50 protein-coding genes and 1 pseudogene (1 of these 51 running past the window's edge) are annotated in these 57,452 nt (G+C 66.3%); 24 read left to right on the top strand and 27 right to left on the bottom strand.

Annotated features, from left to right (window positions below):
- Together FSB78_RS02785 and FSB78_RS02780 are read left to right on the top strand one after the other, a co-directional pair.
- Window positions 1-3,163 carry the 3' portion of a TonB-dependent receptor gene (locus FSB78_RS02785; protein ID WP_242007947.1) on the top strand. Its footprint begins 437 nt before the window's first position, so 3,163 of the gene's 3,600 nt are visible here — the last part of the coding sequence; the start codon falls outside the window, past its left edge; its stop codon occupies window positions 3,161-3,163.
- A 99-nt stretch (window positions 3,164-3,262) separates the two neighbouring features.
- Window positions 3,263-5,626, top strand: a complete 2,364-nt coding sequence (locus FSB78_RS02780) for a putative bifunctional diguanylate cyclase/phosphodiesterase (RefSeq protein ID WP_147083968.1) — start codon at window positions 3,263-3,265, stop codon at window positions 5,624-5,626.
- Window positions 5,627-5,687: 61 nt separating this feature from the next.
- Here FSB78_RS02780 and FSB78_RS02775 read toward each other — a convergent pair whose 3' ends face one another.
- From FSB78_RS02775 to FSB78_RS02755, 5 genes are all read right to left on the bottom strand, one after another.
- Complete coding sequence (locus FSB78_RS02775) at window positions 5,688-7,097, bottom strand: hypothetical protein (protein ID WP_147079760.1); 1,410 nt, start codon at window positions 7,095-7,097, stop codon at window positions 5,688-5,690.
- Between the two features lie 144 nt (window positions 7,098-7,241).
- Complete coding sequence (gene lpdA / locus FSB78_RS02770) at window positions 7,242-8,636, bottom strand: dihydrolipoyl dehydrogenase (protein ID WP_147079758.1); 1,395 nt, start codon at window positions 8,634-8,636, stop codon at window positions 7,242-7,244.
- Between the two features lie 22 nt (window positions 8,637-8,658).
- Entirely contained in the window at window positions 8,659-9,048 is a 390-nt protein-coding gene (locus tag FSB78_RS02765; RefSeq protein ID WP_147079756.1) for an acyl-CoA thioesterase, read from the bottom strand.
- Window positions 9,045-9,245 (bottom strand): hypothetical protein, encoded by a 201-nt coding sequence (locus FSB78_RS02760; RefSeq protein ID WP_147079754.1) that lies wholly within the window; start codon window positions 9,243-9,245, stop codon window positions 9,045-9,047. Before FSB78_RS02760 ends, FSB78_RS02765 begins: the two co-directional genes overlap by 4 nt.
- Before the next feature lie 123 nt (window positions 9,246-9,368).
- Window positions 9,369-10,706: a pyruvate dehydrogenase complex dihydrolipoamide acetyltransferase gene (locus FSB78_RS02755; RefSeq protein WP_147079752.1), complete on the bottom strand. Its 1,338-nt coding sequence runs from the start codon at window positions 10,704-10,706 to the stop codon at window positions 9,369-9,371.
- A gap of 145 nt (window positions 10,707-10,851) precedes the next feature.
- Between FSB78_RS02755 and FSB78_RS02750 the strand changes: the two genes are divergently transcribed.
- The 3 genes from FSB78_RS02750 (at window position 10,852) to FSB78_RS02740 (ending at window position 13,461) form a co-directional block, all read left to right on the top strand.
- Window positions 10,852-11,307 (top strand): universal stress protein, encoded by a 456-nt coding sequence (locus tag FSB78_RS02750; protein ID WP_147079750.1) that lies wholly within the window; start codon window positions 10,852-10,854, stop codon window positions 11,305-11,307.
- An 11-nt stretch (window positions 11,308-11,318) separates the two neighbouring features.
- The gene (locus FSB78_RS02745; protein WP_147079749.1) at window positions 11,319-12,005 is read left to right on the top strand and encodes a hypothetical protein; all 687 of its coding nucleotides are present in this window, start codon (window positions 11,319-11,321) and stop codon (window positions 12,003-12,005) included.
- Window positions 12,006-12,168: 163 nt separating this feature from the next.
- Window positions 12,169-13,461, top strand: a complete 1,293-nt coding sequence (locus FSB78_RS02740) for a M20/M25/M40 family metallo-hydrolase (protein WP_242008397.1) — start codon at window positions 12,169-12,171, stop codon at window positions 13,459-13,461.
- Window positions 13,462-13,511: 50 nt separating this feature from the next.
- Here FSB78_RS02740 and FSB78_RS02735 read toward each other — a convergent pair whose 3' ends face one another.
- Window positions 13,512-14,618, bottom strand: coding sequence for an RcnB family protein (locus tag FSB78_RS02735; protein WP_147079745.1), 1,107 nt, complete (start codon window positions 14,616-14,618; stop codon window positions 13,512-13,514).
- Between the two features lie 142 nt (window positions 14,619-14,760).
- Complete coding sequence (locus FSB78_RS02730) at window positions 14,761-15,243, bottom strand: GAF domain-containing protein (RefSeq protein ID WP_147079743.1); 483 nt, start codon at window positions 15,241-15,243, stop codon at window positions 14,761-14,763.
- 140 nt (window positions 15,244-15,383) lie between these two features.
- Here FSB78_RS02730 and FSB78_RS02725 point away from each other — a divergent pair, with 140 nt between their 5' ends.
- Both FSB78_RS02725 and FSB78_RS02720 read left to right on the top strand, forming a co-directional pair.
- A complete protein-coding gene (locus FSB78_RS02725; RefSeq protein ID WP_147079741.1) occupies window positions 15,384-16,118 on the top strand; it encodes an NUDIX domain-containing protein in 735 nt (244 codons plus the stop codon).
- Window positions 16,118-16,846, top strand: coding sequence for an extensin-like domain-containing protein (locus FSB78_RS02720; protein ID WP_147079739.1), 729 nt, complete (start codon window positions 16,118-16,120; stop codon window positions 16,844-16,846). Before FSB78_RS02725 ends, FSB78_RS02720 begins: the two co-directional genes overlap by 1 nt.
- Window positions 16,847-16,857: 11 nt before the next feature.
- Here FSB78_RS02720 and FSB78_RS02715 read toward each other — a convergent pair whose 3' ends face one another.
- The 4 genes from FSB78_RS02715 to FSB78_RS02700 all read right to left on the bottom strand — a co-directional run bounded on the left by FSB78_RS02715 (window position 16,858) and on the right by FSB78_RS02700 (window position 19,607).
- Window positions 16,858-17,412, bottom strand: coding sequence for a hypothetical protein (locus tag FSB78_RS02715; protein WP_147079736.1), 555 nt, complete (start codon window positions 17,410-17,412; stop codon window positions 16,858-16,860).
- Between the two features lie 227 nt (window positions 17,413-17,639).
- Window positions 17,640-17,921, bottom strand: a complete 282-nt coding sequence (locus FSB78_RS02710) for a hypothetical protein (protein ID WP_147079734.1) — start codon at window positions 17,919-17,921, stop codon at window positions 17,640-17,642.
- A gap of 52 nt (window positions 17,922-17,973) precedes the next feature.
- Window positions 17,974-18,765, bottom strand: a complete 792-nt coding sequence (locus FSB78_RS02705) for a transglutaminase-like domain-containing protein (RefSeq protein ID WP_147079732.1) — start codon at window positions 18,763-18,765, stop codon at window positions 17,974-17,976.
- 92 nt (window positions 18,766-18,857) lie between these two features.
- On the bottom strand, window positions 18,858-19,607 hold the full coding sequence (locus FSB78_RS02700) for a Bax inhibitor-1/YccA family protein (RefSeq protein WP_147079729.1): 750 nt from the start codon (window positions 19,605-19,607) through the stop codon (window positions 18,858-18,860).
- A 124-nt stretch (window positions 19,608-19,731) separates the two neighbouring features.
- Between FSB78_RS02700 and thpR the strand changes: the two genes are divergently transcribed.
- Together thpR and FSB78_RS02690 are read left to right on the top strand one after the other, a co-directional pair.
- Window positions 19,732-20,298 (top strand): RNA 2',3'-cyclic phosphodiesterase, encoded by a 567-nt coding sequence (thpR, locus tag FSB78_RS02695; protein WP_147079726.1) that lies wholly within the window; start codon window positions 19,732-19,734, stop codon window positions 20,296-20,298.
- A gap of 18 nt (window positions 20,299-20,316) precedes the next feature.
- Complete coding sequence (locus FSB78_RS02690) at window positions 20,317-20,853, top strand: superoxide dismutase family protein (RefSeq protein ID WP_147079724.1); 537 nt, start codon at window positions 20,317-20,319, stop codon at window positions 20,851-20,853.
- Between the two features lie 101 nt (window positions 20,854-20,954).
- Here FSB78_RS02690 and FSB78_RS02685 read toward each other — a convergent pair whose 3' ends face one another.
- From FSB78_RS02685 to FSB78_RS02675, 3 genes are all read right to left on the bottom strand, one after another.
- The gene (locus tag FSB78_RS02685) at window positions 20,955-22,517 is read right to left on the bottom strand and encodes a spinster family MFS transporter (protein ID WP_147079722.1); all 1,563 of its coding nucleotides are present in this window, start codon (window positions 22,515-22,517) and stop codon (window positions 20,955-20,957) included.
- A gap of 77 nt (window positions 22,518-22,594) precedes the next feature.
- The gene (locus FSB78_RS02680; RefSeq protein WP_147079720.1) at window positions 22,595-23,320 is read right to left on the bottom strand and encodes a hypothetical protein; all 726 of its coding nucleotides are present in this window, start codon (window positions 23,318-23,320) and stop codon (window positions 22,595-22,597) included.
- Complete coding sequence (locus FSB78_RS02675; RefSeq protein ID WP_147079718.1) at window positions 23,320-24,555, bottom strand: TIGR04063 family PEP-CTERM/XrtA system glycosyltransferase; 1,236 nt, start codon at window positions 24,553-24,555, stop codon at window positions 23,320-23,322. Before FSB78_RS02675 ends, FSB78_RS02680 begins: the two co-directional genes overlap by 1 nt.
- An 85-nt stretch (window positions 24,556-24,640) precedes the next feature.
- Between FSB78_RS02675 and FSB78_RS19225 the strand changes: the two genes are divergently transcribed.
- Genes FSB78_RS19225 through FSB78_RS02665 form a run of 3 tightly spaced genes read left to right on the top strand, consistent with a single transcriptional unit; the run spans window position 24,641 to window position 27,292 of the window.
- Window positions 24,641-24,778, top strand: a complete 138-nt coding sequence (locus FSB78_RS19225) for a hypothetical protein (RefSeq protein ID WP_199743102.1) — start codon at window positions 24,641-24,643, stop codon at window positions 24,776-24,778.
- A complete protein-coding gene (locus FSB78_RS02670) occupies window positions 24,771-26,117 on the top strand; it encodes a putative O-glycosylation ligase, exosortase A system-associated (protein ID WP_147079716.1) in 1,347 nt (448 codons plus the stop codon). Before FSB78_RS19225 ends, FSB78_RS02670 begins: the two co-directional genes overlap by 8 nt.
- On the top strand, window positions 26,114-27,292 hold the full coding sequence (locus tag FSB78_RS02665; RefSeq protein ID WP_147079714.1) for an acyltransferase family protein: 1,179 nt from the start codon (window positions 26,114-26,116) through the stop codon (window positions 27,290-27,292). Before FSB78_RS02670 ends, FSB78_RS02665 begins: the two co-directional genes overlap by 4 nt.
- Window positions 27,293-27,361: 69 nt before the next feature.
- Here FSB78_RS02665 and FSB78_RS02660 read toward each other — a convergent pair whose 3' ends face one another.
- Window positions 27,362-27,925: a type 1 glutamine amidotransferase domain-containing protein gene (locus FSB78_RS02660; protein ID WP_147079712.1), complete on the bottom strand. Its 564-nt coding sequence runs from the start codon at window positions 27,923-27,925 to the stop codon at window positions 27,362-27,364.
- A gap of 106 nt (window positions 27,926-28,031) precedes the next feature.
- Between FSB78_RS02660 and FSB78_RS02655 the strand changes: the two genes are divergently transcribed.
- Window positions 28,032-29,069: a DNA topoisomerase IB gene (locus FSB78_RS02655; protein WP_242007946.1), complete on the top strand. Its 1,038-nt coding sequence runs from the start codon at window positions 28,032-28,034 to the stop codon at window positions 29,067-29,069.
- Between the two features lie 13 nt (window positions 29,070-29,082).
- The gene (locus FSB78_RS02650; protein ID WP_147079708.1) at window positions 29,083-30,255 is read left to right on the top strand and encodes a mechanosensitive ion channel family protein; all 1,173 of its coding nucleotides are present in this window, start codon (window positions 29,083-29,085) and stop codon (window positions 30,253-30,255) included.
- A 138-nt stretch (window positions 30,256-30,393) separates the two neighbouring features.
- Here the strand turns inward: FSB78_RS02650 and putA are convergent, their stop codons facing one another.
- The gene (gene putA, locus FSB78_RS02645; RefSeq protein ID WP_147079706.1) at window positions 30,394-33,423 is read right to left on the bottom strand and encodes a bifunctional proline dehydrogenase/L-glutamate gamma-semialdehyde dehydrogenase PutA; all 3,030 of its coding nucleotides are present in this window, start codon (window positions 33,421-33,423) and stop codon (window positions 30,394-30,396) included.
- Between the two features lie 119 nt (window positions 33,424-33,542).
- Here putA and FSB78_RS02640 point away from each other — a divergent pair, with 119 nt between their 5' ends.
- The 3 genes from FSB78_RS02640 (at window position 33,543) to FSB78_RS02630 (ending at window position 36,046) form a co-directional block, all read left to right on the top strand.
- A complete protein-coding gene (locus FSB78_RS02640; RefSeq protein ID WP_199743232.1) occupies window positions 33,543-33,977 on the top strand; it encodes a MaoC family dehydratase in 435 nt (144 codons plus the stop codon).
- Between the two features lie 54 nt (window positions 33,978-34,031).
- Window positions 34,032-35,210, top strand: a complete 1,179-nt coding sequence (locus FSB78_RS02635; protein ID WP_147079702.1) for an acetyl-CoA C-acyltransferase — start codon at window positions 34,032-34,034, stop codon at window positions 35,208-35,210.
- A 353-nt stretch (window positions 35,211-35,563) separates the two neighbouring features.
- On the top strand, window positions 35,564-36,046 hold the full coding sequence (locus tag FSB78_RS02630) for a pyridoxamine 5'-phosphate oxidase family protein (protein ID WP_147079700.1): 483 nt from the start codon (window positions 35,564-35,566) through the stop codon (window positions 36,044-36,046).
- 109 nt (window positions 36,047-36,155) lie between these two features.
- Here FSB78_RS02630 and FSB78_RS02625 read toward each other — a convergent pair whose 3' ends face one another.
- Window positions 36,156-37,388 carry a polyhydroxyalkanoate depolymerase gene (locus tag FSB78_RS02625; RefSeq protein ID WP_147079698.1) on the bottom strand — a complete coding sequence of 411 codons (1,233 nt, stop codon included), beginning with the start codon at window positions 37,386-37,388 and terminating at the stop codon, window positions 36,156-36,158.
- Between the two features lie 151 nt (window positions 37,389-37,539).
- On the opposite strand from FSB78_RS02625, the gene FSB78_RS02620 reads away from it, so the two are divergent.
- Window positions 37,540-39,315 carry an ABC transporter transmembrane domain-containing protein gene (locus FSB78_RS02620; protein WP_147079696.1) on the top strand — a complete coding sequence of 592 codons (1,776 nt, stop codon included), beginning with the start codon at window positions 37,540-37,542 and terminating at the stop codon, window positions 39,313-39,315.
- A gap of 9 nt (window positions 39,316-39,324) precedes the next feature.
- Here FSB78_RS02620 and FSB78_RS02615 read toward each other — a convergent pair whose 3' ends face one another.
- On the bottom strand, window positions 39,325-39,621 hold the full coding sequence (locus FSB78_RS02615; protein ID WP_147079694.1) for a hypothetical protein: 297 nt from the start codon (window positions 39,619-39,621) through the stop codon (window positions 39,325-39,327).
- Window positions 39,622-39,748: 127 nt separating this feature from the next.
- Window positions 39,749-42,079, bottom strand: coding sequence for a ribonuclease R family protein (locus FSB78_RS02610; RefSeq protein WP_147079692.1), 2,331 nt, complete (start codon window positions 42,077-42,079; stop codon window positions 39,749-39,751).
- Window positions 42,080-42,246: 167 nt separating this feature from the next.
- On the opposite strand from FSB78_RS02610, the gene FSB78_RS02605 reads away from it, so the two are divergent.
- Window positions 42,247-42,516, top strand: a complete 270-nt coding sequence (locus FSB78_RS02605) for a hypothetical protein (protein WP_147079690.1) — start codon at window positions 42,247-42,249, stop codon at window positions 42,514-42,516.
- 37 nt (window positions 42,517-42,553) lie between these two features.
- On the opposite strand, the pseudogene FSB78_RS02600 reads toward FSB78_RS02605, so the two are convergent.
- A pseudogene (locus tag FSB78_RS02600) lies at window positions 42,554-43,234 on the bottom strand (ATP-binding protein); the annotation flags it as partial.
- 117 nt (window positions 43,235-43,351) lie between these two features.
- Between FSB78_RS02600 and FSB78_RS02595 the strand changes: the two are divergent.
- Genes FSB78_RS02595 through FSB78_RS19745 form a run of 3 tightly spaced genes read left to right on the top strand, consistent with a single transcriptional unit; the run spans window position 43,352 to window position 46,995 of the window.
- A complete protein-coding gene (locus FSB78_RS02595; RefSeq protein ID WP_082463427.1) occupies window positions 43,352-45,112 on the top strand; it encodes a Mu transposase C-terminal domain-containing protein in 1,761 nt (586 codons plus the stop codon).
- Entirely contained in the window at window positions 45,109-46,020 is a 912-nt protein-coding gene (locus FSB78_RS02590; RefSeq protein WP_147079688.1) for a TniB family NTP-binding protein, read from the top strand. Before FSB78_RS02595 ends, FSB78_RS02590 begins: the two co-directional genes overlap by 4 nt.
- A gap of 3 nt (window positions 46,021-46,023) precedes the next feature.
- Window positions 46,024-46,995: a TniQ family protein gene (locus FSB78_RS19745; RefSeq protein ID WP_147079686.1), complete on the top strand. Its 972-nt coding sequence runs from the start codon at window positions 46,024-46,026 to the stop codon at window positions 46,993-46,995.
- Between the two features lie 424 nt (window positions 46,996-47,419).
- Here FSB78_RS19745 and FSB78_RS02580 read toward each other — a convergent pair whose 3' ends face one another.
- Complete coding sequence (locus tag FSB78_RS02580; RefSeq protein ID WP_055879861.1) at window positions 47,420-47,911, bottom strand: nucleoside deaminase; 492 nt, start codon at window positions 47,909-47,911, stop codon at window positions 47,420-47,422.
- 357 nt (window positions 47,912-48,268) lie between these two features.
- Here FSB78_RS02580 and FSB78_RS02570 point away from each other — a divergent pair, with 357 nt between their 5' ends.
- The gene (locus FSB78_RS02570) at window positions 48,269-49,078 is read left to right on the top strand and encodes a SirB1 family protein (protein ID WP_147079684.1); all 810 of its coding nucleotides are present in this window, start codon (window positions 48,269-48,271) and stop codon (window positions 49,076-49,078) included.
- 31 nt (window positions 49,079-49,109) lie between these two features.
- On the opposite strand, the gene FSB78_RS02565 is transcribed toward FSB78_RS02570, so the two are convergent.
- The 6 genes from FSB78_RS02565 to FSB78_RS02540 form a co-directional block, all read right to left on the bottom strand.
- Window positions 49,110-49,556, bottom strand: a complete 447-nt coding sequence (locus tag FSB78_RS02565; RefSeq protein ID WP_147079682.1) for a hypothetical protein — start codon at window positions 49,554-49,556, stop codon at window positions 49,110-49,112.
- On the bottom strand, window positions 49,553-49,840 hold the full coding sequence (locus FSB78_RS02560; protein ID WP_056015342.1) for a hypothetical protein: 288 nt from the start codon (window positions 49,838-49,840) through the stop codon (window positions 49,553-49,555). The genes FSB78_RS02565 and FSB78_RS02560 overlap by 4 nt, the downstream gene beginning before the upstream one ends.
- Window positions 49,840-53,103 (bottom strand): error-prone DNA polymerase, encoded by a 3,264-nt coding sequence (locus FSB78_RS02555; RefSeq protein ID WP_147079680.1) that lies wholly within the window; start codon window positions 53,101-53,103, stop codon window positions 49,840-49,842. The genes FSB78_RS02560 and FSB78_RS02555 overlap by 1 nt, the downstream gene beginning before the upstream one ends.
- On the bottom strand, window positions 53,100-54,641 hold the full coding sequence (locus tag FSB78_RS02550) for a Y-family DNA polymerase (RefSeq protein ID WP_147079678.1): 1,542 nt from the start codon (window positions 54,639-54,641) through the stop codon (window positions 53,100-53,102). Before FSB78_RS02550 ends, FSB78_RS02555 begins: the two co-directional genes overlap by 4 nt.
- A 163-nt stretch (window positions 54,642-54,804) precedes the next feature.
- Window positions 54,805-55,566 carry an ImuA family protein gene (locus tag FSB78_RS02545; protein WP_242007945.1) on the bottom strand — a complete coding sequence of 254 codons (762 nt, stop codon included), beginning with the start codon at window positions 55,564-55,566 and terminating at the stop codon, window positions 54,805-54,807.
- A 460-nt stretch (window positions 55,567-56,026) separates the two neighbouring features.
- Window positions 56,027-56,527, bottom strand: coding sequence for a hypothetical protein (locus FSB78_RS02540; protein WP_242007944.1), 501 nt, complete (start codon window positions 56,525-56,527; stop codon window positions 56,027-56,029).
- 131 nt (window positions 56,528-56,658) lie between these two features.
- Between FSB78_RS02540 and FSB78_RS02535 the strand changes: the two genes are divergently transcribed.
- Window positions 56,659-57,432, top strand: a complete 774-nt coding sequence (locus FSB78_RS02535; RefSeq protein ID WP_147079676.1) for a hypothetical protein — start codon at window positions 56,659-56,661, stop codon at window positions 57,430-57,432.
- The last annotated feature ends 20 nt before the right edge of the window (window positions 57,433-57,452 follow it).

The following is a 57,452-nucleotide window of genomic DNA, read 5'->3' as shown; positions in this document are numbered from 1 at the left end:
CGAGCTCGTGAAGAGCGTCGACGTGGTCAAGGGCTCGACCGCGGACATGACCGAAGGGTCGCTCGGCGGCACCGTGCAGATCAAGACGCGCACCGGGCTCGACTTCGCCAAGCCGTTCCTCTCGGTACGCGCGGGCGCCGGGCAGAATTCGCTCGGCCGCGACTGGACGCCCGACGGCAATGTCGTCGCCGCCACCCGGTTCCTCGACAACCGCTTCGGCATCATCACCAGCGGCAGCTATTCGAAGCTGCAGAACAACGGCCACGGGTTCGAGAACACGACGAGCAACAACCGCGGCTACGCCCGCCTGTTCGACTTCGACCAGTCGCCCGAAAAGACGTTCGCGTACAATCCCGCGACGATCGGCACCGACGCCGCCGACGTGGTGTTCGCCAACAGCACCGAGACGCCGCGCTCGCTCGTCACCAAGTCCGCGGGTGCCCAGACCAAGGCGCAGTGCCTGACGCTGTTCCCCAACAATCCGACCGGCTCCACCGCGCAGCGATCGCAGCGGATCCTCGAACAGCAGAGCTGCCTCAACCAGTGGAACGACGCGACGCCGTCGCTGATCCGCAACTTCATGAACACGCAGACCGACCAGCGCTACGCGATCGACAGCCGGATCGATTTCCGCGCCACCGACGAACTGACGCTGTTCGCCAAGGGCACGATCGGCAACCGCAAGGTCCACGACCAGAACCGCAGCCGCAATCCGGTCAACCTGTTCAACCAGAACCTCAACGGCACCTTCGTCGATACCGCGACCGGCTACCCGCGCGTCCGCAGCGTCGCGCCCAACGCGCCCGCCGGTTATTATCTCTACGACGGGCTCAACAACGTCGCCAACAACGCCACGATCGGCAACGTCCTCAACGTCGTGCCCGGCAGCATCAAGGTCGACGCCGAGCACAACGTCACCGCGATGACGCTGACCAACAACGCCGTGAACATCGACCAGATCGAGAACACGATCGATACCAAGACCAAATATGCCCAGACCGGCGCGGAGTATCGCGGCGAGCGGCTGGAAATCGACGCGATGGCGGGCATCACGATCGCCAGCTCGAGCCGCAACGACAAGCGCACCGCGCGCAGCTACGCCTATGGCAATGCGGATCTGAGCCTGCAGCCGAACGGCCTGTGGGACGTCGCGCTGCCGTCCAACTACGACGACACAAACCCCGCCAATTTCGTCCAGCTGAACCCGGCGGCGTGCATCGGCGGCGGCACCGCGCCCACCTGCGTCGGCCAGGCGGCGGTCGCGGCAGGTCCCAATGGCCCGGCGACGCCGGTCTACACCGTCGGCCAGCTGCCGCTGACGACGCCGTCGTTCGGCGTGTCCTACTCGCCCGCGCTCGGCGAATCGTCCGAACGGATCGCCAAGCTCGATATCAGCTACAATACCGACGACCTGATCCCGTTCATCAACCGCGTGAAGTTCGGCGGCATGTACCGCAAGAACAAGCTCGATCGCTGGGGCGGCGGCGGTTACACCGTGGCGAGCGCAGTGGGCACGTTCGGCCAGCCCGGCTATGTCCCCGCCATCACCGTGCCGACCGTCAACGTCCGCGGCACGTTGCGCGCCTGTCAGCCGACCGCCGGATCGTCCGCGGCGAACGGCCTGTCGTGCAACTACGGCTTCGTACCCAGCACCAATCCCCTGAACGTCCGTTCGGGCGTCGACACGCTGACGCCGCAGCAGCTGGTGGAGCTGTTCGGACGGACGCTGGAAGCCAATGATTCGCAGTATTTCGGCGACTTGCCCAACCGCGGCAACCTGCCCGACGCGTGGCAGGGCATCCGGACCGACCAGCTGTTCTCGGAGCTCGGCGCGGCGCAGTTCATGAACTTCGACTGCCTCAAAAGCTGCACGGGCAGCGACGGCAAGGTCTATGACCAGCCCGTCACCCGCGTCCGCGAAGAGATCAAGAACGTCTATGCGATGGCCGATTTCGAACAGCAGCTGCCGTTCGGCCTGCTGTTCAACGGCAATGCCGGCGTCCGCGGCGTGTTCGCGACCGTCAAAGGCTCCGCCTTGCTGACGCTCACCTCGATCCGTCCAAACGCCAATTTCAACCCCATCGACCCGAACAACGCCGGCGGCATCACCACGCAGAGCTTCAGCCAGAACGTGACGCTCAACGCCAAGACCTCGGACTGGCTGCCGTCCGCCAACTTCAACCTTTGGGGCTTCAACGAAAGCCTGGTGTTCCGCCTCTATGGCGGCAAGACGGTGGCACGGCCGTCGATGGACCGGCTGATCTCCGGTGGCACCTGCATCATCGACGAGCGAACACTGCTCGACACCTCGGCCGACGACATCTTCGGCTGCACCGGCCGCGTCGGCAATCCGGGTCTCAAGCCGTTCACCGCGTGGAGCTACAATGCCAGCCTCGAATGGTATCCCAACGCGGATACGCTGTTCTCGGTCGCCTATGGCAAGCTCGACGTGAAGATCGGCAATCCGATCGCGGTGTCGAAGATCGCGACGCCGTTCGCGGGCAGCACACAGGTCGACCCGGCCACGGGCAAATCGATCGCCGACTATGAATTCAACTACCCGACCTACGACAACGGTCCGGGCTACAAGCGCGACATCTGGGAGTTCGCGGTCAAGACCGCGTTCACGCAGCTTCCCTGGATTTTCAGGCACACCGGGGTCGACAGCAACCTGTCGATTCTCGCCTCGGCAGTAACCTCGGGCCAGCAGGACCCCGAAACCGGCGACGTGATGTCGCCGCCGAACGAGTCGCGCTACTACATGAACACGTCGATCTGGTATGACGACGGCAAGCTCAACATCCGCCTCGCGCACCAGCGCCGCAGCGCGACCTTCAACTGCATCACGCCGTGCGGCGGCAATACCGGCGACATCAACTATCCCGGCGAGCAATGGACCAACGTCCGCCTCGTCGCCCCCGGCTACAACCCCGGCGTGCCGCGCTTCACCGACAGCACGACGTTCATCGACGCCAAGATCTCGTACAACATCACCCGCGGCATCCAGATCTATGCCGAGGGCCGCAACATGACCCGCGAGGCGCAGACTGCATCGACCGGCAAGTACGTACCCTTCGCGGACGGCACGCCCAAGCTGATGCGCCTGACCTATGGTGGCCGCCGCATCATGACCGGGGTTCGCATCCAGTTCGGCGGCAAATAACGACCACGGCAGGCGTGGGGGGGTGCGATCCCTAACGCCGCGGTAACCCTGTTCGGCAACATCGCGGCCAGCAGATCGGGCTAGATTGCGCGGGTGACTATGCCAGCCTCCCCGCCGTCGACGCCGCGACCCGCCCCCGCGGCCATCGGCTTTCGGACCCTTGTCGGATTCGCGGAAGGGGCCGATCCCGCCGAATGGGGCCGCATCCGGGCGACCCAGCTGACCGCGGGGCGCAAGCTCGCGCTGTTCCTGCTGGCGGTAAACCTGGCCGCGGCCGCCGCCACGGTCGTCCTGATGGCCAGGACGTCGCCATTGTGGGTGCTGCTGTCCTGGGGCGCGGTCGTCACCGCGGTCGCCACCACGGTCGCATTCCGCCGGCTCGCCACGCGCCACCGCGGCGACGGCTATGCGACGGTGCACGAGATCCGCAACACCGCGTCCGACGGCATTTGCCTGGCGGCGGTCTGGTCGGTCGTCCCGCTCTACTTCTGCGCGCAGGCGTCGCCGGGGACCGCCGCGGGGCTGGGTGTCGTCCTGACCATCCTGATGACCGCGGCCAGCGTCGCCATGGCGCCGCTGGTGCTCGCGACGCTCGCGTTCCTCGCCGGGCTGGGCCTCGCGATCTGCGTGCAGCTGGCGGTCGCCGACACTTATGGCGCGACGCTCGGCAGCGCGATCTTCACAATGCTGCTGATGGCGGTGTGCATCAACCGCGCGCGTTCGCTCGTCGTGATCCGTGCCGCCGAGATCACGCTGCAGGAGCGCGACGAGACCGTCAGCCTGTTGTTGCGCGAGTTCGAGGAGACCCGCGCCGACTGGCTATGGGAAACCGACGCCTCGCGCCGGGTGGTCAAGGCATCGCCGCGCTTCGCCTATGCCTGCGGGCTCGACCCGATCAGCATCGACGGCATGCCGTTTTTGCAGGTGCTGGCGGGGCCCGGCTGGGAGACCGGCGAGTTCTCCGCCGGCCTGCGTGCGCTCGCCGAGAAGCTCAAGGCGCGCGAGAGCTTCCGCGACCTGCGCCTTCCCGTCCAGATCGAGGGCGAGGAACGCTGGTGGCAGATCTCGGCGTCGCCGCGGTTCAGCGACCAGGGCAAGTTCTGCGGGTTCCGCGGCGTCGGGTCCGACGTCACCGAACAGCGTGCCTCGTCCGACAAAATCAATCGCATGGCGCGCTTCGATACGCTGACCGGGCTGCCCAACCGGCTGATGATCAACGAGACGCTGGTCCGTGCGATGGCCGAGGCGGAGAAATGGGGCGGGCGCTGCGCCTTCATGATGCTCGATCTCGATCGCTTCAAGGCGGTCAACGACACGCTCGGCCATCCGATCGGCGACCGGCTGCTCGGGCGCGTGTCCGAACGGCTCGGGCAGCTGACGGGCGACATCTCGCTGTGCGGACGGCTCGGCGGCGACGAATTCGCGGTCGTCATCCGCGACGCGACCGACGCCGCCGCCGTCGAACGCCTCGCCCAACGCATCATCGACGCCCTCTCCCACCCCTACGAAATCGATCAGCACACGCTCTACATCGGCGCCAGCATCGGCCTTGCGGTCGGTCCGCGCGACGGGCGCACCGCCGAGATGCTGATCCGGTCCGCCGACCTCGCGCTCTACCGCGCCAAGGACGCCGGACGAGGCGTGTTCCGCACCTACGAACCCGAACTCCACGTCCAGGCCGAGGAACGCCGCGTGCTCGAGATGGCGCTGCGCAGCGCGGTCGAGAAGGGTGAGATGTTCCTCATGTACCAGCCGGTGGTCGACGCCGGATCGGGCCATCTGCGCGGGTTCGAGGCGCTGCTGCGCTGGACCAGCCCCGAATTCGGCCCGGTCTCGCCCGACAAGTTCATCCCCCTCGCCGAGGATGCGCGGCTGATCGCCCCGATCGGCGCGTGGGTGCTGCGCACCGCCTGCGAAGAGGCGGCGACCTGGCCGTCGAACATCCGCATCGCGGTCAACGTCTCGCCCGACCAGCTGCAGAACCCCAATTTCGTCACCACGGTGACGAGCTCGCTGGCGAGCACCGGGCTGTCGGCCGAGCGGCTCGAGCTCGAGGTGACCGAAAGCGTGTTCATGCACGAGGGGCTGGGCGCGACCAAGGTGCTCGAGCGCGTGCTCGATCTCGGCGTGCGGCTCAGCCTCGACGATTTCGGCACCGGCTATTCCTCGCTCGGCTATCTCAGTCGTACCCGATTCTCCTCGATCAAGATCGACCGCAGCTTCGTCCAGGATGCCGCCAAGGGCGTGCGCGAGGCGGTCGCAATCATCCGCGCGGTGGTGGCGCTCGCCAACAGCCTGGGCATGGCCACCACCGCGGAAGGCGTCGAGACCGAGGCCGAGCACCAGATGGTCCAGGAGTTCGGCTGCACCAAGGTCCAGGGCTATTATTTTGGCCGCCCCCTGCCGGTCGAGGAAGCCCGCGCGCTCGCCGGACGCCGCTGGGACGAATTCGCGGCGGCGTGACGCTCGTCCCGTAATTTCCCACTTTCGTCATCCCGGGCTCGTCCCGGGATGACGGCGATGCTCAGCCCAGCATTCCCTGATACGTCGCAGGCGGCAGCGGCAAGGTCAGCCGCGCCGCCAGCCCCCCGCCGAGCACAACGACCAGCGTGACGACGCCCGCGCGCACGATCCCGCGCGGCCACGCCTGTCCATCCGCGAGCAGCGTCACCGCGACCGCCGTCGCGACCATCGGCCACAAATGGTAGCGCAGGTCCGACGCGATGCTCAGCACCGCGAAGCTCGCCTCCAGCGCGATCCCCGATACGAGCAACGCGGTCGCCAAGTCACGCGACGGCGCGCGCACTCGCCGCGCTGCCACCGCCAGTGCGGTCGCTGCAACGACCAGCCAGGCAATCGGCCAGCCGAGCGGCGTCTCGACCACCATCCCGGCCATCGCCTGCCATCCGCGTACGGCTGCGCCAACGCGCCCGAGCGCCAGCGTATTCGGCTCGGGCTCGGCCGGCGGTGCCGCGTTCGGCCAGTGTACCGGCACCAGCCAGCGCTCGGTCGAATTCCAGTGCGCCAGCCGCTGCCGCGCATAGGCGATCGGATGATGCAGCACGGCGTCGGCCAGCATGGCGTAGAGCCGCCCCACCGGCTCTGCGCGCAGCCGCGCCATCACCGCCCCGCAATGCGCGTCGTCGCCCAGCGGATCCCAGAAGAACGGCGTCGCGCAATGCCGCGCGATCACCGCCCGCGCTTCGGCTGCGGTCAGCCCGATATGCGCCCTGTCGGGCACGCGCGCGGCGATGCCGGCGAGGTCGTACAGCGCCTGCGTACGTTCGACCCCGCTCGGCGCCGCGCCGAGCATCCGATGATTGATCAGAGGCGAGACGACCAGCACCGCCAGAACGGCGACCAGTCCGATGGCCACCCGCATTACGGGCCGGACCGCGATCATCATCACGGCAAGCGGCACCACCAGGAACACCGCGTTCGCGCGCACCAGCAGGGCATAGCCGAGCAGCAGTACGATCGCCGCGATCGCGACCGGCGGGATACGCCGGTCGCGCAACCGCCACCACGCGACCAGCCCGGTCGCGGCCAGCACCGCGCCCACGAGCTGCGCATCCTTCAGCACGACGATCTGCCAGCCGAGAAACGGCGGCAAGGCGCCGATGCAGAGGAGGGCGATCGCACGGCGCCGCGCCCTCACCTCGCCCAATGCCGCGGCGATCAGCCCCAATCCTGCCCAATAGGTCGCAAGCTGCACCACCAGCATCGGCGCCGCGCCCGGTCCGATCGGTGCGAACATAGCCCACAACCGCGCCATGACCGGGGGGTGCCAGTCGTCGTACCGGCTCGACAGCACCTGCCGGTACTGCGCGACGGTGTCGTACATCGCCACTCCCGGCCACGCCGCTGCGAGCGACAGGACGAACAGCAGCACGGCGGCGATGCCGTATCGCCAGCGAGGAGAGAGCCTTGTCATAAATCCTCCCCCGCCAGGGGGAGGTGGCAGGCGCAGCTTGACGGAGGGGGCGGTAACGACGGCATGCGTTTCCTACCCTCCCACTCCGTCACCTCCGGTGCCACCTCCCCCTGGCGGGGGAGGATCGCGCTCCACGGCTATCGATCAGTAATGGATCGCCCGGCCGTACGCCGCGAGGACGCTCTCGTGCATCATCTCGCTGAGCGTCGGGTGTGCGAACACCGTCTCCATCAACTCGGCCTCGGTCGTCTCGAGCTGGCGCGCGACGACATAGCCCTGGATCAGCTCGGTGACTTCGGCGCCGACCATGTGCGCGCCGAGCAGCTCGCCGGTCTTCGCATCGAACACGGTCTTTACAAAGCCCTCGGCCTCACCCAGCGCGATCGCCTTGCCGTTGCCGATGAACGGGAATTTCCCGACCTTCAGCTCGTACCCGGCTTCTTTGGCCTTCGCCTCGGTCATGCCGACGCTCGCGACCTGCGGGCGCGAATAGGTGCAGCCCGGGATATTGGCCTTGTCCATCTGGTGCGGGGACCCGCCGGCGATCTTCTCGACCGCGATGATGCCCTCGTGGCTCGCCTTGTGCGCCAGCCACGGTGCGCCCGTCACGTCGCCGATCGCCCAGATGCCCTCGACGTTCGTGCGGCCATAGCCGTCCGTCTTGATGTGCCCGCGGTCGGTCTCGACGCCCAAGGCCTCCAGCCCGATATTCTCGGTGTTCGGCACGATGCCGATCGCGATGATCGCGTGGCTGAACGTCTCTTCGGTGACCTTGCCGTCCTTCGCCTTGATCTTCGCGGTGACGCCGTCCGCGGACTTGGCGAGGCCCTCGAGACCCGTCTGCGTGAGCAGCTTGATCCCCTGCTTGGTCAGCGCCTTGTCCATGAACGCGGAGACTTCCTCGTCCTCGACCGGCAGGATCCGCGGCAGCATCTCGACGATCGTGACGTCGGCGCCCATGTCGTTGTAGAAGCTGGCGAACTCGACGCCGATCGCGCCGGAGCCAATGACCAGCAGCTTGGTCGGCATCTCGGTCGGCACCATCGCATGGCGATAGGTCCAGATCCGCTCGCCATCGGCCTTCGCGAACGGCAGGTCGCGCGCGCGCGCACCGGTCGCGACGACGATGTTCTTGGCTTCCAGCTCGACGGTCTTGTCGCCCTGCTTGACGCTGAGCTTGCCCTTCGCGGTAACGGTGCCGACACCTTCGAAGACCGTGACCTTGTTCTTCTTCATCAGGCCCTTCACGCCCGCGTTGAGCTGGCCAGCAACCTTGCGGCTGCGGTCGACGACCTTGGCGAGATCGAACCCGACATTGTCCGCCTTGAGGCCGTAGCTCTCGGCGTTCTGCATGTAGTGATAGATTTCCGACGTGCGCAGCAGCGCCTTGGTCGGGATGCAGCCCCAGTTGAGGCAGATCCCGCCCAGCCGCTCGCGCTCGACGATCGCGACCCTCAGGCCGAGCTGCGAGGCGCGGATCGCGGCGACATAGCCGCCGGGACCGGAACCGAGGATCACGAGATCGAAAACATCAGCCACAGCAACAATCCTTCTTGGAATTTCAAGCGGTCAGCGGGGGAACCGGCCGCGGCTTGCGATCGTCGCCGACCGCCACGAACACGAAGCGCGCCTGCGTCACCTTGCAACTGTCGTCGCTGTGCCGCGCCCGGCGCCAGGCCTCGACCTCGATCGTCATCGACGTCCGGCCGACGGCAGCGAGCGTGGCATAGACCGACACCTCGTCGCCGACGACGACCGGCATGTGGAACTTCATCGCGTCCGCGGCGATGGTGACGGCGCGACCACCACTGCGACGCGACGCGACCGACCCGGCCGCGAGATCCATATGCCCCATCAACCAGCCGCCGAAGATGTCGCCATAGGGGTTGGCGTCGGCCGGCATCGCGGTGACGCGGATCGTCGGCGCGATCTCGGGAGGAAAATCGGTCATCGTGCGGCCTTGTCCTGCATCCAGGCACGCCGCAGCGGCCCGATTCCCATCAGAAGCGTCGCGACCATCGCGCCGAGCCCACACCACCAGATCACATCCCACCCCAGCGGATAGGACCATGCCGCGGTCCAGGTGATCGCGACCGCCGCGACCAGGCCGGCCAGGACGTGCAGCGCTTCGACGAGGGTGTTCTTCATCGTCACGGCGCGCGGTCCCCCCTTCCGTTCGTGCTGAGCGAAGTCGAAGGGCATGCCCCGGGCGGGGATGCTTCGACTTCGCTCAGCACGAACGGCAAGAGAGGGTGGCAACGCACGCGTGTCTTACGCCAGCATGCCCAGCGGCTTCTCAACCAGCGCCTTGAACGCCTTCATGAACTGCGCACCGTCCGCGCCGTCGATCGCGCGATGGTCGAAGCTGCCGGTCGCCGACATGACGGTCGCGATGCCGAGCTCGCCGTCGATCACGTACGGACGCTTCTCGCCCGCACCGACCGCCAGGATCATGCCCTGCGGCGGATTGATGACCGCATCGAACTGCGTGATCCCGAACATGCCCATGTTGCTGATCGAGGCGGTGCCGCCCTGATACTCTTCCGGCTTCAGCTTGCCTTCGCGGGCCCGCCCGGCCAGGTCCTTCATCTGCGTCGCGATGCTCGACAGCGAGGCGGTGTCCGCGCCGACGATGATCGGCGTGATCAGGCCCGAGGGCGTGCTCACCGCGACCGAGATGTCGGCGCGGCTGAACGTGATCAGCTGGTCGGGCGTGAACATCACGTTGCACGACGGCACCTGCATCAGCGCCACGGCCTGCGCCTTGATCAGCAGGTCGTTGACCGACAGCTTGACGCCGCGGCTCTCCAGGCTCGCGTTCAGCTCGCCGCGCAGCTTCAGCAGCGCGTCGAGGCGTACGTCCACGGTCAGGTAGATGTGCGGAACGGTCTGCTTCGACTCGGTCAGGCGCCGCGCGATCGTCTTGCGCACGTTGCTGAGCTTGGTCGCCTCGTGCGGCACGTCGGGGATCGCGGCAGGCTTCGCAGCCGCGACGGGCGCGGGTGCGGCCGGTTCGGCAGCGGCTGCAGCGGCCGGCTTGGCGGGTGCGGCACCGGCCTTCGCGCCGTCGATGTCGGCCTTGACGATGCGGCCGTTCGGACCGGAGCCGGTCACGCCACCCAGGTCGACGCCCTTGTCGGCGGCGAGGCGGCGCGCGAGGGGGCTCGCCTTGACGCGCTCGCCCGAGATCGGCGCGGGCGCGGCATCGGCGGGACGGCCATGATCCTCGGCCTGCTCTTCGGTCCGCTCGACGGGCTTCGATTCGCTACCGGTGTCATTGGGATCGGTCGCGTCGGGCTTGGGTTCCGACTCTTTGGCGGCCGGGACGGGCGTTTCGCTGTTTGTCGAGATCGACGACGCGTCCTCGCCTTCCTCGGCGAGGATCGCGATCACGGTGCCGACCTTCACATTGTCGGTACCCTCGGCGACCAGCACCTTGACGATCGTACCCTCGTCGACCGCCTCGAATTCCATCGTCGCCTTGTCGGTCTCGATCTCGGCCATCAGGTCGCCGGACTTCACGACGTCGCCTTCCTTGACCAACCATTTGGCGAGGGTGCCCTCCTCCATGGTCGGCGACAGCGCGGGCATTTTGATCTCGATCGACATGCAAGTCCCCAAGGCATTACGTAACGGCACGCCCAATCGCGCCCTCGCCCGCCCGGGTCAAGGCCCGGGTCTGCGCTTGCCGCTGGAAGCCGGCCTTGCACGGGGGCGATAACCGGGCCACCTAGACCCGATACGGGGACCGACAATGCGCATCTATCTGGTGGTGATCGACGAGAGTCCGGAGGCCGGCATCGCGCTGCGGTTCGCGGCACGACGTGCCGTGAAAACCGGGGGCGGCGTCGAAATCCTGACGATCCTGCCACCCCAGGAATTCATCGCGTTCGGCGGCGTGCAGGCGACGATCGAGGAAGAGGCCCGGCTTCACGCCGAGGGTTTGGTCGCGGGCGCGGCGGGCACGTTGCTCGACGAATCGGGCCTCCGTCCGTCGATCGTGGTACGCGAGGGCGACGGCCCAAAGATCATCCGCGACATCATCGCCGCCAACCCCGACATCGCCGCGCTCGTGCTCGGCGCCGCCGCGACCGGCGCGCCCGGCGCCTTGATCGCGCATTTCTCCGGCACCGACGCCGGCACGCTTCCCGTCCCCGTCATGATCATCCCTGGATCGCTGACGCGCGAAGCGATCGACCGACTGAGTTGAAGGATTTCCGAGTGACCCCATTCCGATTCGCCGCACTCGCGCTGTTCACCGCCACCGGTGCGCAGGCGATGCCGCAAGCCGCGGCACCGATCGCCACCGTCGACATCCCCGCTTCGACGATCGTTCCGACCGAGACCGATCTCGCACGCCTCTACCAGGACAAGGCGCAGGCCGATCCGGGCGGCGCGCAGGTCTGGACCGCCTGCGCCGCTGCCGCGACCAAGCGGAGCGCGAGTCCGACCGAGGCCGACGACTTCGCGGTGCAGATGGCGAAGGTACTGAAACTGATCGTGCCCGACCCGAGCCGCTCGCCCTGCGAGGATGCGATCTCGTCTGCGCTCTGGGCGGCAGCCGGTGGTGCGCGTCCGGCGGCGGTTGCCAGGCCCGCGCCGACCCCGATCGTCAAGCCGGTACCGGCCGCCGAAGCCGAACGCCTCCGCCTCGCCGAGGAAGCCGCCAAGGCCGACGCCGCCGAGCGCGCCCGCGTCACCGACTTCAACCGCCAGGCCGCCGAGCGTGCGAAGGCCGACACCGACAAGATCCTGGCGGACAAGCAGGCCGGTATCCGCGCCCGCGACGACTATCAGGCCGCGCAGGCGCAGTATCAGACCGACAAGGCGCGCGCCGACGCAGCGCTGGCCGCCCAGGCGGAGTATGATCGCCAGATGCGCGACTATCGGGCGAAATACGGGAAATAGCCTTCGCCGGACGACATAAAGCCTCCGTCCTGCCGGGCTCGTCCCGGCATCCAGAGTTGCAAGCGCTATCGCCCGGGACCCTGGATCCCGGGACGAGCCCGGGATGATGGATTTGTCACGGACCCCCTTGAGCGCCCGCCCCGAACCCGCCACCATCGCCGCCATGTCGATCCTCGCCCTCCCGCTGCTCCTCGCAGCCGCCGCCCCGTCCGGCCCTCTCCCCGCCCCCTCGCCGGACCGCCTGAAAGCCACGGTCACGACGCTGGTCGGCTTCGGCACGCGCCACACCGCGTCGACCACCACCGACCCCAAACGCGGCATCGGCGCTGCCCGCGACTGGGCCGCGGCGCAGTTCAAGCAGATCGCGCGCGGCTGCAACGGGTGCATCACGGTCGACCGGATCTCTCGCCCCTTCACAGGCCCGCGTGCGCCGACCGGCGTGGTGGTCGAGGACGTTCTCGGCATCCAGAAGGGTCGCGATCCGAACCGCGTGGTGATCGTCGGAGCGCATATCGACAGCCGAGTCAGCGACGTGATGAACACGACCTCGGACGCGCCGGGCGCCAACGACAACGCCTCGGGCGTCGCACTGGTGCTGGAGGCCGCACGGCTGCTCTCGCGGCAGACGTTCGACGCCACGATCGTCTATGCGGTGTTCTCGGGCGAGGAACAGGGCCTGTGGGGCGCCGAGCTACTCGCAGACACCGCCAAGGCGCGCGGCTGGCGCGTCTCGGCGATGCTCAACAACGACATCGTCGGCAACACCATCGGCCAGGGCGGCGTGAAGATCGACGACCGCATCCGCGTCTTCTCCGAAGGCATCCGCGCGTCGGAGGGCGAGGTCGCGCAACAGGGCCGTCGCGCCGAGGGCGGCGAGGACGATGGCCCCAGCCGCGCGCTGGCGAAAGCGATCGACGGCGTTGCGAAGACGATCCCCGGTGGGCTTGACGTCATGCTAGACCGCCGTCCCGACCGGTTCGGCCGCGGCGGTGATCACGAGCCGTTCCTGAAGCTCGGCTATCCCGCGGTACGCTTCTCGGTCGCCGCCGAGAACTGGGACCGCCAGCACCAGGACCTGCGCACCGAGGCCGGCGTGCCGTACGGCGACACGATCGACGGCATGGACTTCCCCTATCTGGCAAAGGTCACCGCGATCAACGTTGCAGCGATCGCACGCCTCGCCGCCGCGCCGGCGGCACCTGCCGACGTGTCGATCGCCGGCGCCCTGTCGCGCGACACGACTGTCAAATGGAGCGCCGTGCCGGGTGCCGCGAGCTACCGCATCCGCTGGCGCCGCAACGACGCACAGGACTGGACCGACACGCGCGACGTCACCGGCACGACGACGGTCCTGGCTCAGGTGCCGGTCGACGACAATTTCGTCGGCGTCTCGGCGCTCGGTGCGCACGGAAGCGAAAGCGTCGTCACCTTCGCCGGTCGCGAACCGCGCAAGTAACGCTCAGGTCCTCGGCAACCGGCCGGGGACCTGATACGACGTTGCCTGGCTCAGCAGGCGCAGCGCGGCTTTGCGCGCCAGCGCCGCTTCACCATCTTCGACGGCCGCGAATAACTGACTCCGTCCGAATAATATTCGGTGGCGGTCGTCGTGACCGCAGGCGCGGACTGCACGACGATGGTCGTCGTGGACGCGCCGACCGTGGCGCTCGGATAGCCGCTCGTGGTGGTCACCGTCGTCGTGCCATCGGGCGAGACCCACGACCCGCCCGGCGGCGCGCGGTAGACCGGCACCGGCGGCGGGGCGTAGTCGGCGCCATAGCCCGCGCCATACCCGGCGCCTGTTCCGTAGACGGGCGGATAGGGCCTTGGCCGCGGCGGGGCGCGACGGCCGCGGTCCTCGGCCTTGTCGATCGCATAGCCGACGCCCGCACCGGCACCCGCGCCGATCAGCGTACCGGCCAGCCGGTTGCCGCGGCCCGCGATAACGTTGCCCGCGACCCCGCCGACGACACCGCCGATCACTGCGCCACCGACGCCGTTGTCGCGCGGGCGATAGCCGCGATCGTCATACCCGCGATCGGCATAGCCCCGGTCGCCGGGCCCGGCGTACACCGCATCGTCGGCATAGGCGTCCGCATAGCCGCCCTGGTATCCCCCATCCCAGTCGATCCCGCCGACCGTGTCGTACACCGATCCGCGGCCGTCGATCAGCACGGCGTCGTCGTAATACCGCACCCAGTTATAGCCGTTATACGGCTGTGTCAGGCCATAGCCGGCCCAGTCGTTGATGTAGAAGCGCGGCGAGTTCCAATACCCCGGCACTGCCCAGCCCCGCTGCGGGCGACGATAACCGGCCCAGCCGCCGGGGGCGTTCGCGCCGCCCCACCAGCGTCCGCCGATCTTGCTACCCCAGCGTTGGCCCCGAACCTGATGCCCGGGATAGGGCGCGCCAGGTCGCCCCGGCAGCGGCCGGACGCCGGGGCCGCCCGGCTGGGCGACCGGGGTATGACCCACCGGGCGCATCGGCGGTGCCATCGGCGCACGGCCGGGGATGCCGTAGCTCGCACCAGGTCCCGGCTGCACGCTGCGCTGCGCGTCGGCCGATGCGCCCGCCGTCAGTGCCAGCGCCCCGCTCACGATCAAAAGGCTCCGCATCACGCTATCTCCCTGGTTCCGCCGCGTCCGTTCGAGTCCCGGTCGAACGTCGCACACCTTAACGCGAAGCTTACCAAACTCGTTTCATCGGCGGAAGCGGTCGCGCTGTCCCGAAACGGGCCGCGCCAGGGTTAACGCGCCCTCAGGCGATGCGACCGGCCAGCACCGCCATCAACGCCTCGCAGCCTTTCGCATCCTCGGCGTCGAACCGCGCCGGCTCGGGACTGTCGAGGTCGAGCACGCCGATCAGCCGCCCGTCATGCACCACCGGAACGACGAGCTCCGACCGGCTCGCCGCATCGCACGCGATATGCCCCGGAAAGTCATGCACGTCGGCGACAAGCTGCGTCGCCCGCGTTGCCGCCGCAGTCCCGCACACGCCTTTGCCGAGCGCAATGCGGATGCATGCCGCCTTGCCCTGGAACGGCCCGAGCACGAGTTCACCCTCGACCATCCGGTAGAACCCCGCCCAGTTCAAATCGGGCAGATATTCCCAGATCAGCGCCGCGGCATTCGCCATGTTCGCGATCGCATCGGGCTCGCCCGCGGTCAGCGCGTCAAGCGCGGTGGTCAGGTCGTGATAGAGCTCGGCCTTGGTGCCCGCGGCTATGTCGAACTGGTACATCGTATATTCCTTCGTCGTCCCCGTGCCCCGCCTCGGGGCTGGCGATATGCGGAGCCGTTCGGGCGAGGACAAGCCCGTCCGTACCTGCCGACGCGCAGATCATGCGTCCGTGCGGCGTTCCACGCGTTACAGCCGGACCGATGAGCACCCTGCCCCCCGCCATTCCCGCCGCCACCCTCGTGATCTTCCGCGAACGAGACGCCGGCCCGCCCGAGCTGCTGATGGTCGAACGCGCACGCGCGATGGCGTTCGCGGGCGGCGCGCTGGTGTTTCCCGGCGGGCGCGTTGACCCAGGAGACCATGCGCTCGCCGGCGGCGACGACGAGGCGGCTTCGCGCATCGCCGCGATCCGCGAGACGATCGAGGAGGTCGGGTTGGCGATCGGACTCGAGTCCGCGCCCGACGCGATTGCGGCAATGCGCGCCAGGCTCCACGCGGGCGACCCGCTGGCCGCCGCACTCGGCGACACCGCTCTGGCGCTCGACGCGCTGGAGCCGTTCGCGCGGTGGCGTCCTGCACATGCGCACGCCCGGATCTTCGACACGCGCTTCTACCTTGCCCGGCTGCCCCAAGATGCCGCCGACGCGCAGATCGACGCGACCGAGAATGTGCGGCTGGTCTGGACGACCGCGGCGGCCGTGCTCGACGACGCCGATGCGGGGCGCGCGACGATCATCTTCCCTACCCGTCGCGTGCTCGAGCGCCTGGCGCGTTTCGCGACCTACGACGCGGCGGTTGCCGATGCGCGCGCCTATCCGCCGCGGACGATCACGCCGTGGATCGAGGAGCGCGACGGCGTCGACTACCTCTGCATCCCCGACGACCTCGGCTATCCGGTTACCGCCGAGCGGCTTACCGACACGGTTCGCGGGTGATGCGTGCGGTGCGGCGCACGATCGGCTGGCTGGTCGGGCTGGCCGTTGTCGCGATGCTCGGCTTCGTCCTGTGGGCGGGCGTCCGCGATCGTCCGCAGGACATGCCGTGGGCACCGCTCGACCTCGGCCAGCCCGCCGGGCTGTTCACGGGTCGCAAGCTCGCCGCGCTGACCGAGGATTTTCCGCAATGCCGGGCGCTGCTCGACCGCGCGGGCGTGCGCTACACGGTGTTGCCACCGCGTAGCGACGGCCAGTGCGGCTATACCGACGGGGTCCGCCTGACCGCGGGCGGCGCACGCCGGATCGGCTTCGCGCCCGCCGGGCTCGGTATCGCCTGTCCGGTCGCCGCCGCCTTGTCGATGTGGGAATGGGATGTGCTGCAACCCGCCGCGCAGGCCGCGTTCGGCGCGCGCGTCGCCAGCATCGACCATTTCGGCAGCTACAGCTGTCGCCGCATCTATGGCCGCGACGCGGGAAACTGGAGCGAGCATTCCACCGCCGATGCGGTCGACATCGCCGGCTTCCGCCTGACCGACGGCACCCGGATCACCGTCGCACGCGACTGGAAGGGTGATGGGCCGAAGGCGCGGTTCCTACACCAGGTCCGCGACGGTGCCTGCCAGCTGTTCGCGACGACCCTGTCCCCCGACTACAACGCCGCGCACGCCGACCATCTGCATCTCGACCAGGCCAATCGCGGCATGGGCGGCTGGCGCGCCTGTCGCTAACCGGCCCCCCGTCAGTTCGCCAGCGAGGTCCCCGTGTCGACCTTCTCGACCCAGTCGGGATAGAAGGCCGGCTGGCGATTGGACCAGCCTGATGCAGTTGCCGCAGCCTCGCTGATCGACTGCAGCAGCTTGCGCCGCAATTCCGGATGCAGATGCGGCAACGCCGCCGCCGCGCAGAACGCCGATGGCAGCCACGGCCGCACCTCGGCACCGATCAGCCGCTCGTAGAGGAACCGGAACGCGGAAAAGGTCGTCAGGCGCCCTTGCCCCAGGTCGAACGCGACGAGCGTGACCATCGGCGCCAGGAACGGTTCGATCGCGTCGAGCCCACTGTCGTCGGGGACGATCGTGCGAAGCTGGGGAAGCGCCTCGTACATCCGCGCCTGCGCCCGGATGCTCGCGGCTTCGACGACATCGCGCGACCAGCGTACCATGGCGTCGTCGCGGTCGAGGCCGATATCGAGCGAGCGACGGATATACCGCTGCGTCGCGGCCGGAAAACCGGCGAATTCCTTCATTTCGGCGAGGGTCATCGAGCCCTTAGCCGGTCTCATTCTGGAAGCCATGTCGTCACCCCGCCCTCAAAGGAACCGATGCAACGATACGCCAGGATGGTTAACAGGCCCTGAGCGCGCCATCACATCGTACCGTCATTGCGCCACGGAAACTGCTGCACCGCAACACGCTATGCGACGAAGCGAGCAGGAAACCGCAACTTTCCCGACGGATGCGAAACGAAAAATGCGCCGGTCGCTGAGGACCGGCGCATTGAATACCATCGACGGTACGGGTGTCAGGCCTGCTTGTGCGTCAGACCCTTCTCGGTTTCGGCGTTGTAGCCGGACGATTCCGGCGCGTCGGTGTTGGCACCGGGCTGGGTCTGCGAGACCGGGTCGCTGCCATCCATCGACTCGTCGAGGGCATTGTCCAGGCGCGCGTCGGCGCTGTCGGGGTTCTTCTGGAGCCGCTTGGCGATCGACTTGTCCTGACCGGCGTCCTGGCGCGGGTTGCGCCCCTCATCCCCATCGGGTGCCACCGACAGGCTGTCGAGCGCGCTTTGATCGATATCGGGCATGGGTGTCTCCTGTAAACTCGTCTGTATAAACGTTTCGCACCCGACTGCGTTCCTAGTGATCAGACTGATCCACAGCAGTCACGCGGACGACCTGTTCGTAGAGTTGCGCCTGGCCGAACACCGTCATGAACGCGATGTCGGTCGCGTCGCGTCCGATGCAGACGCGCGCGACGTCGCCGCACGACGCCATCCCCGTCGCATCGACCAGCCGCCATCCGCCATCCAGCCACAATTCGGCGACCGCGTGGAAATCGGGCGGATCGACGCCTGGCGCATAGGCCGACACGCACCGCGCCGGGATGCCGCCGGCACGCGCGAGCGCGACCAGCAGATGCGCATAGTCGCGGCACACGCCGGCCCGCGACGCGAAGGTGTCGAGGGCGGTGGTTTCACCGCTGCTCGTCCCCATCCGGTAGTCGAGCGAGTCCGTGACCCACGCCGACAGCGCCGACGCCAGGGGTCCGCCCGTAAGTCCCGCGAACTCGCGCAGCACGAACCCCTCGAGCCGGTCCGACTGGCAGTAGCGACTCGGCAGCAGATACGCGGTCAGCTCACCCGGCAGCATGCGCGGCGGCGTCGCCGGGTAGCGGTGGAGATCGACCTTCTCGCGGCTGACGTCGACGGTCGCACGGTAGTGCGCGACGAGCCGGCCATGCCCGCGCGCCCAGCAGCGCTGGCCGATGCCGTCCTCGCCCGGCACCGCGCGGATCGGCGATTCGGACCAGATCGTCAGTGCCTCGTCGACGATCCGCTGGTCGGCCATCGCCGCCGCCTCGATCTGCAGCAGCACGTCCGCCGAGCCGGTGATGCCGTAATCCAGACGCACGTCGATCGACAGGCGCATCGCGCGCAATTCCTTTGATTTGGGGGACACACAAAAAAAGGGCCCGGCGGTTTCCCGCCGGGCCCTTCCCTGAAACGCGTGTTACGTCCGTATCAGTTGCGGCTGCCGCCGAACAGACGCAGCACGAACATGAACATGTTGATGAAGTCGAGGTACAGGCTCAGCGCCGACATGATCACGACCTTGCCGACCATGTCCGTACCCGCGACCTGCGCATACAGGCTCTTGGTACGCTGCGTGTCATAGGCGGTGAGGCCAGCGAACAGCAGAACGCCGATCGCGCTGATGACGAGGCCCATCACGCCCGACTGCAGGAACATGTTGACGATGCTCGCGACCAGCAGGCCGACCACGCCGATGATCAGAAACGTCCCGAACGCCGACAGATCGCGCTTCGTCGTGTAGCCGTACAGGCTGAGCGCCGCGAAGCCCGATGCGGTCGCAAAGAAAGCGCCGGCGATCGACGTGCCGCTATAGACCAGGAAGATGGTCGACATCGACAGGCCCATCAGGACCGCGAAGCTCCAGAACAGCACCTGCATCGTGCCGGTGCTCATGCGACCCTGGCCGAAGCTCATGCCGAACACGATCGCGAGCGGTGCGAAGATGATGACGTACTTCAGCAGGCCGCCGCCCATCATGATCTGCGCGGCCGGCGAGGACTCGCCGCCCCATGCGAACAGCAGAGCGACGATGCCCGACAGCAGGACTGCCGATGCCATGTAGTTGTACACCGAAAGCATATACGCGCGGAGGCCGGCGTCATAGGCTTCGGTACGGGCTCCCGTGGCCGTCGTTCCGAACGGCGCGGCGCGGGGCCGGGGGTCAGACCAGTTAGCCATTGTTGAAAACTCGCTCCTTTGTCCGGCCTAATGCCGGTTACGGTGAATATCGCTCTTTGCCCAACCGTTTTCAAGGCGAACGGTTGCAATCGGACGCGTCTCTCGGGTTAAGCATGATCCCGTTATGATCCGCCTGTTCGTCGCCCTTCGCCCGCCCCCGCCGATCCGCGCGCAGCTTGCCGCAACGATGACCGGCATGCTGGGGGCGCGCTGGCAGGACGACGACCAGTTGCATGTGACATTGCGCTTCATCGGCGAGGTCGAGCGCCCCGTGGCGGAGGATGTCGCCGGCGCGCTCGGGCAGGTGCATACCGATGCCCCTAGCGTCGCACTCGACGGCGTCGGCCGGTTCGAACGCCGCGGCGCGACCACCGCAGTCTGGGCCGGCCTCGCTCCTCAGGACGCGCTGGCGGCGCTCCACCGCAAGGTGGACCAGGCCTGCGTCCGCGCCGGTCTCGCGCCGGAAGGTCGCGCCTATCTGCCGCACGTCACGCTCGCACGACTGGCGCGCGGCGCGGCAGGGCCCGATGCGGATCGCTGGATCGCCGCGCATGCCGGCCTTGCCAGCGCACCGTTCGCCATGCCGCATCTGGTGCTGTACGAAAGCATCCTGACGCGCGACGGCGCGCGCTACGAACCCGTCATGCGCTGGCCGCTCGGAACCGGCGGGCACAGTGTGGGTTCGTCCTAGACAACAGGGAGACACATGATGCGGATTGCGACACTGACGATGATCGGCGCGGCGACGATCGGCCTTGCAGCCTGCGACAAGGGCGGCATGGACACCGGCACGCCAGTCGCGGACGGGCAGAAGGCGGTCGCAACGCTGCAGACCGCGGCCGGTGCCGATGTCGGCCGCGCGACCGCGACCGAGGTCGCAGGCGGGATCCGCTTCACGCTCGACGGCAAGGCGATGCCGCCGGGCACGCACGGCGCGCATGTCCACATGGTCGGCCGCTGCGACGCGCCCGACTTCACCACCGCGGGCGGCCACTGGAACCCGACCGGCGCCAAGCATGGCAGCATGAACCCGCAGGGCCCGCACGAAGGCGACCTGCCCAACCTGATCGTCGGCACCGACGGTCGCGGCACGATCGGCATGACCATCCCCGGTGCGACGATGGCGGCGCTGCTCGACGCGGACGGCTCGGCGTTCGTCGTCCACGCCGACGCCGACGACCTGATGACCGACCCGTCGGGCAACAGCGGCGCGCGCATCGCCTGCGGCGTATTCCGCCCGGCCTGACGCCCTCGTCACCCTGAACTCGTTTCAGGGTCCACGCCTCCGCGAGCGTTATCGCTGGGGGAGGCGTGGATGCTGAAACGACTTCAGGATTACGGTAGGGTCTAGATCGCCTCCCCCGCCGCTCTCGCCCGCGCCTCGCGCGTCGCCTCCGCAGTCGGTGCCAGCCGGTACGCCGCGATCGCCGCGGCCAGCGTCACCGGCGACACCACCAGCAGCGCCAGCATCCCCGTCGACAGGCTGCCGCTCAGCGTCGACACCCGTCCCGCCAGATACGGCCCCAGCGCCAGCCCGATCAGCGTCGTGCCGATGAAGAACGTCGCGGTCGCCGTGCCGCGCATCCGTGGCAGCACCATGTCCTGCGTCGTCGCCGCCGCCGCGCCCAGCGCACAGCTCGCGGTGATCTGCGCAAAGAAGATGCCGATATAGAACGGCACCGGCGTGACGGCAGTGAACGCCAGGATCAGGAACGGCACCGGCACCACCGCGCCGAAGATCACGACCCAGAGCCGCCCCGCCGGATTGCCCCGCCGCAACCGGTCCGACACCACGCCGCCGATCGTCAGCCCCAGGAACCCCGCCATCGCGCCGAGCCCGCCGACCAGCAGGCCGGTCGACGACGGCGTGCCGCCCAGTTCGCGCATCGCATAGGGTGCCGCCCAGAAGCTCGCGGCATAGGCGGTGAACGCGTTGAACCCATAGGCGACGACCGTGCACAGGAACGCCGGCGTGCCGACGATCAGCGCATAGGTCGGCGCGTCGCGGCGCCTGAGCGCACACGCCCAGGAGAATACCGCGTAGATCCCGGTTCCGACCGCGGCCCATTGCGGCCAGGGCTCGCCGATCGACACCAGCGCCAGCACGCCCGCGACGACGGCAGCAAGCCCTGCGACGTTGATCAGCAGCGCCTTCACGCCGCCCATCGCCGCGCCGATCAGCGTCAGCGGCGGGACGATCGTCAGCAGCTCGCCGGCAAAGGCTCGGAATGGCGCGGGGTGCCGCTCGGGTTCGGGCAGCCCCTCGACCAGCCCGCGGATCGGCTCGCGGAGCGTGGTGATCCACAGCGCGAGCACCAGTCCCGGCAGCCCGACCGCCATGAACGCCGCCTGCCAGCCGACCAGCCCCAGCGGCCCGCCATCCGGCCATGCCGCGTTCCAGCGCTGGACGATCAGCCCGCCGATGAAGAGCGAACAGCCGCCGCCGACGAACAGCCCAGCCGAGTAGATCGACAGCGCGGTCGCGCGCAGCCGTTTCGGGAAATAGTCGGAGATGATCGAATAGGCCGACGGGCTCGCGGTGGCCTCGCCGATGCCGACGCCGATCCGCGCGGCGGCGAGATGGCCGCCGGTCCGCGACAGCCCCGACAGCGCGGTCATCACCGACCACAGGGACAGCCCGATCGCCATCAGCCGCACGCGGTGCCAGTTGTCGGCGAGCCGCCCGAGCGGGATCCCGAACAGCGCGTAGAACACGCCGAACGCGGTGCCGTACAGGAACCCCAGATCCTGGTCCTTCAGCCCCAGGTCGCGCTTGATGTCCTCGGCCAGGATCGAGATGATCTGCCGGTCGATGAAGTTCAGGACATAGACCAGGAACAGGACCGACAACACGTACCAGGCATAGCGCGACGCCCTTGCGTCGGCCCTTGGCAAATCGACCTCAGTCATCAACCCTCCCGTGTTTTCGAACTCGGGGTATCAGACTGCGCCCTGTAGAAAAAGTGCTTTCGCTTGGACCGGGTACGTCAGCGTGCGGCGGCGGGCGAGCGCCGGCCGGCGCCCTGCTCGAGCCGTCGCAGCAGCGACTCGATCGAGGGCTGGCCCGTCGGCGCGGGGCGGACCGGGCGGGTCGCCGGCGTCGGTTCGACCGCTTCGATGCGCTCGGGCTCGGCGGCGGGTTGCGGGTCGCGCCGCAACGCCGGCGTCGGTTCGGGCACCGGTTCGGGCTGGACGATCGGTGCCGGCATCGGCCCGACGAGCGGCGTGACCAGCGGCGCGACCGGGCGTGCCGGCTCCATCGGCACCTGCAGCAGCGCCGCGGGATCGAACGCCGCCAGTGGCAGATCGAGATCGGCGGGGATCGGCCGCTCGGGCCCGGCCGGCATCACCACCTCCATCAGCGGCATGCCGAGGTCGGCGGACGACATCGGCCGCCGCGGGGGCGCGTCGGGATGCGCGTCGGCGCGCCGGATCACCGGCACGCCTTCGGACCGCACCGGCTTCACCAGGAACCCGCCCGGCCCGAACAGCAGGTACAAAGCCGCCCAGGTCACTGCCGCGAACAGCACCCCGCTGCCCAGCGCGAGCAGCGCGCGGGCAGTGACGCCCAGCGGCGGTGCTGCGACCGGGAGCACCGCGGCCACGCCGCTGTTCCACACGAGCGATTCGAGCGTGTCCGCGGGCATCGCGACGAACGCGATCGCCGCGATCACGCCGACGCCGAGGCCACCATAGACCGGGAGGGATCGCATCAGACTTTTGCTGGTGAACGCTGACATGAGACATCCAATGAAGCGGCCTGGACCAGCCGCTGGTAAATCGGTTCGTAACGCAGAATGTTTGACGACCAGTTACGCTCCTGTTCGACGAACGCGCGCGCCCCCGTCCGCCGTGCATCCCAGCCCGAGCGGTCTGCGAACATCCCCGCCAGCGCCGTGGCGATCGCGCCGGGATCGTCGGGCGCGAACAATGTGCCCGTCTCTCCGTCACGGATCAGCTCGCGGTGCCCGCCGACGTCGGACGCCGCGACGAGTCGCCCCTGCGCCATCGCCTCCAACGGTTTGAGCGGCGTCACGAGATCGGTCAACCGCATCCGCTTGCGCGGATAGGCGAGGATGTCGACCAGCCCGTAATAGCGCTCGACCTCGGTATGCGGCACGCGCCCGACGAAATGGATCGCCGCCGCCACCGGCGACGCCGACGCCTGCGCACGAAGTGCGGCCTCCATCGGCCCGCCGCCGACCATCAGCAGCCGCGCGTTCGGCCGTGCCGCGACCAGCGCCGGCATTGCCGCGATCAGGTCGTCGAGCCCCTCGTAGTCGTAGAAGCTGCCGATGAACCCGACCACGTCCTTGCCGTCGAGGTCCAGCGCCGCCGCCAGCGCATCGTCGCGCGGCGGTACGGTGCCGAACAGTTCGAGATCGACGCCGTTGGGCGACACGATGATCTTGTCCCCGTCGATCCCGCGCGCGACGAGGTCGCGCCTGAGCCCGTCGCAGATCACCGCGACACCCGCTGCGCGCTTCACCGCCCAGGTCTCGAGCGCGCGCGTCGTCCGGTAGCGCAGCGATCCTTCGGTCCCGGTCCCGTTGCCGACCGCGGCATCCTCCCAGAACGCGCGGATCTCGTACACCAGCGGCAGTTTCCGCCGCCGCGCGACGATCAGCGCCGCCAGCGCATCGATCACCGGCGAATGCGCGTGCAGGATGTCGGGGCGGAACGCGTCCACCGCAGTCTCGATCCGCTTCGCGAACGCGTGGATTCCGGCCAGTTCGCCGATCGGCCCCGGCTTCGCGGTGGCCTGCGTGCGGTGGAAGGTTAGCCCGTCGACCGATTCGACCGACGCGGCCGCCGCGCCATGCCGCGGCCCCGTCACCGCCGCCACTGCCCAGCCCCGCGCCTCCTGCGCCTTCAGGATCGCCCGCGTGCGGAAGGTGTAGCCGCTCTGCAACGGCAGGCCGTGGTCGAGGATATGGAGAATACGCATGGGTGTGCCCTGCCACGAACTGGTTTAACGGCGCGTCAACCGGCGCGCGGCTACACGAAGCGTCGTATCTGTGCAGGGCCGTATCATGATCGACAATCTCGCGCTCGGCCTGACCCACGGCCTGATGATGCTCGCCGCGTTCCTGCTGCTCAAGCGGCCCGATCTCGACTCCGAACCCGATCCCAAGGCACCGCCGAAGAAGAAGGGTCGCTTCGGTGCGTGATCTCGCCTTCATCGCGTTCCTGCTCGGGCTGTTCGGCATGGGGTTCCGCCGGCCGTTCCTGCTCGTCCTGGTCTATGTCTATATCGACATCGTCTCGCCGCAGCGGCTGACCTATTACCTGCTCAACGCCGTGCCGATCTCGCTGATCGCGGTCGCGCTCGCGGTCGGCGGATGGGTGCTCGCCGACGACAAGCGCGACACCCGCGTCGCGCCGCGCCAGGTCCTGATCGGGCTGCTGCTGCTCTATTGCTGGGCGACGACGATCGCTGCGGACTTCCCGGTCGAGGCGAAGGAGAAATGGGACTGGGTCTGGAAGGCGCTCGCCTTCGCCGCGTTCCTGCCGCTCACGCTGCGCACGCGCCTCAGGATCGAATCGCTGCTGCTGTTCATGATCCTGTCCGCCGCGTCGATCATCATCGTCGGCGGGATCAAGACGCTGGCGACGGGCGGCGGTGGCTATGGCCAGCTCAACCTGATGGTCGACAATAACTCGGGGCTCTACGAAGGCAGCACGATCAGCGCGGTCGCGGTCGCGATCGTGCCGCTGATCATCTGGTTCATGACCTATGGCACGATCTTCAGGCCCGACTGGCGCGTGAAGGGCTTCTGTCTTGCGCTCGTGTTCGCCTGCCTGCTGATCCCGGTCGGCACCTCGACGCGCACCGGGCTGCTCTGCATCGGGCTGCTTGCCCTGCTCTCTCTGCGCTCGGTGAAGCGCAAGGGGCTGTATCTCGGCGGGATCGCCGCGCTCGGCCTCGCCGCGATTCCCTTCCTGCCATCGACCTTCACCAACCGGATGAACACGATCCAGACCTACCAGGCCGACCAGTCCGCCTCGACCCGGCTGGCCGTGTGGAAGTGGACGATCGACTATGCCAAGTCGCATCCGTTCGGCGGCGGGTTCGAGGCGTATCGCGGCAACCATATCCGCTACGACCTGAAGACCGCGGACGGCGGGGCGCCCCCCGCCGGCCCAACCGTCGAAGTCGACAAGGCGCGCGCCTATCACAGCGCCTATTTCGAAATGCTCGGCGAACAGGGCTATTTCGGGCTCGCGCTATGGCTGATGATCAACATCATCGGCATCGTCCGGATGGAGATCCTGCGCCGCCGCTACCGCGACCCCGCCGGCCCCTATCCCTGGGCAGCGCCGCTCGCCGCCGCGCTGCAGAGCGCACATATCATCTACCTGCTGGGCGCTGCGTTCATCGCGATCGCGTTCCAGCCGTTCATCTACATGCTGATCGGCGCGCAGATCGGGCTCGACACCTATCTCGCGCGCGAGCGCAGCGAAGAGAGCTTCCGCCCGATGGGCCGCCGCGCTGCGCTCCCCGCATGACCGAACTGCGTCCGCTGACCAGCATCCGCGGGCTCGCGGCATGGTTCGTCGTCCTCTACCACATCCGCCTGTCGATCGCCGGCCTGTCCGACTGGGCCCGCGCGATCTTCGCCAAGGGCTATCTCGCGGTCGATTTCTTCTTCCTGCTGTCGGGGTTCGTGATCTGGCTGACCTGGCACGAGCGCCTGGGCGGGCGCGGCAGCACGACGGTGTTCCTGCGGAAACGCATCGCCCGCATCTGGCCGCTTCACATTGTCATGTTGGCGGCCGCCGTCGCGGTCGCGCTGCTGATCAAGGCAACGGGTCGCGCGGTCCCGTCGGACTATCCCTTCGCCGAGCTGCCGTTGCACGTCGTGCTCGTCCAGAACTGGGGCTTTACCGACCGACTGGCATGGAACGACCCGAGCTGGTCGATCAGCACGGAGCTGGGCGCGTACCTCCTCTTCCCGCTCCTCGTCCGCAGCGTCGACTGGCGCCGCCTGCCGACGCTCGCGCTGCTCACGATCGCGGCCGCGATCCTGCTGCTGCTGCACCTGGCGATGGCCGCGCCGACGCTCGGCACCGACATCCCCCGCTGGGGCCTGCTGCGCTGTCTGACCGAGTTCACGACAGGCACGATCGTCTGCGCGCTGTGGCTGCGCTGGCGCGGCCGCCGGTCGACGCTGCCCGTTGCGGCAGCGGGCGTCGCGCTGTTACTGACCTGGGCGGGCGGCACCCCGGAAACGCTCGTCATCCCCGCGGCATTCGCCTGCCTTCTCCTTGTCTTGGCGCTCACAGCGGCCTCCCCCGCTCCGTTCGTGCTGAGCGAAGTCGAAGCACAGCGCACGATCAGCACGTCGCCCATTGGGACGGGTGCCCTTCGACTACGCTCAGGGCGAACGGGTGTGGGCAGACATGGCAATCCGCTTGAGGGTCGCGCGCTGCATTATCTAGGCGAGATCAGCTACGCGACCTATCTCAGCCACTTTGTGCTCTGGACGATGTTCAAGCTTGCGTTCGTAAACGATGCTAACGCGGTCCCGCCGCTCCTGATCGCTCTGTACCTGGCGCTTGTCATGGCAAGCTCGGTAGCGCTTTACCATCTGGTCGAGCGCCCCGCGCAACGCTGGATCAACGGGCGGGCCACTGGCCGTTCCCCGGCGAAGGCCGGGGCCCGGTTGGGCGGGCCTATGTGAAGGCAGGCAGCCGCTTATCCCCCGCGTTTCCCAACTGGGCCCCGGCCTACGCCGGGGAACAGCTTACGATCAATCCACCGGCTCGTCCGCCAGCTCCTCCTCCAGCGCGGCAATGATCGCCGCGTTGAACGCAGGAATGTCATCCGGCTTGCGGCTGGTGATCAAATTGCCGTCGACCACGACCTCCTCGTCGACCACATCCGCTCCGGCATTCTCCAGGTCGGTCCGGATCGACGGGAAGCTGGTCAGCTGCCGCCCGTCGATGACGTCGGCCTCCGCCAGCAACCACGGCGCATGGCAGATGGCGGCGACGATCTTGCCGTCCTCCATGAACTCGGTGACGATATCGAGCGCGCGGTCCTCGAGCCGCATCTTGTCGGGGTTGGCGACGCCGCCCGGCAGCACCAGCGCGTCGTAATCGTCGGTATCGACCTCTTCGAGCGTGATGTCCGGCGTGATCGTCTCGGCCTTGTTGATGTCGCCCTTCATCCCCTGGATCGGATCCTTGCCGATCGAGGCCAGCGTCACCTTGGCACCCGCCGCCTCGAGCGCCTTCTTGGGTTCGAACAGCTCGACGGTCTCGAAGCCGTCGGCGGCGAGGATCAGGACGCGTGCCTGCGATAGATCGGCCATGTCGGTGTCTCCAGTGGTTGCGTGCCCCGAGAACACCTGGCCGACCCCGCCGTTCCGGAACGATGCGCTCCGCCGAACATTTCCAGAGACCAAAGGAGCGACGCATTTGGCGCTGAAGATCGTGTATTCGGACGACTCGAAACCCGGCATCACCCGGAAGAAGGTTCGCAGCGGCTGGGGCTATTGGGATGCGAAGGGCGACCGGATCACCGATCGCGACGAGATCGACCGGTTGAACGCGATCGCCCTGCCCCCCGCCTATGTCGACGCCTGGTTCTGCCCGAAGCCCAACGGCCATATCCAGGCGGTCGGCTGGGACGAGCGCGGCCGCAAGCAATATCGCTATCATCTCGGTTTCCGCGAGGCGCAGGACGCGGCCAAATACGAACGCTGCGCCGATTTCGGCCACGCGTTGCCCAAGCTGCGCAAGCAGGTCGAAGCCGACCTCGCGCGGCGCAAGCTGAGCCGCGACCGCGCGGTCGCCGCCGTCATCCGGCTGCTCGACACTGCGCATATCCGCGTCGGCAACGAAGCCTATGCCGAGGCGAACGAGTCGTTCGGCGCGACCACGCTGCGCAAGCGCCACGGCGCGGTCAGCGGCAGCACGCTGAAGCTCAGGTTCAAGGGCAAGTCGGGCAAGGAACGCACACTGAAGGTCGCCGACCGGGCGCTCGCCAGCGTCGTCAAGAAGATGGCCGACCTCGACGAACAGCATCTGTTCGCCTGGGTCGACGACGCCGGCGAGGCGCATCCGGTCACCTCGTCCGACGTCAACTGCTATATCAAGGCGGCGACCGGCGAGGACTTCACCGCCAAGCATTTCCGCACCTGGGCCGCCAGCGTCGCCGCGTTCGAGGCGCTCGCCAGCGCCGAACGCGACCTCAGTCTCAAGACGATGCTCGAACCCGTCGTCGCCAAGCTCGGCAACACGCCTGCGATCGCGCGCAAGAGCTATGTCCACCCCTCGCTGATCGGGCTCGTGAAGAAGGGCCAGACCGCGTTCCGCACCGCGCTGCGGCTGCCGCGCGCCAAACGCTACATGACGCGCGAGGAATGCGGGCTGATCGCATTCCTCGAAGCCGGCACGCCCGCTGCCCCCACGCTGGCGGCGAAGATCGCCGCGCCCGTCGCCAAGGCGGCCTGACAAGAGTGATCGCATGACCAACACGACGGCCGCCAAGGCCCCGCTCATCGAACCGATCGACCTCCAGGCGCAGTTCGAGAGCTTCTTCGAATCGAGCACGATCTGGATCCACACCAACTGGCTGAAGATCCTGATCGCGTTCGCGGCGGGTGCGGTGATCGTCATCGCGTTGCACGCCGCGCGGCGGCTGGGGCGCCGGCTCTGCGATCGCGAGGGCACGCGGTTCGGCTGGGCCAGCGTCGTCGGTCGCGCGATCGTGCGGACCAACAACTTCTTTATCGTCATGCTCGCGGTGAAGCTGGTCGTCGGCTACGCTGGCGCGCCGCAGGAGGTGTCGACCACGGTCAACTTCCTCTGGACGGTCGCGTCGGTGTTCCAGGCGGCAATCTGGGCGCGCGAGATCATCCTCGGCTCGATTGAACACCGCACCGCATCCGAACATTATTCGGGTGAGGCCCTGCTCTCCGCGATGGGGCTGATCCGGCTGCTCGTGACGCTCGTGCTGTTCGCGGTCGCGCTGGTCGTCGTGCTCGACAATCTCGGCGTCAACGTGACCGGCCTCGTCGCAGGGCTCGGTGTCGGCGGCATCGCGATCGGTCTCGCCGCGCAAGGGATCTTCGCCGACCTGTTCGCCGCGCTCGCGATCATCTTCGACCGCCCGTTCCGCCGCGGCGACAATATCAGCTACGACAGCACCTCGGGCAGCGTCGAGGGGATCGGCCTGAAATCGACGCGCATCCGCGGGATCGACGGCGAGGAGCGGATCATCTCGAACAAGAACCTCCTCAACAAGGAGATCCTCAACAACTCGCAGCGCAACCACCGCCGCGCGAAATTCGTGATCGGCGTGACCTATTTCACCCCCGCCGACGTCTGCGCGCGGATCCCCGACATGCTGAAGGAGATCGTCGAGGCCAACGACAAGATCTTCATCCGCGCCGGCTTCACCGGGTTCGGCGCGTCGAGCCTCGACTTCGAGGTCCAGTTCGACAGCACCGGTCCGGATTATGCGAGCTTCTATACCGGCCGCACGGCGGTCGGACTCGCGATCCTGCAGCGTTTGAACGAGGAGCGGATCGAGATCGCCTTCCCGACGCAGGTCAACCTGACCGCAGCGCCGGACGGGTCGAGCATCATGCCCTATCCGGCAACCCCGACCGATCGACCGGCGGACACCGCCGCCTGAGGGCATGCGGGCAGATGGCAACGTCCACCCCCCCCCCCCGTCATGCTGAACTTGTTTCAGCATCCACCGTGCCACCGGCGATAGCGCCTGGGGCGGGGTGGACCCTTAAACAAGTTCAGGGTGACGGTGGACGTTGCCTCAAATCCCGCCCTCATCCAACGACAGCAACGTCGCATTCCCCCCGGCGCTCGTCGTGTCCACAGACACCGCCCGCTCCGCACAGAACCGGTACAGATACCGCGGCCCGCCCGCCTTCGGCCCGGTCCCCGACAGCCCCTCGCCCCCGAACGGCTGGCTCCCCACCACCGCACCGATCATCGACCGGTTGATGTAGAGATTGCCGACCGCGGCCTCCGCCTCGGTCACCTCGGCCGCGCGCGCGATGCGGCTGTGCAGCCCCATCGTCAGCCCGTAGCCCTTGGCGTTCACGCGCGCGATCGTCTCGCTGAGCGTCCCCGCCGCCCAAGTCGCGACATGCAGCACCGGCCCGAACCATTCCTGGTTGAGGTCCTCGATCGCATCGATCCGGATCAGCGTCGGCGGCACGAACAGCCCGTCCGCCGGCACGTCGAGCGTCTTGACCCAGCGCGTCCGGACGCTCTCGCGGTACCCCATCAGCCGGTCATACGCCGCCCGGTCGATCACCGGCCCGACATCGGTCGCGGGATCCCCCGGCGCGCCGATCGTCAGCGTGTCCATCGCCCCAGACAGCATCTCGATCACCGTGTCGGCGACGTCCGCCTGCACCAGCAGCAGCCTGAGCGCCGAACAGCGCTGCCCCGCCGATCGGAACGAGGATGCGATCACGTCCGCCACGACCTGTTCGGGCAACGCGGTCGAATCGACGATCATCGCATTGATTCCGCCGGTCTCGGCGATCAGCGGCACGATCGGCCGCGTCTCGTCGTCGAGCAGCGCGCGCGCGATTTTCCGCGCGGTGCCGGTCGATCCGGTGAAGGCGACCCCCTGGATCCGCGGATCCGCGGTCAGCGCGGCGCCAACCTCCGGCCCGCCCGGGACCAAGACCAGCACATCCTTGGGCACACCCGCCCGGTGCGCCAGCCGCACCGCCGCCGCCGCGATCCGCGGCGTCTGCGGCGCGGGCTTGGCGACCACCGCATTGCCCGTCACCAGCGCGGCGACGGTCTGCCCCAGGAAGATCGCCAGCGGGAAATTCCACGGCGCGATCGTCGTCCACACCCCGCGCCCCTCGATATGCAGCGTATTGCGCTCGCCGGTCGGCCCCGGCAGTTCCATCGGCTGCAGCTTGGCCCGCGCCTCGCGCGCATAATAACGACAGAAATCCGCCGCCTCGCGGACCTCGCCGATCGCGTCGGGGATCGTCTTGAACGCCTCCTGCACGCAGATCCCCATCAGCTCGTCGCGGTTTGCCTCGAGCAGGTCGGCCAGCCGCTCGAGACACGCCGCGCGGTCGTCGACGGAAGTCCGCGACCACCCCGGAAACGCCGCATGTGCGAGCCCTATAGCGGCCGCAACGTCACTCCCCTCCCGCTCGCGGGAGGGGTTGGGGGAGGGCATGTCCGCAGACGCCACCGCCAGATCGACAGCCCCTCCCGCAGGCGCGAGGGGAGCATTCACCGCCTTCACGGTCGCTTCCAAAGTCGCGACATCACTCAGATCCAGCCCCGCCGAATTGCGATGCCCCTCCGCCCCGAACAGATCCACCGGCAACGGAATGCTCGGATGCCGCCGCCCGCCGACGAGCGCGATCTTCTCGACCGGGTCCGCCAAAATCTCCGCCTCGGTCAGCCGCTCGTCCGCCAGCTGATGCACGAAGCTCGAATTCGCCCCATTCTCCAGCAGCCGCCGGACCAGATACGCCAGGAGATCCCTGTGCCCACCGACCGGCGCATAGACCCGGCAATGATAGCCGTTCTCGCGCACCAGCCGCTCGTACAGCCCGTCGCCCATCCCGTGTAGCCGCTGGAACTCGAAGTCGCGGCTGTTGCCCGCCCATTCCATGATCGTCGCGACCGTCAGCGCATTGTGGCTCGCGAACGCGGGCCGGATGTTCTCAGCGTCCAGCATTTCGCGCGCGACGGCCAGGTACGACACGTCGGTTGCTGCCTTTCGGGTGAACAGCGGATAGTCCGCCAACCCCTCGACCTGCGTCCGCTTGATCTCGCTGTCCCAATAGGCGCCCTTGACCAGCCGGACGTTCATGATCCGATCGAGCCCGTTCGCCCAGGCGATCACCGGCCGCGCGCGCTTGCCGTACGCCTGTACCGCCATCCCGAACCCGTCCCAGCCCTTGAGGCTCGGCCGTGCCGCGACCGCGCCGATGATGTCGAGGCTCATCTCCAGCCGCTCGCTCTCCTCGGCATCGACGGTCAGCGCGATGCCCTTGCCTGCCGCCTGCTCGGCGAGCCCCGCGAGCATGTCAGTCAGCGCCGGCACGCACTCGTCCCACCGCGCGACCTCGTAACGCGGGTGCAGCGCCGACAGCTTGACCGAGATCGAATGCCCCGCCGCTGGATCGCGCCCGATCGCGTCGATCGCATCGGCATAGGCCTTCAGGTAGCGCTCGGCATCGGCATGCGTCCGCGCCGCCTCGCCCAGCATGTCGAAGCTCGCGGTGAAGCCGCGATTCTCCGGCCGCCGCATCCGCCTGGCCGCCTCGTCGATGGTCCGGCCCATCACGAAGATCTCGCCCATCATCTTCATCGCAGCGCCCACCGCCTGGCGCACGAACGGCTCGCCCGCGCGGCTGATCAGCCGGCGCAGCGGACCCGTCGCCCCCTCGCCCACCAGCACGCGGCCCACGACCAGCCCCCAGGTCGCCGAATTGACCAGCTTCGAATTCGACTTGCCCGCATGCGCACGCCAGTCCGCATCGCCCAGCTTGTCCGCGATCAGCAGGTCCGCGGTCTCGGGATCGGGCACGCGCAGGAACGCCTCGGCCAGGCTCAGCAGCGCGACGCCCTCGGACGAATTGAGCCGATATTCCTGCAGGAACTGGTTCACCCAGCCCTTTGACTGCGCCGCGCGCAGGTCCGCGAGCAGGCCAAGCGCGTGGCCCATCACGCGCTCGCGCGAATCACCATCCATCGCGGCGCGGTCCAGTAGCGGCTTTAGAACATCGGGTTCGCTCGCGCGGTACAGTTTCGCCATGGCTTCGCGAGCGGCGGACGTTACGGCAGTCGTCATATTCCAGCTTCCGGTTGGGTGAGGCTTGCAGGCAACGGGTCCCCGCGCCTAGAGACGCGGAGCATTAGCCGCAAACCGCGCGCAAGGGGAATCCCGTGGCGACGATCAGCCCTGCCGAAATGACCGACCGCGTCGGTACCGAGACCATATCCGACTGGGTCGAGGTGACCCAGGCCATGATCGACCAGTTCGCGGCGGCGACCGGCGACCACCAGTTCATTCACGTCGATCCGGACCGCGCGGCAATGACGCCGTTCGGCGGCACGATCGCGCACGGCTTCCTGATGCTGTCGCTGATGCCGGTGCTCGCGTCCAAGGTGCCCGACGCGCCGATGGTCGAAGGCACGCTGATGGGCATCAACTACGGCGGCAACGCGGTCCGCTTCCTGACCCCGGTCCGCTCCGGCTCGACCGTCCGCGGACGCTTCAAGTTATTGAGTTTCATCGAAAAGAGCCCAGGCCGCTGGCTCCAGACGATGGAATTTACGGTCGAGATACAGGGCACCGACAAGCCTGCCCTGGTCGCCGAATGGATGACGCTTATCGTCGTCTGACCGCCTTCTCCTCACCATGACTTTTGTGACTTCCCAGACAAAGGACCCCCGCTCATGCGCTCTGCCGTCATCGTCTCCACCGCCCGCACTCCCATCGGCCGCGCCTATCGCGGGGCGTTCAACAACACTCCCTCGCCCAGCCTTGCCGCGCATGCGATCCGCGCCGCCGTCGAACGCGCCGGGATCGAGGGGGGGCAGGTCGACGACGTCGTGCTCGGCTGCGCGCTGCAGCAGGGCCATCAGGCAACCAACATCGCCCGCACCTCGCTGCTTCGCGCCGGCCTGCCGGTGACGGTCGCGGGCATGTCGCTGGACCGCCAGTGCGCCTCCGGCCTGATGGCGATCGCGACCGCCGCCAAGCAGATCGTCGTCGACCGCATGGACGTCACCATCGGCGGCGGCGTCGAAAGCATCAGCATGGTCCAGACCCCGCAGATGCGCGTCGCGCCCGACCCCGGACTCGTGAAGATGCACCATGACGTCTACATGCCGATGCTGCAGACCGCCGAAGTGGTCGCCAAGCGCTACGGCATCGGCCGCGACGCAATGGACGCCTATGCGCTCCAGTCGCAGCAGCGCACTGCCGCCGCACAGGCCGCAGGCTATTACGATGCCGAGATCGTGCCGGTGACCGCGAGCATGGCCGTGGTCGACAAGGAGACCAAGGAAGTCTCCTACAAGGACGTCACGATCGCCAAGGACGAGGGCAACCGGGCGGACACCACGCTCGAGGGGCTGCAGTCGTTGAAGCCCGTGCTGGGGCCCGACGCGACCGTGACCGCGGGCAATGCCAGCCAGCTGTCCGACGGATCCTCGGCCAGCGTGCTGATGGAGGAAAAGCTCGCCTCGCAGCGCGGTCTCCAGCCGCTCGGCCGCTACATCGGCATGGCGGTGGGTGGCACCGAGCCGGACGAAATGGGCATCGGCCCCGTCGTCGCGATCCCCAGGCTGCTGCAGCGCTTCGGCCTGAAGATGGACGATATCGGCCTGTGGGAACTGAACGAGGCCTTCGCGGTGCAGGTGCTCTATTGCCGCGACACGCTCGGTATCCCCGACGAACTGCTCAACGTCTCGGGCGGTGCGATCTCGATCGGCCACCCGTACGGCATGACCGGCGCACGCGCGACCGGCCACGCGCTGATCGAGGGCAAGCGGCGGGGCGCCAAGCATGTCGTTGTCACGATGTGCGTCGGCGGCGGCATGGGTGCGGCGGGGTTGTTCGAAGTCCTGTAATCTTGACTTTTTGGCTCGACTCGCGCATGTACATGCGCGGTAAGACATACGCCTTTCTGAATGAGCCCCGGTTGTGCTAGCAACCGGGGCTCAAATCGTTTGGGGCTCAGCTGCTAGACCGAGCCCCGCCCGGCACCTTATCTTCGCGCGACGTCGATGATCTTTACGACCAGCGTCGCAAAGGCGAACATCACGCCAAGTATCAGGCACAAGTCGGTAAGAGACATACGCTGTCCTTTCCGAACGGCAGCCGGATTACTGCCGTTATTGAGAGTGCCGGTACCAACGACGTTCCGCAACCATCCCCCGCGCCGCCCGTTCTCTTGCCAGCCCAAGCCTAAAGGAGATCGACGATGGCCGACCAGGACACCCCACAGCAGGTTGCCGAAACCTTCCTCGCCAAGCTCAACGACAGCCCCTTCGTGATGGTCGGCCTGACCAGCGGTGGGCACAGCGAGCCGATGACCGCGCAGCTCGACGACGACCAGCCCAACACGCTGTACTTCTTCGCGGGCCGCGACAACCGCATCGCCGGCGGCGGTGAGGCGATGGCGCAGTTCGTCGGCAAGGGGCATGACTTCTTCGCCTGCCTCGCCGGCACCGTCTCGCAGGACAACGACCCGGCGCAGATCGACAAGCTCTGGAACAACCAGGTCGAGGCCTGGTTTCCCGGCGGCAAGAGCGATCCGAACCTCACGCTGCTGCGCTTCGACATCGACAGCGCCGAGCTATGGGAGACCGACATCTCGCTGACCGGCCGCGTCAAGATGCTGTTCGGCGGCACGATCACCCCGGGTGAATCGAGCAGCCACGCGGTCGTCAATTCGGTCGGCTAAGCCCGCCACTCCTTCCCGTCATGCCAGCGCGGGCTGGCATCTCCCGGTGATGGCCATAGCGCCAGCCACCGGGAGACCCCAGCCTTCGCTGGTGTGACGAATTAGGGCGTTACGCGTTCGCCGCGATCCACTGTTCGACGACGGGCGCGATCGTGTCGCGCCACTTCGAGCCGTTGAAGATGCCGTAATGCCCGGCACCCTCGGCCATGAAGTACCGCTTCTTGTCTTCGGGCAGGTGCGTCGCGAGCGTCAGTGCCGCCTTCGTCTGGCCCAGCCCCGAAATATCGTCGCGCTCGCCCTCGATCGCCAGCAACGCGACATCGGTGATCGCCGCCGGATCGACCGGTCGGCCGCGATGCGTCATCTCGCCCTTGGGCAGAGCATGGGTCTGGAAGACGGTTTCGATCGTCTGCAGATAGAATTCGGCCGTCATGTCGCAGACCGAACGATATTCCTCGTAGAACGCCTTGCTCGCATCCGCGCTCTCGCCGTCACCCTGCACCAGATGCTTGTACATCTCGAAATGCGAGATCATGTGATTGCCGAGGTTCATCGACATGAACCCGGCCAGCTGCAGGAAGCCCGGATAGACCTTCCGGCCGGCACCTGGATAATTGCCCGGCACGGTGGCGATGACATTCTGTTCGAACCAGCTGTGCGGGCGCTCGGTCGCCAGCGTGTTGACCGCGGTCGGTGCCTCGCGCGTATCGACCGGTCCCCCCATCAGCGTCAGCGTCTTCGGCCGGCACGGATTGCGGTCCGCGCTCATCAGCGCCACCGCGGCGTAGCACGGCACCGACGGCTGGCAGACCGCGAGCATGTGCGTGCCGCCCTCGCCCGCATTCTCGCCCATCGTTTCGAGGAATGCGATCAGATAGTCGATATAGTCGTCGAGATCGAACCGACCATCGCCCAGCGGCACGCTACGCGCGTCGCGCCAGTCGGTCACATAGACATCCGCGCTCGGCAGCATCCGCTCGACGGTCCCGCGTAGCAGCGTCGCATAATGGCCCGACATCGGCGCGACGATCAGCAGCTTGGGACCGCCGGTCACGCCCTCGCGGACGAACCGCTTCAACTGCCCGAACGGCCGGCGCAGCACGACCTCCTCGCGCACCGCGACCTCGCGACCGTCGATGGTCGTGTGGTGCAACCCGAATTCGGGCTTACCCCGCGACGCGTTTGCGTGCGCGAACACCTGCAGCGCCGACGCGATGACGGTGCCGCCACCAAGATAGGAAAACGGGTTTGCCGGGTGACTGAGCATGTCGGCACCAAAACTCGCCATCGCACTAGCGCCGGACAGCATCGATCGCTGGAACTCGTAAGAATCGTAGAGCATCGGGTATCCCGTACGGAGGACTCGTTACAGAAGCCGTAACGCATATCCGCTGCAACGCAACATCCGGGCACCATCTGGCGTCCGACCGACCCCGTACGCGCGCCCGGCGGTTGTCGTTGAGCGCCACGCCGGCCGCTGCTACGCCCCCCGCATGGCCAAGCCGAATTCCGAGGACAAACCCACCCGCCGGATCGGCGACCTTGCAATGGTCTGGCGGCACGCATCCGCCTACCCCCGCCAGATCGCGTTCGCAGGGCTCGCGCTGCTGACGACGTCGGCGGCGACGATCGGCATCCCGTACGGCTTCAAGCGGGTCATCGACCGCGGCTTCGGCCCCGGCGCCAGCGGATCGGTGAGCGCCTCGTTCCACTATCTGCTGATGATCGTCCTCGTGCTCGCGCTCGCGACCGCGGTTCGGTTCTACTACGTCTCCTGGCTCGGCGAGCGCGTGGTCGCCGACATCCGCACCACCGTCCAGCGCCATCTGCTGCGCCTGACGCCGCGCTTCTTCGAGGAGAACCGCCCCTCCGAGATCGCGTCGCGACTGACCTCCGACACCGCGCTGATCGAGCAGGTCGTTGGAAGCACGGTGTCGATCGCGCTGCGCAATACCTTCACCGGGATCGGCGGGCTGATCTACCTGTTCGCAATCAGCCCCAAGCTCGCGGGACTGCTGATGATCGGCATCCCGCTTATCATCCTGCCGATCGCGTTGCTCGGCAAACGCGTGCGCACCTATTCACGGACCTCGCAGGACCGCGTCGCGGACGTCGGGTCGATCGCCACCGAGACGCTCGGCGCGATGAAGGTCGTGCAGGCGTTCGGGCAGGAGCGGCGCGAGGCGATCCGCTTCTCGGACGCGGTCTCGGCAACCTTCGCGGCGGCGCGCGCGCGCATCCTGCTGCGCGCGATCATGACCGCGATCGTCATCGGACTCGTCTTCGGGTCGATCACGATGGTGCTGTGGGAAGGCGCGATCGACGTCGCGGCCGGGCGGATCAGCGGCGGCGCGATCGCCGCGTTCGTGCTCACCGGCGGGATCGTCGCCGGTGCGCTGGGCTCGCTGACCGAAGTCTATGGCGACCTGCTGCGCGGCGCCGGTGCGGCCAGCCGCCTCAGCGAGCTGCTGCGCGAGGTCCCCGAGATCGCCGCACCCGCGCAACCTCGCGCGCTGCCGCAGCCGCCGGTCGGTGCGCTGGCGTTCGAGGACGTGCAGTTCCACTATCCGACGCGGCGTGACGTCGCGGCGCTCAACGGCTTCTCTCTCGACATCCGCCCGGGCGAAACCGTCGCGGTCGTGGGGCCGTCCGGCGCGGGCAAGAGCACCTTGTTCCAGCTCGTCCAGCGTTTCTACGATCCGGACCAGGGTCGTGTCCTGCTCGACGGGGTCGACCTGCGCGACGCCGATCCGGCCGAAGTCCGCGGCCGGATCGCGATGGTGCCGCAGGAAACCGTGATCTTCGGCGCGTCCGCACGCGACAATCTGCGCTACGGCGACTGGACCGCGACCGACGACCAGCTCTGGGCCGCCGCCGAAGCCGCCAACGCCGCCGAGTTCCTGCGCAAATTGCCCGATGGCCTCGACACCTTCCTCGGCGAAGGCGGCGCGCGCCTGTCGGGCGGCCAGCGCCAGCGCGTCACGATCGCGCGCGCACTGCTGCGCGACGCGCCGATCCTGCTGCTCGACGAGGCGACCAGTGCCCTCGACGCGGAAAGCGAACGGCTGGTGCAGGAGGCGCTCGAACGCCTGATGGCCAACCGCACCACGCTCGTCATCGCCCACCGCCTCGCCACGGTACGCGCCGCCGAACGCATCATCGTCATGGACGACGGCCAGATCGTCGAACAAGGCAGTCATGGCAGCCTGATGACGAACAGCGGCCTCTATGCGCGGCTGGCCAGCCTGCAGTTCAACGAAGCGGCCTAGCCGCTCACGCTATTCAGCCAGCGCGAACACCGTCATCGCCGCCGCAGCGCTGGCGAGCAGACCGGTTGCGCCCGCGACCGCGGCGGCTCGCCGGCGCACGGCACCGCGCAGAAGGCCGAGCCGTGTCGCATCGAGATGATAGCGGCCATGACCATCGTCGACGATCACCCCATAGCCGCGGAGTCGGCGAAAGGTCGCGGCATCGAGCGGATCATACGGGATAGCGCTCCGGGCACGCGTTGCGCCGACCGCGACGAAATCGTTGACGATACGTCTGCGTCTCGCGCCCCTGAACAATCCCAACATGCCAGTCCCCCCGGATCATCGCACGCCCCTGCCGTCTACCGCGCAATTCCGCGGCGCACGATACAGAGCCGACGCTAAGCTACCTTATATCGGAATTCCGACCTAGCCCCAACGCTTTGCCGAAACCCTAACGCCGCTTCCCCTGATGGCGGATGTTGGTCGGTCGGCCGCGGTGCTTGATCACGCGGCCCGGCTTGCGCGCGTCGCGCGTCGGCGCCGCCCGCTTGCCCTCGGGCATCTCGAAGCGCAACGCGCCCGATACCGGGTTCGCCTCGGCGAGCTTGAGTTCGAGCCGCTGGCCCTGTGCAAACTTCTCGCCCGTATTCTCGCCCGTCAGCGTGCGCGCGCCTTCGTCGAAGCGGAAATAGTCGTTGCCCAGGTCGCGCACCGGCATCAGCCCGTCGCCGCCGATCCCCTCGACCGTCGCGAAGAAGCCGAAATTGGTCACGCCGGTTATGCGCACGTCCATGATCTGACCGACGCGTTCGGACAGGAACGCGGCGACATAGCGATCGGTGGTATCGCGCTCGGCTTCCATCGCGCGGCGTTCGAGCCGGCTGATGATCTCGCCGATCGAATCCATCGCAGCCGCATCGTCGGCGGGCAGCCCGCCCGGCCCCAGCGCATAGGCTCCGACCAGCGCGCGGTGGACCAGCAGGTCGGCATAGCGCCGGATCGGCGAGGTAAAATGCGCGTAGCTGCCGAGACCCAGCCCGAAATGCCCGTGGTTGGCGGGCGCGTAATAGGCCTGGGTCTGGGTCCTGAGAATCTGCTCCATCACCTGCGGCAGGAAATCCGACCAGGGACTATCGGGCCCGATCCGCTCGATGACGTGATTGAACGTCGCCGGGCGCACGACCTGCCCCAGGGCGAAGGGGATATCGAAGGTATCGAGATACTCTTTCAGCGCGGCGAGCTTCTCGCGGCTGGGGGGCTCGTGGATGCGGTACATGACCGGCGCCTTCTTGGCCTCGAGCGCCTTGGCCGCGGCGACATTGGCAGCGATCATGTAATCCTCGATCAGCCGGTGCGCGTCGAGCCGCTCGCGTGGTGCGACCGACATGATGCGCCCCGTCTCGTCGAGCACGACGCGCCGTTCGGGCAGGTCGAGGTCGAGCGGCGCCCGCGCGTCGCGAGCCTTGGCCAGCGCGTGCCAGCACGACCAGAGGGGACGGAGGATGGCGAGAATCCCTTCCCTTCCCGCCTGCGGGAGGGGGCTGGGGGGTGGGCCCGCGCTATCCGCGTCAGCGTCCATCGAGGGCGCGACCCTACCCCCGGCCCCTCCCACAAGCGGGAGGGGGGGAGAAGCAGCATCGATCGCCGCCTGCGCTTCTTCATATGAAAGATTCGCCGCCAGCCGCACCACCGCGCGCGTGAAGCGCCATGACTCCAGCGTCCCGTCCTTGGCGATCCGCAGATGGCAGGCGAGCGCCGCGCGGTCCTCATGCTCCTTCAGCGAACATATATCCGCCGACAGGATCTCGGGCAGCATCGGCACGACGCGGTCGGGAAAATAGACCGAGTTGCCGCGACGCCGCGCCTCGCGGTCGATCTCCGACTTCGGCCGGACATAGAAGCTGACATCGGCGATCGCGACGATCGCCTTCCACCCGCCAGGGTTGGCGGGGTCGTCGTCCGCTTCGGCCCAGACCGCGTCGTCGTGATCGCGCGCATCCTCGGGGTCGATCGCGATGATCGGCAGGTGACGCAGGTCTTCGCGCCCCTCGCCGAGCGGTTGCGCCGCAACCTGCTTCGCCTCGTCGAGCGCTTCCTGCGAGAAGGTATCGGGGATGCCGAGCTTGTGGATCGCGATCAACGAGAAGCTGCGCGCCGCGAACGGGTCGCCCAGCCGCGACACGACCCGGGCCGAGATCCGCGGCGGCTTGCCGGCGAGTTCGGCGAGCACGAGGTCACCGGGTGCCGCCTGCCCCGCATCGGCGACCGCGAACTCGCGGCGCTCGCGCTTGTCGACGCCGGTCAGCCACAGCTTGCCGCCCTCTTCGCGGAGCACGCCGAGGACCTGTTCGGAGGCAGGCGCAAGCACCTTCATCGGCTGCGCGATCCAGCCATTGCCCGCCTCTTCGGTGCGGGCGAGGATGCGTTCGCCGACGCCCAGCGCCCCGCGCTTGCGTTCGCGGACGCGAAGCCGGGGCGGCGGCACGCCTTCGGCCTCCCAGCGCTCGGGCACGGCCCAGACGTTGCCGCCATCGTCGACATCGACGATCCGGAGCACCGTCACCTTGGGGACGCCGCCCATCTTGTGGAAGGCGCGGCCCGGGGCCGAATCGATCAGCCCCTCGTCGGCCATGTCCTTCAGCAACGCCTTCAGGCCGATCTTGTCCTGTGCGCTGAGGCCGAAGCTCTTGGCGATCTCGCGCTTGCCCGCGGGAACGTTGGAGGTGGCGATGAAATCCAGGATCTGTTCGCGGGTCGGAAGCCCGGCTTTCGGTTTGTGCATCTGCCCGAGATAGGCGGTCCCGGGCACTTCGCCAAATCCGCCGCTACGACGCGGCGGCGCCCGCTGGCCCGACGATCGGCCCACGCCAAACCACGCGTTCGATATGACCGCTTGCATATGGACACGATCGGCATAGTCTGGTCGAAACAACCCCATAGGAGCGATCCATGACTCCGTACCCAACGCTCGAAGCCGAACGCGACGACAAGAATCTCGTGATTCTGCAAAGCCTCATCTGCCTGTTGCGCGAAAAGAACATCCTGTCGCGCGCCGACATCGAGGAATTGTGCGCGACCGTGCAGGCGCGGGCCACCGATCAGGCGCACGACCCGCTACCCTGTGCGGCGAAGAGCGCGCAGGCGGCCGCCAGCGAGATTGCACGGATCGGTGACTATGTCGGCCACCGCTATGGCGGGAAGCACCGCCGGGCGAACTGAGCGTCGGACGAACTGGGCGTCGTCGGGCAGGAAGGCGTCAGTTCGTCGGCGGTCGTCGCCGATAGCTGAGCGCCTCCGCCACATGAATGCGCGTGACCTGGTCCGCGCCGGCCAGGTCCGCGATCGTCCTGCCGACCCTGAGTATCCGCGTATAGCCCCGCGCGGTCAGGCGCATCGCCTCTGCCGCTTGCGCCAGCAACTTGCGGCCCGGCTCGTCGGGCATCGCAACCGCGTCCAGCAACGGCCCGTCGGCCTCCGCATTGGTCCGTACCGGATGATCGCTGTACCGCACCGCCTGCACCCGGCGCGCAGCGGCGACGCGCGCGGCGACCTCGGCGGATCCTTCGGTCGGGGGCGGCAGGACGAGATCGGCGGCGCTGACCGCCGAGACATCGACGTGAAGGTCGATGCGATCGAGCAATGGGCCCGAAACCTTGCCCTGATACTCTGCCGCACACCGCGGCGCCCGTGCACAGGCAAGGCTGGCGTCACCGAGATGGCCGCAACGACACGGGTTCATCGCGGCCACCAACTGCACGCGCGCAGGAAAGGTGACATGGGCATTTGCGCGCGCGACGCTCACCGTGCCCGTCTCGAGCGGCTGGCGGAGCGAATCGAGCACCGCGCGCTGGAATTCCGGCAGCTCGTCGAGGAACAGCACGCCCAGATGCGCCAGGCTGACCTCGCCCGGCTTCACCTTCAGCCCGCCTGTGGAAAGCTTCCCTTTCGTTGCACCAAGCGACAGTCACGGCTGATCAATGACGCACATTCCGCTGCACTATACCGCACGTTTCGTTGCACTGCGTCAGCCTTGCGCTCCGGCGGCTTACGTTAGATGTTCCGCAACATGCCAATCCATGCCGCCGATTCCGAAGATCTAGGTGCTATCTTAGCCTCAAACTCTGGGGTGGACGGCGCAGAGTTAACCGATACCGAGATCGCAACTGCGGTGATTCGCAGGGGCATCATCGAGCCGCTTGTAGCACGTGACCGATGCTCGGTCGCGGACGTCAGCGACGCGGCTAAGCAGATCGGTTGCTCTACAAGGACTGTCTGGACCATCATAAAGCGGTATCGCAGCACCCGACGGCTTCGCGACCTTTTGCCTCCAAAGAGACGAGGCACCCGCGGACGAAGTTTTCTCGATCCGAAGGTCGAAGCGATCATCGTTCGGGTGTTTGAGACACATCATCTCAGCCGTATGCGGCCGACCATTGTTCAAACTGTGCGCGAAATTCGACGTATTTGTACGTTGGAAGGTTTAAAGCTTCCAAGCACCGACTCAATTCGCCGACGGCTTGCCCGCATTCCAGAAATTGAAATAGTCGCAGCACGAGAGGGCAGAAAGAAGGCTGGCGAGCGGTTCCGTCCGGTGTCGGGCGCAACACCTGTCACAAACGCTCCGCTTCAACGGGTTCAAATTGATCACACGAAGGTTGATCTCATTGTCGTCGACGAAAAGAACAGACTCCCTCTTCAAAGACCGTTCATCACGATCGCCCTCGACGAGTTTTCTAGATCCGTCCTAGGATTCCACCTATCGCTTGAAGCCCCTTCGGCAACGTCCGTCGGATTGTGTCTAGTCCATTCCATCCTACCCAAGGACGATTGGTCAGGTAAGATTGGTTTGCAGTTTCCATGGCCAATGTACGGTAGGCCAGACGAAATTTATGTCGATAACGGTTCCGACTTTCACTCAGAAGCTGTTCAGCGCGGATGCGACGCCTGGGGCATGCAAATCAATTTCAGGCCTGGAGGCATGCCACACTTTGGGGGTATTATTGAGAGAATGATGAGGACAGCGATGTCGTCAGTTAAGACGTTGCCTGGGGCAACCGGTTCATCGATCATCGAGCGAGGAGACAGGGATCCAGATCGAGATGCAGCGATGACGCTCCCCGAGCTGGAGTTAATGTTCGCTACCTTTTTTGCGGGCCAATATCATTGCACGCCTCACAAGCACCATGGCCTGACTCCGAATACCAAGTGGATGCAGGGTATATTCGGTGACAAGAGTGAGCGCGGACGGGGTGTCCCGACAGAAATTCAGGACCCCCAACGATTACTCATCGATTTTTTGCCAATGGAACGCCGAAGGCTTACGCAAAGAGGTATTCGGTGGGGCGGCGTCCATTATATGGACGATATTTTGCGCCGCTACCTAATGGATGGAAAACACCGGGATTTTTTGGTCAGGCGTGACCCGCGCGACGTTTCAGCGATCTGGTTGTTAGCCCCAGACGAGAACCGTTATTACCGCATCGGAACGAAAGAAATCTCGCGGCCTTCATTGTCATTGTGGGAACTTGAGGCCGGCCGCAGAGCAATACGGGCGGAGGGACGAGCGGACTATGACGAAACGGCATTGTTCGCAGCAGTAGAAGCCCAGCGCCAGATCGCGAACACAGCGGCAGGCAATAAATCACAAGCGCGACGTTCTCGACTTGCCGTAGAACGGAGAGCGCGGAACGATGCGGGCAACTCGAACGCTCCCAGTGACACGATGCTCCCCCAGTCGCCTCTTCCACAGGCTCCTTGGAGATATACGGAAGCTGCAGCGCCAGACGAAGATGACGTTTTCGAGATACTCGAGTGAACGCTCCTCTGCGCCGCCTCACACCAAAAATTCACGCTATAATTGGGGCATCTCCGGAAGTCAGGCTGGAAGCGCTGAAGGCTCAACCCTTCGTCGCCTATGGCACCGCCAAACGCATTTCAGATCGGTTAGAAGAATTATTAATAAGCAAAAGGTCGCACCGTCCCGCGAGTATTCTTATCTCGGGACCCACTAACAACGGCAAGACAATGCTCGTTAATCGTTTTATCGGGCTACATCCCCCCGACGACGACCCCTCTGCCGAGGCCATCACCGCAAAAGTATTATATGTTCAAATGCCGCCGACACCTGATCCTCGACAGTTCTACACCTCTATCCTAGATCGTCTAAACGCACCAGTCCGTAGAACGGCTATTTTGAGCCAACTACAGAGCCAAGCACTACGTTTAGTTGAAGCGGTAGGTTTAAAGGTCCTAGTTATTGATGAATTACATAATATCCATTCCGGTCGAGTTGAACAGCAACGCGCATTCTTAAATGTACTTCGTTACGTCTCGAATGAAAAGCAAATACACCTCGTTGGCTGCGGCCTCATAACTGCGGTTCGCGCACTGCAATCAGACGAGCAGCTTGCAAACCGTTTTGAGCATTGGCCGCTTCCTAAATGGACCTCAGAGAACGGAACTCGAGCTCTACTGAACACTTTAGAGTCGACTTTACCGCTACAACACGCGTCTGAACTGTCACAACCCGATATTATGAGCCGGGTGCTTGCCTTGTCTGGAGGAACGATAGGGGAGATTGTCCGCCTGGTTAATGCAGCGGCTGCAGAAGCGATACAGAACGGAGCCGAGCGGATCGATGCCTCCGTTATCGACGGATTGCGCTGGATTCCGCCAGGGGATCGCCGACGGGCGGCCGAGCTTTCGTTGGGGTATCGAGATTAACTATTGAAACCGCTTTTGCCATGGCGGCCCAAACCACAAGTCGACGAATTATTATCGTCATGGCTGTTACGTGTTGCCCACGGTAACTCTCCAAAATTGCAGACTTTTTCTCACTTGATTTGGCCAGGAAGACAGCTTTGGAACCGAGATCTCGATGCAATGGCACCGCGCGATGTCGTAAATGACTTAGCCAGACTAACTGGAACAGGCGAAAATGAAGCCTGGGCTACGACCCTCTATTCACTAGAGGGCATCTTATATGAACGCATTCGAATAACTAATGCTTCTCGTTGGATTTTGCCTCTCGGAATTTATCACCGAACTCGGCGCCGAGGAGGTCAGCAATGGTGCGCAATTTGCCTCAGCACTGATAGACAGGCGTATTACCGGAAAAATTGGCGCCTCGCCATAGTAAGCACGTGTTCAAAACATGGAATTGTGCTTGCCGACCGCTGCATAGACTGCGGTTCTCCTGCAGTGCCTCACCAAGGACTTGATCCGTGTTGCCACGTTTGCGGAAGTGATCGACGCTCTTACCCTCACGTGATCGCGGACTCAAAAGCGCTTCAACTCGAACATAACTTTCGTGAAATTCTTGCCGGTCGCGCCCACCCGCCCGAAGCATTCAGTAATATCTACCCACTTGCCTTCTTCAACCTAGTTCGACAGATCCTCTCGATTGTGACTGCCAACCCTCGAGCTCAGCGGTTGAGAGAAACCGTATGCAGACACAATGGCGGGGATCCCAGTGAGCCAATTTTTGAAGGTATTATCTCGGCTCCGGAGTTTTTGTCGAGTAGCGAAAGGCATAGGATGATGGCAATTGTTGCGCAGTTACTGGATGGTTGGCCGTACAAGTTCGTCGCACTCTGCGCGGAAGCAGGCATGTGGCGTTCCTGGGCCCTTCGAGGAGATCGGAGTTCAATCCCGTTTGAGTATACAACGGTGGTGGACAGATATCTACACGGAACCTGATTCAGCCATCGTTCTGTACTTATCGACAGTCTTTTAGAGGGCCGTCGCCAGCAGAAGGAGGAGTCGTGTCGTCAGCCTTCAGATGGCAGACGGCATAGAGAACGTCGTCGTGATCGGGCTGGTCAGTGCATCGCAGCCTTGCCGCTTCTGCACCCTCGCGTTGGTAGATTACGGCGTTATCGACACTCGCCACCCATACCGGACTATTTCCATCAAAACCAGCAAGCCACGCATGTTGCTCGTCTGACCGTGTGCGAGCGAGAACCCATTGTGCGTCATTCATGGTGCTCATCCTTCGGGGGGGGCGGCCGAACAGGCGAGACCGAAAGCTGCCATCGGTTTATCGTTCTTCGCGCCGCGTTGGAAAGACCTGGCGACATACCGTCATTCGTTCAGCGCCGAACGGACGCGCAGCCGCAGCACGCTATAGATTTGCCTGCTCGTCGACTGGCAGCTCTGCGTCCGGACCATAATAGAGCTTGGCGCAGTCGTCGCGAAGGCAGCCTCCCTCAATGACGATATCGTCGCGGTAGGCGTCGCCGATGAACGTCAGCGTGTCGACGTGCTGTGCTTCGAAATACATCTCGTGGACATCATCGCGGCCCGCCCCGTAAACAACGCGCCCGACCTTCGACCAGATCGACGCCATCGTGCACATGCCGCAGGGCTGCAGCGTGGAGTAGAGCGTCGCACCGCGCAGCTCCAATTCCCCGGTGCTTTCACACGCCCGTCTGATCGCCATCATCTCGGCATGCGCGGTTGCGTCCGGCAATTCCTTGGTCTGATTGCGCTCGCCCGCGATAACCTTGCCATCGAGTACGATCACGCACCCCAGCGGTGAGGTCGAGGGGTCGGAACCCTTCGATCGGGCGATTGCGATCGCTTCGTGCATCCAGCGTTCGTCCTCTTGCGTCATCGTCTTGGCTCCCTGTCACCGTCTTACAACACGCAGCGGACACAATGGATCGTTCGGCGCGGTCATTTTCGAATGCCAAGGATAGCCGAATGCTACCGTTCCTTGCTGCGTGTTGGGAAGACAGGCCCCCGGACGGTCATTTTGGCAGGGTCGTAGGGTTTCTGCAGGCCAACGATATCGTCGTAGGTTCCACGCAGCCAGGTATCGATGTCGGCAGGGTCCAGGATCGTGATCAGGGACGGAACCGGCTGTGCCGCACAGTCGCTGCTCACGTATCATAAACTGGTCATGGATCAGGCGCGCCGTATCCTGGCGTCGCCATAGAAACCGTCGAAGCAGCCTCCCATCTAACGGCTCATGACCAATAGCATTCTTCATCTCGGGCTGATGGAAGACACAGAGATCGAGCTTGATCTGGCCGCCCTGGAACTCGCAGCGCTCGATCACCCCGGTGTCGATCTCGATGAATATATCGACGAGCTGACCGACATAGAAATAGCCCTGCGCGCTGCTGACGGCGACGCAGTGAGCAGCGCTGCTCAGGCTCAAGCCCTGAGCAGCGTGATGGGCGAAGAGTTTGGGTTCTCTGGCGACCGGGTGCACTACGACGATCCGCAGAATGCGGATTTGATCGCCGTCGTCGATCGACGGCTCGGCCTGCCGATCAGTCTCTCGATCCTCTATGTGGCGATGGCACGACGTCTCGGATGGTCGGCGATGCCGCTCAATACCCCCGGCCACGTCCTGGTGCGCCTTGGCGACGCGTCGGATGCGCTGATCATCGATCCCTTCAACGATGGTCGCATCGTCGCCCCTGAACAGGTGGAAGCCTTGTTGGAGCAGATGACGGGCCAGGCCCGGTTTTCCGACGGGATGCTTCCCCTGTCGAACCGGTCGGCGCTCGTCCGCCTGCTGCTCAACCAGGCGACCCGTGCCGAGCAGGCCGGGGATCCCGCACGCGCGCTGGTCCTGTACGACCGCATGACGATCGTGGCGCCCACGCACGCCCATGGTTGGTGGGAGCGAGCCAGACTTCAGCTGGTCGCAGGCGATGTGGCCGGCGCCCGCAGCAGCCTCAGCGCGATGCTGGAAATTACCCGGGATGACGATCTGCGCCTGCAGGTATCCGCAGCGCTCGATGCCCTTCCCCGGCCAACGCTGTCTTGAACGTTGCGGTGGATTGGCTCGCCGTGACGCCTTATTCCAAGCGCATCCACCGTCGCTCATGCCACGCCCGGGACTGAACAATGTCTCCGAACCGCCAGAACCGGGTTTCCCGCGTGTGGGGACCTGCACGAACGAGCGTCCAGCATTCACCCGTCGGCAGCTCAACGATGCGGTGAATGTGCGCGGCATCGACATGGTAGGTCTCACCGGGAAGCCGATGAACGAGCTCGCTGTGCCAACCGCCGCTCGCATCCAGATGGAACACTTCTTCGACATACCCGCCATCGAGGATCTCGGTGTCAAAACTCCAGGGGTGGTCATGCGGCGTCGCATGTGGCTCTTCCATCTTGAACCGGTGCAACGCGCGTCGGTCATCGAGATGATATTTGGTGAACGCCCGCGACATGCGCTCGACGCTGACGATCCGCGTGCCTTCGGGAACGCGAGCAATGGCTGCTCGCGGTAGTCGCATACTCACGGTTCAGACACCTCTTCATAACAGCCGGCGCGGCGCAGCTGGCGGACGATCCCGTTGAACGCCGCGGTCACGCCCTGTGCCCTGCCGATCTCGTTCTCTTGGGCTGCCGCATCCCAGTAGAGTTCGAGTGGCCAGCGTTCCGGGCAGTGCGGCAGCAGGCAGCGCAGCGCCAACCGGATTTCGACGACGTCGACACGCGCGTCCGAGCAGCGCGCGACACCGCCGCGCAAGATATGCACCGACAGCGCGATGACAACGCGTTGATGACGGACGAGCTTGGCCATCAATGGAAGTCGTGAGATTTGAACTTCATGACAGCTTCCGGATCCATGCCGTCCGCATGGGGCGGCCAGTAAGAGTCGCGAGGGGCAGGGCTCCAGCCCTTGTCCCCGCGGTCGGGGGAGCCGGCATGCTTCGCACCGTCACCGCGGCCGGTCCGGTGCGGGAACGACATCTCGCCGACCCGGTGCAGCAGATCGCCATGGTCGATGATCCGGTCGCAGATGACGTGGATAACCTCGCCCTCCTTCTGCACCCTGCCCTTCATGCCGATCATCGACGCGGACATGACGGTGCGGCGCTGGCGCTCGAACCGATCGGGCCACAGGATGCCGTTGGCGATCCCGGTCTCGTCTTCGATCGTGATGAACAGAACGCCTTTGGCAGACCCCGGCTTCTGGCGAACGAGAATGATGCCGGCGACCTCGACATGGCGTCCATCGCGGATGGTGGCCAGGTCCGCGCATTTGGTTACGCCACGCCTGGCCAGCTCATCGCGGACGAAGGTCAGCGGATGCGCGCGCAGCGAGAGTTGCAGCGCGCGGTAGTCCTCAATCACCTCACGACCATCGGTCAGTGGGCGCAGTTCGACATCAGGCTCGATCCCTTCCGTGCTGACGGCCTGGTCCGCGCGATCGGCCGCGGCGAACAGTGGCAGCGGCGCTTCGCCGAGCCCCCTCACCTTCCACAAGCCCTGCCGACGATCGGCACCAAAGCTATGAAAGGCATCGCCGTCCGCGAGCTTCTCGATCACGGCGCGCTGCACGCCCGATCGTCGCCACACGTCCTCCACGCTTTCGAACGCGATCAGCTCGCGCGCACCGACGATCTTGGCGCCGTCCGCGTTGGACAGGCCGCGGATCTGCCGGAGTCCCAATCGTACGGCGAGGTACCGCCCGCCATACGGCTCCAGCGTGCAGTCCCAACGGCTTGCGTTCACGCAAGGGGGGCGAACCACAACGCCGTGCTCGCGTGCATCGCGCACGATCTGGGCGGGCGCGTAGAAGCCCATCGGCTGCGCGTTCATAAGGCTCGCGCAGAACACGTCCGGGTGATGATGCTTCACCCACGACGAGGCGTAGGAGATCTTGGCGAACGAGGCGGCATGGCTTTCGGGGAAGCCGTAGGACCCGAAGCCTTCAAGCTGGCGGAAGGTGCGCTCGGCAAACTCACGTGGATAGCCGCGCTCGACCATGCCCCCGATCAGCTTTTCGCTGAAGTGCGACACGCCGCCTGTGAATTTGAACGTCGCCATGGCGCGGCGCAGCTGATCGGCTTCGGCCGGCGTGAACCCCGCGCCGACGATCGCGACCTTCATCGCCTGCTCCTGGAACAGCGGCACGCCAAGCGTCTTTTCCAGCACCGCGCGCAGCTCGGGTCGTGGATATTCCGGTTTCTCCAGCCCTTCGCGCCGGCGCAGATACGGGTGGACCATGTCGCCCTGGATCGGTCCCGGTCGTACGATCGCGACCTGAATGACGAGGTCGTAGAAGCGCCGTGGCTTCATGCGCGGGAGCATGCTCATCTGCGCGCGGCTTTCGATCTGGAAGGTGCCGAGCGTATCGGCCTTCGAGATCATCGCATAGACGTCGGGATCGTCGTCCTGCAGATCGGCCAAACCGACCCGCAGCCCCTTGTCCGCCTCGAGCATGTTGAAGGCGCGGTTCATGCAGCCGAGCATGCCGAGACCCAGCACGTCGACCTTCATGAACTTCAGCGCATCGATGTCGTCCTTGTCCCATTCGATGATCTGGCGATCTTCCATCGCGGCGGGCTCGATCGGGACCAGATCGTCGAGACGGTCCTGGGTGAGGACGAAGCCACCTGGATGCTGGCTCATATGGCGCGGTACGCCGATCAGCTTGCGGGCCAGCTCGAGCGTCAGGCGCAGGCGACGATCGCCGATGTCGAGGTTCAGCTCGTTGACCTGCTTTTCGCCGACGCCTTCGGCCGACCAGCCCCACACCTGGCCAGCTAATGACGAAGTCAGATCCTCGGGCAGGCCAAGCGCCTTGCCGACGTCGCGCACGGCGCCGCGGGCGCGGTAGCGTGTAACGACCGCGGTCAACGCCGAGTGGTTGCGGCCATAGGTCTCATAGATCCACTGGATGATCTCTTCGCGGCGTTCATGCTCGAAGTCGACGTCGATATCGGGGGGCTCGCGGCGCTCGCCCGATACGAACCGTTCGAACAACAGCTCGTGCTTGATTGGGTCGATCGAGGTGACGCCGAGCACGAAGCAGACGCAGCTGTTGGCGGCCGAGCCACGGCCCTGGCACAGGATCCCGCGCCGGCGGGCTTCGCGGACGATCGCGTAAACCGTCAGGAAATACGGCGCATAGCCAAGCTCGCCGATGAGCTTCATCTCATGGGCGATCTGCTCGGTATAGGCAGCTGGCACCGCGCCGTTGAACATCGTGTCGACGGCGTCTTCCGCGAGCTTCTGCAGCGCCTCTTGCGCGGTCAGCCCGTCGATTAGCCGCTCATGCGGATACTGATAGGCCAGCTCGCCCAGATCGAAGGTGCACAGACGCGCGATGTCGACGCTCGCGCGTAGCGCATCGGGATACGCCTTGAACCGCCGGACCATCTCGTCGGGGGATTTGAGCGCACGGTCGGCATTAACCTCGCGCCGGTAGCCGAGCTCGTCGACGGTGCATTTCTCGCGCACGGCCGTCACCACGTCCTGCAGCAGCCGTGCTTCGGGCGTGTGATAGAGGACATCACCCGTCACGACCGCGCGAACCCCAGCGCCGCCCGCCTGGCGCGCCAGCGCGTCGATCCGCACGGCATCGTCCGGCCGGCGCCGCTGGAACAATGCCATATACCCACGCCGGCCATAGAGTGTCTTCAGGTCGGCAAGTGCTGCCAGGTTCTCCTCGTCCGCCTCGTGCGGCAGCAGGATGGCGATCATGCCTTCCGACCAGGGTTCGAGATCATGCCAGTGGAGAAGACACCCACCCTTCCCCGCCCGCTTCTTGCCCACTGTCAGCAGCCGCGTCAGGCGCGACCAGGCGGGGCGGTTGGTCGGGTAGAGCAGCAACTGCCGACCGCAGGATAGATTGACGCGCGTGCCTGCGATCGAGCGAACGCCCGTCGCCTTCTGCGCTTCCCATGCGCGCACCACCCCTGCGACGGTGCCGATGTCGCTGACGCCGATCGAGGGATAGCCGAGCAGCGCTGCAGCCGCGAACAGCTCCTCGGGGCTCGAGGCGCCGCGTAGCAGCGAGAAGTGCGTGAGGACCTGGAGTTCGACATAGTCGGTCATGCGAACACGCCGTGCATCCACCAGCTCAGATCGCCGGTATCCTCGACGAACCCGTCGCCACGTCGGAACACCCAGTAGCGACCGCCCGTCTCGTCTTCGACGCGGTAATAGTCGCGCACCGCCCATACTTCCGCGTCGCGACGCCACCACTCGCCGTGGATCCGCTCGGGGCCGTCGCCGGCAACCACCTTGTGCGGCCGACCGCGCCACTCGAACCGTCGGGGCGGCTGATCGGGCATCAGCGCTATGACGCCCCATAGCGGTTCGGGCCTCGCCAGCAGGCGCGTCGGCCGTCGCCATTTCGGCCAGCCCGCGGGCGCCACCACCGGGTCCGCGCGCATAACGGCACGCTCGGGCACGTGACTTTCGACCGGCGCAATCCGGAACACGGCGTCAGCGCCGATGCGGCCGGCGACGACATCGACGAGACGGGCCGGATCACGCACGAGCACCTCACCGGCGAGAACCGCGCCGAGATCTACCGCGTCGAGCGGCTCGGTGTGCGGCGCCGCCAGATAGAATTGCTCAAGCCCCAAGCCGGGATCGATCCGTTCGATCCTGAGCTTCATGAGCCGCAGCAGGTGCGAAACCTCACGGGTCGGACGCGAGGTGCCGACCGCGACGACCTGTTCGGTGCCGTCGACGCGCAACCCACCAAGCCGCAACGATCGTACGCCGAGCCCTTTCGCGCGCAGCAGCTCGGCCATGTCGCCGAGGAGATCCTCCATGACCTGCGCAATCGCGTCTGCGGTGACGATCGGTTCGAGCAGCCGGCGTTCGACGATCGGCATGACCTCGTCGGTGCGCGGCGTGATGGGTTCGGCGACCGCGCCGAGTGCCTGATCGAGCCGCGTGATTGCGGCCAGCCCGAGCCGGCGTGCCAAAGGCCCGCGCGCGACCGGTAGAAGATCGGCGACGCGTTCGAAGCCGAACTTGCGGGCGGCAACGAGCGCGGTGCCTGCTAGGCGCAAGGCCGCGACCGGTAGGCCGCTAAGCGCTTCGACCGTCCGCCCTGTGGGCACGATCGCGATGTCGGCAGGCCCGAACCGGGCAATAGCGTGTGCCGCGCCCGGTGTGTCGGCAACCGCCACGCGCGCGGTGAACCCGGCACGCTGGCAAAACGCGCGCAGACGCCGGCAGAACCGTTCTTCCCCGCCATGGAGATGCGCGCAGCCGGTCAGGTCAAGCCACAGCCCGTCGGGCGGTGTGGCCGCGGCGATCGGCGACCAGCGGCGCACCGCGCGTAGCGCGAGCTGATCCAGCATCGCGGCATCCGCCTCGGTCTCGGACGGTCGGATGTCGAGATCGGACACCAGTGCGCGCGCATGGGTCGCGGCCATGCCGATAGTAATCCCCAACGCGGCTGCGCCATCGCAGGCGGCCACGACCTCTTCGCGCCGGCCAACCTTGCCGACCAGCGCAAGCGGCGCCCTGTGGAACGCAGCAACGGTCGCCGCGACCCTGTCGTGACTGTCGGCTTGCGCTGGTCCGTGAAACGGATGGTTCGCCGCCTCCGATCGTCGGCCAAGTTCACGCATGGGTGGTTTCGCATGCGCGGGCAGCGCTGCGATCTCACCTTCCACATCCTGCCTGGTTGGCATGTCGGCACGAGCCCACCGCGCACCCGGCCGCCACCCGCCGCCCCGCGGTACCGAACAGGCACCGGGATCGTCGTCGACGGGAAGCTGAAGGGCTGGCCGCTCAGGCGGCCGCGTAGCGTGCCGGTCCAGCCGTCTCAGCCGCTCGATGGCCAAGTGCGGCAGGAACAGCGAGACAACCCGTCTCATCGCAGCCCTCCAAAATCATTGAAAATGCTTCGCCGCCACGCTGTCGTGCGACCTCGACCTGCCACCGCGATCGGCCGACGCCGGCGACGCCAAGGCGCTCGGACGACGCACTGGCGATCCTCCAGCGCGTCCAGGCGGCAGACGGCTCGGCGAGCGGATCCTGGTCGCGATTACGTCTGCGTCGCAGGATGAGAACGGGAATGTCGGCGTCGGCCGCGACCAGTTGCAGGCGCCGGGTCGCCACCATCGACATCCGGCTTACCTCGGCGATCACCGCTGACGGCGTTCCATCGCGCACCGCGTCCTCGACGACGGCCAGTAACGCTGCATCGTCACGGGGTTGTGCGTGAATCAAGTCGGCAGATGATAGCCCCGCCTGCTCCAAGCCCGGCGCATAGAGATCGTTGCGACAGCTCACCCACAGCACCGGTCCGCCTGTATGCGCCGCTTCTCGCGCGGCGATGCCTGCGAGGAACAGCGTTGCTGCGGCATCGTCGACCATCGAACAGCTTTGTGCGGCGACCTCGTGCAGTGCTCCAGCGCGAAGGCCCCTGCTTGCGAGGCGATCGTCGAGCGCAGGGATACCGAACGGCATGATGCGGTGATCCACCACCGGCGTTGCGATTGTCCGCAGGTGGGCGATGGTTGTCGGCAGGGACTCGAGGGCGGTGATCATGATGTCTAGACTCTACCTGTTCCCTTTATGTTCCGTTACCAGAACCGTTTGGTCAAGCGTCAGACTCGATACTCATGTGGATAAGGTTCCGGCTACGAACGCGGCGAAGCGCGTTTGGCTATGTGTCGCGGAGGCGGGCTATCGCACCTGCGCGTATGCGAACGATTGTCGTCAGGCATGCGATCAATGTGCGGGATCCAGACCGTTTCCTCGCAGTGTCGAGCCTCGTAGATACCGCCCGTGTCATCGAGCTAGCCAGGGGAACGAGTTTGGGCCCAACCTTCCTCCAAGTGCATGAAATGCAATCCAGATTAGCCAGATTTGCAATCGCCATTGCCCGGCCTGCTGGATACCAAGGTGACGCCTTTCAGGCATCCTCTCCTAAAAACTTCCCGGGTCGCTTTTGGCGGCCCCTTTTTTTGTCTGAACGTGGTCGGCACCTCGTATCCAGCGCTCTAGACTACCGGACGTTCGCGTATAGCGAACGGCTGTCGTCGAGCATGCTGATGGGTGTCGGCGTGATCCAGTCCGCCCCCCGCATCGGATATGGGCCGTAGAACAGATCGCCGAGTGCACGTCGGTAGTGCGCGTTCATCCAACGTCGACGGCGATGCTCAGGACCATCGTAAATCATGTGGCAGCGCTGGCAGAGCGCGGCCAACTGGTGAAGCGCGCTGTCGCTGGGGTCGTGATTGAGATGCGCGCAGGCCAGCACCACCGGTGTCCATTTGCCTGAATCGAGGATGTTCTCGGTCGGTCGACGAACACGTCGGCCGTCGCCATTACGCCAATACGACTGGCCTTTATCCCACCAGCGTCCGTCGCCCATGTGGAAGACCCGTTGCCCGTGTGGGCGCCCGCAATGTTCGCAGCGTCCGCCTGCGCGCACGAAGCGGACCAGATGCGATAGCTGGGGCCAATCGATCGGATACAGGAAGACATGTTCGGGGCGGATCGGCATCGGTGCCGTCCACCAACATTATCACCGTCCGTATGTCTAGCGACGTGCTGGCACTTTGATGTTCTTGCTATGTCCTACAGGCAAACATTCGTGCATCCGACCGTCAGCTGAGTCGAAACGGATCGAATGCGATGGGCTATTCAGGAACACACTGGCCCGAAGGGCTGAACGACGAAGAGGCGCTGCAGCGTCTGCAGACGCTATGTCTGGGCGCTTGCGATGGCATCCAGGATCTGGCGGACGACACGCGCTACAAGGCGCTGCGCCGGGCGCTGCTTGGGCGGACCGACCTGCGGCCGTTGGCGCCGGCCTTTGTCGCGGCGCAGCCGAGCCTTGAGGCATTCGTACGTCATGCGCGAGAGACCAAGGATCGCACGCTGCGCCGTGAGATGGTCCGTGAGCAGTTCAAGGCGTTGTGGGACGAGGTTCGCGGACCGGATGCCGTCAGTTCGGCGACGTGGACCGGGCGCCCTTCCCTGCGCGAGCATGCCGCTGTCATTCACGCGTTAGCGCCTGTTGCTTTGGAAGCCGTTCAGCGCCTGATCGACGATGAAGAACTCGCCCGCGACAACGGTGGACCGGTCGATGCCGATCGGGCGGTAGCCTTGGAGCAGCTGAGGGCGCTGCATCGTGCGCTAGGCGATCTAATCGCGGCAGTCGATCAAGGTCGATCGCTCGAGCCCGTGTTGGAACGGCTTCGGGTCGTCCGCCAGGAGGCGAAAGTCGCGATCGGTAAGGCAACGGCCGCGCTGCCGGTGACGACCTCGGCGCTGATCGCGTTCGGCAGCGTCGTTGGTATTGTGGAGTTTTTCGTCGGCAATGTTGTTGTTGCGGTCGCTGCCGGGGGGATCGCAGGCAATACGCTCAAGGACGCGATGCTAAAGAAAGAAGTCGCTCCCAGCTGATAACCTCGGTTTCCAGCCCA

Source organism: Sphingomonas ginsenosidivorax (assembly GCF_007995065.1).
In the GTDB taxonomy this organism is placed as follows: Bacteria; Pseudomonadota; Alphaproteobacteria; order Sphingomonadales; family Sphingomonadaceae; genus Sphingomonas; species Sphingomonas ginsenosidivorax.
The sequence above is the reverse complement of the archived record's forward strand: the minus strand, read 5'-3'. Positions and strand labels throughout refer to the sequence as shown.

Coding starts and splice junctions, on each gene's coding strand:
- FSB78_RS02710 (WP_147079734.1), bottom strand. CDS start 17,921: ATGCCCGATATCGATCAAAGCGCGCTCGACAGCCTGTCGGTGGCACCC.
- putA (WP_147079706.1), bottom strand. CDS start 33,423: ATGACGACTGCCGTAACGTCCGCCGCTCGCGAAGCCATGGCGAAACTG.
- FSB78_RS02705 (WP_147079732.1), bottom strand. CDS start 18,765: ATGCGCCTGTCGATCGACGTGCGTCTGGATTACGGCATCACCGGCTCG.
- FSB78_RS02725 (WP_147079741.1), top strand. CDS start 15,384: ATGAGCACCCTGCCCCCCGCCATTCCCGCCGCCACCCTCGTGATCTTC.
- FSB78_RS02675 (WP_147079718.1), bottom strand. CDS start 24,555: ATGCGTATTCTCCATATCCTCGACCACGGCCTGCCGTTGCAGAGCGGC.
- thpR (WP_147079726.1), top strand. CDS start 19,732: ATGATCCGCCTGTTCGTCGCCCTTCGCCCGCCCCCGCCGATCCGCGCG.
- FSB78_RS02780 (WP_147083968.1), top strand. CDS start 3,263: ATGCCAGCCTCCCCGCCGTCGACGCCGCGACCCGCCCCCGCGGCCATC.
- FSB78_RS02630 (WP_147079700.1), top strand. CDS start 35,564: ATGGCCGACCAGGACACCCCACAGCAGGTTGCCGAAACCTTCCTCGCC.
- FSB78_RS02775 (WP_147079760.1), bottom strand. CDS start 7,097: ATGACAAGGCTCTCTCCTCGCTGGCGATACGGCATCGCCGCCGTGCTG.
- FSB78_RS02750 (WP_147079750.1), top strand. CDS start 10,852: ATGCGCATCTATCTGGTGGTGATCGACGAGAGTCCGGAGGCCGGCATC.
- FSB78_RS02660 (WP_147079712.1), bottom strand. CDS start 27,925: ATGGCCGATCTATCGCAGGCACGCGTCCTGATCCTCGCCGCCGACGGC.
- FSB78_RS02620 (WP_147079696.1), top strand. CDS start 37,540: ATGGCCAAGCCGAATTCCGAGGACAAACCCACCCGCCGGATCGGCGAC.
- FSB78_RS02570 (WP_147079684.1), top strand. CDS start 48,269: ATGACCAATAGCATTCTTCATCTCGGGCTGATGGAAGACACAGAGATC.
- FSB78_RS02535 (WP_147079676.1), top strand. CDS start 56,659: ATGGGCTATTCAGGAACACACTGGCCCGAAGGGCTGAACGACGAAGAG.
- FSB78_RS02720 (WP_147079739.1), top strand. CDS start 16,118: ATGCGTGCGGTGCGGCGCACGATCGGCTGGCTGGTCGGGCTGGCCGTT.
- FSB78_RS02740 (WP_242008397.1), top strand. CDS start 12,169: ATGTCGATCCTCGCCCTCCCGCTGCTCCTCGCAGCCGCCGCCCCGTCC.
- FSB78_RS02595 (WP_082463427.1), top strand. CDS start 43,352: ATGTTCCGCAACATGCCAATCCATGCCGCCGATTCCGAAGATCTAGGT.
- FSB78_RS02760 (WP_147079754.1), bottom strand. CDS start 9,245: ATGAAGAACACCCTCGTCGAAGCGCTGCACGTCCTGGCCGGCCTGGTC.
- FSB78_RS02700 (WP_147079729.1), bottom strand. CDS start 19,607: ATGGCTAACTGGTCTGACCCCCGGCCCCGCGCCGCGCCGTTCGGAACG.
- FSB78_RS02615 (WP_147079694.1), bottom strand. CDS start 39,621: ATGTTGGGATTGTTCAGGGGCGCGAGACGCAGACGTATCGTCAACGAT.
- FSB78_RS02680 (WP_147079720.1), bottom strand. CDS start 23,320: ATGCGATCCCTCCCGGTCTATGGTGGCCTCGGCGTCGGCGTGATCGCG.
- FSB78_RS02605 (WP_147079690.1), top strand. CDS start 42,247: ATGACTCCGTACCCAACGCTCGAAGCCGAACGCGACGACAAGAATCTC.
- FSB78_RS02580 (WP_055879861.1), bottom strand. CDS start 47,911: ATGACGCAAGAGGACGAACGCTGGATGCACGAAGCGATCGCAATCGCC.
- FSB78_RS02665 (WP_147079714.1), top strand. CDS start 26,114: ATGACCGAACTGCGTCCGCTGACCAGCATCCGCGGGCTCGCGGCATGG.
- FSB78_RS02765 (WP_147079756.1), bottom strand. CDS start 9,048: ATGACCGATTTTCCTCCCGAGATCGCGCCGACGATCCGCGTCACCGCG.
- FSB78_RS02690 (WP_147079724.1), top strand. CDS start 20,317: ATGCGGATTGCGACACTGACGATGATCGGCGCGGCGACGATCGGCCTT.
- FSB78_RS02735 (WP_147079745.1), bottom strand. CDS start 14,618: ATGCGGAGCCTTTTGATCGTGAGCGGGGCGCTGGCACTGACGGCGGGC.
- FSB78_RS02650 (WP_147079708.1), top strand. CDS start 29,083: ATGACCAACACGACGGCCGCCAAGGCCCCGCTCATCGAACCGATCGAC.
- FSB78_RS19225 (WP_199743102.1), top strand. CDS start 24,641: ATGATCGACAATCTCGCGCTCGGCCTGACCCACGGCCTGATGATGCTC.
- FSB78_RS02560 (WP_056015342.1), bottom strand. CDS start 49,840: ATGGCCAAGCTCGTCCGTCATCAACGCGTTGTCATCGCGCTGTCGGTG.
- FSB78_RS02555 (WP_147079680.1), bottom strand. CDS start 53,103: ATGACCGACTATGTCGAACTCCAGGTCCTCACGCACTTCTCGCTGCTA.
- FSB78_RS02715 (WP_147079736.1), bottom strand. CDS start 17,412: ATGGCTTCCAGAATGAGACCGGCTAAGGGCTCGATGACCCTCGCCGAA.
- FSB78_RS02545 (WP_242007945.1), bottom strand. CDS start 55,566: ATGATCACCGCCCTCGAGTCCCTGCCGACAACCATCGCCCACCTGCGG.
- FSB78_RS02685 (WP_147079722.1), bottom strand. CDS start 22,517: ATGACTGAGGTCGATTTGCCAAGGGCCGACGCAAGGGCGTCGCGCTAT.
- FSB78_RS02550 (WP_147079678.1), bottom strand. CDS start 54,641: ATGCGTGAACTTGGCCGACGATCGGAGGCGGCGAACCATCCGTTTCAC.
- FSB78_RS02755 (WP_147079752.1), bottom strand. CDS start 10,706: ATGTCGATCGAGATCAAAATGCCCGCGCTGTCGCCGACCATGGAGGAG.
- FSB78_RS02610 (WP_147079692.1), bottom strand. CDS start 42,079: ATGCACAAACCGAAAGCCGGGCTTCCGACCCGCGAACAGATCCTGGAT.
- FSB78_RS02540 (WP_242007944.1), bottom strand. CDS start 56,527: ATGCCGATCCGCCCCGAACATGTCTTCCTGTATCCGATCGATTGGCCC.
- FSB78_RS02635 (WP_147079702.1), top strand. CDS start 34,032: ATGCGCTCTGCCGTCATCGTCTCCACCGCCCGCACTCCCATCGGCCGC.
- FSB78_RS02625 (WP_147079698.1), bottom strand. CDS start 37,388: ATGCTCTACGATTCTTACGAGTTCCAGCGATCGATGCTGTCCGGCGCT.
- FSB78_RS02730 (WP_147079743.1), bottom strand. CDS start 15,243: ATGTACCAGTTCGACATAGCCGCGGGCACCAAGGCCGAGCTCTATCAC.
- FSB78_RS02640 (WP_199743232.1), top strand. CDS start 33,543: ATGACCGACCGCGTCGGTACCGAGACCATATCCGACTGGGTCGAGGTG.